This is a genomic window from Antarctobacter jejuensis (assembly GCF_052266595.1).
In the GTDB taxonomy this organism is placed as follows: domain Bacteria; phylum Pseudomonadota; class Alphaproteobacteria; order Rhodobacterales; family Rhodobacteraceae; genus Antarctobacter; species Antarctobacter jejuensis.
In genome coordinates, this window is the sequence record NZ_JBQQXJ010000001.1 from 1 (window position 1) to 55,097 (window position 55,097).

56 protein-coding genes and 2 tRNA genes (1 of these 58 running past the window's edge) are annotated in these 55,097 nt (G+C 64.1%); 33 read left to right on the forward strand and 25 right to left on the reverse strand.

Features of this window, described 5'->3' with window-relative positions:
• Window positions 1-172 precede the first annotated feature (172 nt).
• Entirely contained in the window at window positions 173-1,819 is a 1,647-nt protein-coding gene (locus ACTXGA_RS00005; RefSeq protein ID WP_443391035.1) for a L,D-transpeptidase family protein, read from the reverse strand.
• Between the two features lie 298 nt (window positions 1,820-2,117).
• Between ACTXGA_RS00005 and mepK the strand changes: the two genes are divergently transcribed.
• Window positions 2,118-2,687 (forward strand): peptidoglycan L,D-endopeptidase MepK, encoded by a 570-nt coding sequence (gene mepK / locus ACTXGA_RS00010; protein WP_443391036.1) that lies wholly within the window; start codon window positions 2,118-2,120, stop codon window positions 2,685-2,687.
• 187 nt (window positions 2,688-2,874) lie between these two features.
• On the opposite strand, the gene ACTXGA_RS00015 is transcribed toward mepK, so the two are convergent.
• Both ACTXGA_RS00015 and ACTXGA_RS00020 read right to left on the reverse strand, forming a co-directional pair.
• A tRNA-Asp gene (locus tag ACTXGA_RS00015) sits at window positions 2,875-2,951 on the reverse strand.
• 36 nt (window positions 2,952-2,987) lie between these two features.
• A tRNA-Asp gene (locus ACTXGA_RS00020) sits at window positions 2,988-3,064 on the reverse strand.
• Between the two features lie 256 nt (window positions 3,065-3,320).
• Between ACTXGA_RS00020 and ACTXGA_RS00025 the strand changes: the two genes are divergently transcribed.
• A complete protein-coding gene (locus ACTXGA_RS00025; RefSeq protein WP_443391037.1) occupies window positions 3,321-4,085 on the forward strand; it encodes a polysaccharide deacetylase family protein in 765 nt (254 codons plus the stop codon).
• 101 nt (window positions 4,086-4,186) lie between these two features.
• On the opposite strand, the gene ACTXGA_RS00030 is transcribed toward ACTXGA_RS00025, so the two are convergent.
• A complete protein-coding gene (locus tag ACTXGA_RS00030) occupies window positions 4,187-5,128 on the reverse strand; it encodes a pirin family protein (protein ID WP_443391038.1) in 942 nt (313 codons plus the stop codon).
• 232 nt (window positions 5,129-5,360) lie between these two features.
• Between ACTXGA_RS00030 and ACTXGA_RS00035 the strand changes: the two genes are divergently transcribed.
• The 6 genes from ACTXGA_RS00035 (at window position 5,361) to ACTXGA_RS00060 (ending at window position 12,203) form a co-directional block, all read left to right on the forward strand.
• Window positions 5,361-6,206, forward strand: a complete 846-nt coding sequence (locus tag ACTXGA_RS00035; RefSeq protein WP_443391039.1) for a LytTR family DNA-binding domain-containing protein — start codon at window positions 5,361-5,363, stop codon at window positions 6,204-6,206.
• Between the two features lie 79 nt (window positions 6,207-6,285).
• A complete protein-coding gene (rimK, locus tag ACTXGA_RS00040; RefSeq protein WP_443391040.1) occupies window positions 6,286-7,701 on the forward strand; it encodes a 30S ribosomal protein S6--L-glutamate ligase in 1,416 nt (471 codons plus the stop codon).
• A gap of 82 nt (window positions 7,702-7,783) precedes the next feature.
• On the forward strand, window positions 7,784-8,536 hold the full coding sequence (locus tag ACTXGA_RS00045) for an L-type lectin-domain containing protein (protein WP_443391041.1): 753 nt from the start codon (window positions 7,784-7,786) through the stop codon (window positions 8,534-8,536).
• A gap of 81 nt (window positions 8,537-8,617) precedes the next feature.
• Complete coding sequence (locus ACTXGA_RS00050) at window positions 8,618-8,980, forward strand: SUF system Fe-S cluster assembly protein (protein WP_443391042.1); 363 nt, start codon at window positions 8,618-8,620, stop codon at window positions 8,978-8,980.
• Between the two features lie 89 nt (window positions 8,981-9,069).
• Window positions 9,070-10,272 carry a multidrug effflux MFS transporter gene (locus tag ACTXGA_RS00055; RefSeq protein WP_443391043.1) on the forward strand — a complete coding sequence of 401 codons (1,203 nt, stop codon included), beginning with the start codon at window positions 9,070-9,072 and terminating at the stop codon, window positions 10,270-10,272.
• 224 nt (window positions 10,273-10,496) lie between these two features.
• Window positions 10,497-12,203, forward strand: coding sequence for a mechanosensitive ion channel family protein (locus tag ACTXGA_RS00060; RefSeq protein WP_443391044.1), 1,707 nt, complete (start codon window positions 10,497-10,499; stop codon window positions 12,201-12,203).
• A 6-nt stretch (window positions 12,204-12,209) separates the two neighbouring features.
• On the opposite strand, the gene ACTXGA_RS00065 is transcribed toward ACTXGA_RS00060, so the two are convergent.
• Window positions 12,210-13,121 carry a hypothetical protein gene (locus ACTXGA_RS00065; protein WP_443391045.1) on the reverse strand — a complete coding sequence of 304 codons (912 nt, stop codon included), beginning with the start codon at window positions 13,119-13,121 and terminating at the stop codon, window positions 12,210-12,212.
• A gap of 113 nt (window positions 13,122-13,234) precedes the next feature.
• Here ACTXGA_RS00065 and ACTXGA_RS00070 point away from each other — a divergent pair, with 113 nt between their 5' ends.
• Window positions 13,235-13,618, forward strand: a complete 384-nt coding sequence (locus ACTXGA_RS00070; protein ID WP_443391046.1) for a HesB/IscA family protein — start codon at window positions 13,235-13,237, stop codon at window positions 13,616-13,618.
• Complete coding sequence (locus ACTXGA_RS00075; protein ID WP_443391047.1) at window positions 13,615-13,938, forward strand: TfoX/Sxy family protein; 324 nt, start codon at window positions 13,615-13,617, stop codon at window positions 13,936-13,938. Before ACTXGA_RS00070 ends, ACTXGA_RS00075 begins: the two co-directional genes overlap by 4 nt.
• A 35-nt stretch (window positions 13,939-13,973) precedes the next feature.
• Here the strand turns inward: ACTXGA_RS00075 and ACTXGA_RS00080 are convergent, their stop codons facing one another.
• Window positions 13,974-14,588 (reverse strand): glutathione S-transferase family protein, encoded by a 615-nt coding sequence (locus tag ACTXGA_RS00080; protein ID WP_443391048.1) that lies wholly within the window; start codon window positions 14,586-14,588, stop codon window positions 13,974-13,976.
• Window positions 14,589-14,642: 54 nt separating this feature from the next.
• Entirely contained in the window at window positions 14,643-15,563 is a 921-nt protein-coding gene (locus ACTXGA_RS00085; RefSeq protein WP_443391049.1) for an isopenicillin N synthase family dioxygenase, read from the reverse strand.
• Between the two features lie 132 nt (window positions 15,564-15,695).
• Here ACTXGA_RS00085 and tpiA point away from each other — a divergent pair, with 132 nt between their 5' ends.
• Window positions 15,696-16,445 carry a triose-phosphate isomerase gene (tpiA, locus tag ACTXGA_RS00090; RefSeq protein ID WP_443391051.1) on the forward strand — a complete coding sequence of 250 codons (750 nt, stop codon included), beginning with the start codon at window positions 15,696-15,698 and terminating at the stop codon, window positions 16,443-16,445.
• A gap of 105 nt (window positions 16,446-16,550) precedes the next feature.
• Here tpiA and ACTXGA_RS00095 read toward each other — a convergent pair whose 3' ends face one another.
• Complete coding sequence (locus ACTXGA_RS00095) at window positions 16,551-16,712, reverse strand: hypothetical protein (protein WP_443391052.1); 162 nt, start codon at window positions 16,710-16,712, stop codon at window positions 16,551-16,553.
• Window positions 16,713-16,849: 137 nt separating this feature from the next.
• Here ACTXGA_RS00095 and ACTXGA_RS00100 point away from each other — a divergent pair, with 137 nt between their 5' ends.
• Window positions 16,850-18,652, forward strand: coding sequence for a helix-turn-helix domain-containing protein (locus ACTXGA_RS00100; RefSeq protein ID WP_443391053.1), 1,803 nt, complete (start codon window positions 16,850-16,852; stop codon window positions 18,650-18,652).
• Here ACTXGA_RS00100 and ACTXGA_RS00105 read toward each other — a convergent pair.
• Together ACTXGA_RS00105 and ACTXGA_RS00110 are read right to left on the reverse strand one after the other, a co-directional pair.
• Entirely contained in the window at window positions 18,606-19,817 is a 1,212-nt protein-coding gene (locus tag ACTXGA_RS00105; RefSeq protein ID WP_443391054.1) for a sigma-54-dependent transcriptional regulator, read from the reverse strand. The genes ACTXGA_RS00100 and ACTXGA_RS00105 overlap by 47 nt on opposite strands.
• Before the next feature lie 67 nt (window positions 19,818-19,884).
• On the reverse strand, window positions 19,885-21,627 hold the full coding sequence (locus ACTXGA_RS00110; RefSeq protein WP_443391055.1) for a sensor histidine kinase: 1,743 nt from the start codon (window positions 21,625-21,627) through the stop codon (window positions 19,885-19,887).
• 55 nt (window positions 21,628-21,682) lie between these two features.
• Here ACTXGA_RS00110 and ACTXGA_RS00115 point away from each other — a divergent pair, with 55 nt between their 5' ends.
• Complete coding sequence (locus ACTXGA_RS00115) at window positions 21,683-22,858, forward strand: cytochrome P450 (protein WP_443391570.1); 1,176 nt, start codon at window positions 21,683-21,685, stop codon at window positions 22,856-22,858.
• 67 nt (window positions 22,859-22,925) lie between these two features.
• Here the strand turns inward: ACTXGA_RS00115 and ACTXGA_RS00120 are convergent, their stop codons facing one another.
• Window positions 22,926-23,381 carry an Lrp/AsnC family transcriptional regulator gene (locus ACTXGA_RS00120; protein WP_443391056.1) on the reverse strand — a complete coding sequence of 152 codons (456 nt, stop codon included), beginning with the start codon at window positions 23,379-23,381 and terminating at the stop codon, window positions 22,926-22,928.
• Between the two features lie 142 nt (window positions 23,382-23,523).
• On the opposite strand from ACTXGA_RS00120, the gene cysG reads away from it, so the two are divergent.
• From cysG to ACTXGA_RS00150, 6 genes are all read left to right on the forward strand, one after another.
• Complete coding sequence (gene cysG, locus ACTXGA_RS00125) at window positions 23,524-24,981, forward strand: siroheme synthase CysG (protein WP_443391057.1); 1,458 nt, start codon at window positions 23,524-23,526, stop codon at window positions 24,979-24,981.
• A complete protein-coding gene (locus tag ACTXGA_RS00130; RefSeq protein ID WP_443391058.1) occupies window positions 24,912-25,211 on the forward strand; it encodes a DUF2849 domain-containing protein in 300 nt (99 codons plus the stop codon). Before cysG ends, ACTXGA_RS00130 begins: the two co-directional genes overlap by 70 nt.
• A gap of 28 nt (window positions 25,212-25,239) precedes the next feature.
• Entirely contained in the window at window positions 25,240-26,910 is a 1,671-nt protein-coding gene (locus tag ACTXGA_RS00135) for a nitrite/sulfite reductase (RefSeq protein WP_443391059.1), read from the forward strand.
• Window positions 26,900-27,670 (forward strand): phosphoadenylyl-sulfate reductase, encoded by a 771-nt coding sequence (locus ACTXGA_RS00140; RefSeq protein WP_443391060.1) that lies wholly within the window; start codon window positions 26,900-26,902, stop codon window positions 27,668-27,670. Before ACTXGA_RS00135 ends, ACTXGA_RS00140 begins: the two co-directional genes overlap by 11 nt.
• Complete coding sequence (locus ACTXGA_RS00145; protein ID WP_443391061.1) at window positions 27,667-28,056, forward strand: DUF934 domain-containing protein; 390 nt, start codon at window positions 27,667-27,669, stop codon at window positions 28,054-28,056. The genes ACTXGA_RS00140 and ACTXGA_RS00145 overlap by 4 nt, the downstream gene beginning before the upstream one ends.
• A gap of 125 nt (window positions 28,057-28,181) precedes the next feature.
• Complete coding sequence (locus tag ACTXGA_RS00150; protein WP_443391062.1) at window positions 28,182-29,048, forward strand: ferredoxin--NADP reductase; 867 nt, start codon at window positions 28,182-28,184, stop codon at window positions 29,046-29,048.
• A 106-nt stretch (window positions 29,049-29,154) separates the two neighbouring features.
• On the opposite strand, the gene ACTXGA_RS00155 is transcribed toward ACTXGA_RS00150, so the two are convergent.
• The gene (locus ACTXGA_RS00155; RefSeq protein WP_443391584.1) at window positions 29,155-30,093 is read right to left on the reverse strand and encodes a hypothetical protein; all 939 of its coding nucleotides are present in this window, start codon (window positions 30,091-30,093) and stop codon (window positions 29,155-29,157) included.
• Window positions 30,094-30,252: 159 nt separating this feature from the next.
• Between ACTXGA_RS00155 and infC the strand changes: the two genes are divergently transcribed.
• Window positions 30,253-30,828 (forward strand): translation initiation factor IF-3, encoded by a 576-nt coding sequence (gene infC / locus ACTXGA_RS00160; protein WP_443391571.1) that lies wholly within the window; start codon window positions 30,253-30,255, stop codon window positions 30,826-30,828.
• A 63-nt stretch (window positions 30,829-30,891) separates the two neighbouring features.
• Window positions 30,892-31,491, forward strand: a complete 600-nt coding sequence (locus ACTXGA_RS00165; RefSeq protein ID WP_443391063.1) for an SAM-dependent methyltransferase — start codon at window positions 30,892-30,894, stop codon at window positions 31,489-31,491.
• A 24-nt stretch (window positions 31,492-31,515) separates the two neighbouring features.
• On the opposite strand, the gene ACTXGA_RS00170 is transcribed toward ACTXGA_RS00165, so the two are convergent.
• The 4 genes from ACTXGA_RS00170 to dksA form a co-directional block, all read right to left on the reverse strand.
• The gene (locus tag ACTXGA_RS00170) at window positions 31,516-32,508 is read right to left on the reverse strand and encodes a molybdopterin-binding protein (protein ID WP_443391064.1); all 993 of its coding nucleotides are present in this window, start codon (window positions 32,506-32,508) and stop codon (window positions 31,516-31,518) included.
• On the reverse strand, window positions 32,505-33,479 hold the full coding sequence (locus tag ACTXGA_RS00175) for an XdhC family protein (protein WP_443391065.1): 975 nt from the start codon (window positions 33,477-33,479) through the stop codon (window positions 32,505-32,507). The genes ACTXGA_RS00170 and ACTXGA_RS00175 overlap by 4 nt, the downstream gene beginning before the upstream one ends.
• Window positions 33,480-33,569: 90 nt before the next feature.
• Window positions 33,570-34,742, reverse strand: coding sequence for an FAD-dependent monooxygenase (locus ACTXGA_RS00180; RefSeq protein WP_443391066.1), 1,173 nt, complete (start codon window positions 34,740-34,742; stop codon window positions 33,570-33,572).
• Window positions 34,743-34,816: 74 nt separating this feature from the next.
• On the reverse strand, window positions 34,817-35,239 hold the full coding sequence (gene dksA / locus ACTXGA_RS00185; protein WP_443391067.1) for an RNA polymerase-binding protein DksA: 423 nt from the start codon (window positions 35,237-35,239) through the stop codon (window positions 34,817-34,819).
• A 428-nt stretch (window positions 35,240-35,667) separates the two neighbouring features.
• Between dksA and ACTXGA_RS00190 the strand changes: the two genes are divergently transcribed.
• The 7 genes from ACTXGA_RS00190 to dddP all read left to right on the forward strand — a co-directional run bounded on the left by ACTXGA_RS00190 (window position 35,668) and on the right by dddP (window position 42,763).
• Complete coding sequence (locus tag ACTXGA_RS00190; protein WP_443391068.1) at window positions 35,668-36,510, forward strand: AAA family ATPase; 843 nt, start codon at window positions 35,668-35,670, stop codon at window positions 36,508-36,510.
• A 172-nt stretch (window positions 36,511-36,682) separates the two neighbouring features.
• Entirely contained in the window at window positions 36,683-37,585 is a 903-nt protein-coding gene (locus ACTXGA_RS00195) for an AEC family transporter (protein WP_443391069.1), read from the forward strand.
• 265 nt (window positions 37,586-37,850) lie between these two features.
• Window positions 37,851-38,306, forward strand: a complete 456-nt coding sequence (locus tag ACTXGA_RS00200) for a GNAT family N-acetyltransferase (RefSeq protein WP_443391070.1) — start codon at window positions 37,851-37,853, stop codon at window positions 38,304-38,306.
• On the forward strand, window positions 38,306-39,694 hold the full coding sequence (locus ACTXGA_RS00205; RefSeq protein ID WP_443391071.1) for a DUF2927 domain-containing protein: 1,389 nt from the start codon (window positions 38,306-38,308) through the stop codon (window positions 39,692-39,694). The genes ACTXGA_RS00200 and ACTXGA_RS00205 overlap by 1 nt, the downstream gene beginning before the upstream one ends.
• Window positions 39,691-39,858, forward strand: a complete 168-nt coding sequence (locus ACTXGA_RS00210) for an apolipoprotein acyltransferase (RefSeq protein WP_443391072.1) — start codon at window positions 39,691-39,693, stop codon at window positions 39,856-39,858. Before ACTXGA_RS00205 ends, ACTXGA_RS00210 begins: the two co-directional genes overlap by 4 nt.
• 162 nt (window positions 39,859-40,020) lie before the next feature.
• Window positions 40,021-41,202 carry a vWA domain-containing protein gene (locus ACTXGA_RS00215; RefSeq protein WP_443391073.1) on the forward strand — a complete coding sequence of 394 codons (1,182 nt, stop codon included), beginning with the start codon at window positions 40,021-40,023 and terminating at the stop codon, window positions 41,200-41,202.
• A 220-nt stretch (window positions 41,203-41,422) separates the two neighbouring features.
• A complete protein-coding gene (gene dddP, locus ACTXGA_RS00220) occupies window positions 41,423-42,763 on the forward strand; it encodes a dimethylsulfonioproprionate lyase DddP (RefSeq protein ID WP_443391074.1) in 1,341 nt (446 codons plus the stop codon).
• 100 nt (window positions 42,764-42,863) lie between these two features.
• On the opposite strand, the gene ACTXGA_RS00225 is transcribed toward dddP, so the two are convergent.
• Together ACTXGA_RS00225 and ACTXGA_RS00230 are read right to left on the reverse strand one after the other, a co-directional pair.
• Window positions 42,864-43,385, reverse strand: a complete 522-nt coding sequence (locus ACTXGA_RS00225) for an NUDIX hydrolase (protein WP_443391075.1) — start codon at window positions 43,383-43,385, stop codon at window positions 42,864-42,866.
• On the reverse strand, window positions 43,375-44,244 hold the full coding sequence (locus ACTXGA_RS00230) for an endonuclease/exonuclease/phosphatase family protein (RefSeq protein ID WP_443391076.1): 870 nt from the start codon (window positions 44,242-44,244) through the stop codon (window positions 43,375-43,377). The genes ACTXGA_RS00225 and ACTXGA_RS00230 overlap by 11 nt, the downstream gene beginning before the upstream one ends.
• Window positions 44,245-44,350: 106 nt before the next feature.
• Here ACTXGA_RS00230 and ACTXGA_RS00235 point away from each other — a divergent pair, with 106 nt between their 5' ends.
• Window positions 44,351-45,562, forward strand: coding sequence for a bifunctional alpha/beta hydrolase/OsmC family protein (locus ACTXGA_RS00235; protein ID WP_443391077.1), 1,212 nt, complete (start codon window positions 44,351-44,353; stop codon window positions 45,560-45,562).
• 79 nt (window positions 45,563-45,641) lie between these two features.
• Here the strand turns inward: ACTXGA_RS00235 and ACTXGA_RS00240 are convergent, their stop codons facing one another.
• Together ACTXGA_RS00240 and ACTXGA_RS00245 are read right to left on the reverse strand one after the other, a co-directional pair.
• Entirely contained in the window at window positions 45,642-46,241 is a 600-nt protein-coding gene (locus ACTXGA_RS00240) for a biotin transporter BioY (RefSeq protein WP_443391078.1), read from the reverse strand.
• Window positions 46,242-46,460: 219 nt separating this feature from the next.
• Window positions 46,461-46,760 carry a hypothetical protein gene (locus tag ACTXGA_RS00245; protein ID WP_443391079.1) on the reverse strand — a complete coding sequence of 100 codons (300 nt, stop codon included), beginning with the start codon at window positions 46,758-46,760 and terminating at the stop codon, window positions 46,461-46,463.
• Between the two features lie 235 nt (window positions 46,761-46,995).
• Here ACTXGA_RS00245 and ACTXGA_RS00250 point away from each other — a divergent pair, with 235 nt between their 5' ends.
• Window positions 46,996-47,430, forward strand: coding sequence for a hypothetical protein (locus ACTXGA_RS00250; protein WP_443391080.1), 435 nt, complete (start codon window positions 46,996-46,998; stop codon window positions 47,428-47,430).
• Between the two features lie 88 nt (window positions 47,431-47,518).
• Here ACTXGA_RS00250 and ACTXGA_RS00255 read toward each other — a convergent pair whose 3' ends face one another.
• The 4 genes from ACTXGA_RS00255 to ACTXGA_RS00270 form a co-directional block, all read right to left on the reverse strand.
• Window positions 47,519-48,952: an NAD(P)(+) transhydrogenase (Re/Si-specific) subunit beta gene (locus tag ACTXGA_RS00255; protein ID WP_443391081.1), complete on the reverse strand. Its 1,434-nt coding sequence runs from the start codon at window positions 48,950-48,952 to the stop codon at window positions 47,519-47,521.
• Window positions 48,953-48,967: 15 nt separating this feature from the next.
• Window positions 48,968-50,539, reverse strand: a complete 1,572-nt coding sequence (locus tag ACTXGA_RS00260; protein ID WP_443391082.1) for a Re/Si-specific NAD(P)(+) transhydrogenase subunit alpha — start codon at window positions 50,537-50,539, stop codon at window positions 48,968-48,970.
• A 363-nt stretch (window positions 50,540-50,902) separates the two neighbouring features.
• Window positions 50,903-51,337: a methyltransferase family protein gene (locus ACTXGA_RS00265; RefSeq protein WP_443391572.1), complete on the reverse strand. Its 435-nt coding sequence runs from the start codon at window positions 51,335-51,337 to the stop codon at window positions 50,903-50,905.
• 176 nt (window positions 51,338-51,513) lie between these two features.
• Window positions 51,514-52,470, reverse strand: a complete 957-nt coding sequence (locus ACTXGA_RS00270; RefSeq protein WP_443391083.1) for an MBL fold metallo-hydrolase — start codon at window positions 52,468-52,470, stop codon at window positions 51,514-51,516.
• A gap of 122 nt (window positions 52,471-52,592) precedes the next feature.
• On the opposite strand from ACTXGA_RS00270, the gene ACTXGA_RS00275 reads away from it, so the two are divergent.
• On the forward strand, window positions 52,593-53,342 hold the full coding sequence (locus ACTXGA_RS00275; RefSeq protein WP_443391084.1) for an SDR family NAD(P)-dependent oxidoreductase: 750 nt from the start codon (window positions 52,593-52,595) through the stop codon (window positions 53,340-53,342).
• Between the two features lie 33 nt (window positions 53,343-53,375).
• Here the strand turns inward: ACTXGA_RS00275 and ACTXGA_RS00280 are convergent, their stop codons facing one another.
• Window positions 53,376-54,077: a hypothetical protein gene (locus tag ACTXGA_RS00280; protein WP_443391085.1), complete on the reverse strand. Its 702-nt coding sequence runs from the start codon at window positions 54,075-54,077 to the stop codon at window positions 53,376-53,378.
• Window positions 54,078-54,376: 299 nt separating this feature from the next.
• Here ACTXGA_RS00280 and ACTXGA_RS00285 point away from each other — a divergent pair, with 299 nt between their 5' ends.
• Complete coding sequence (locus ACTXGA_RS00285) at window positions 54,377-54,829, forward strand: (2Fe-2S)-binding protein (protein WP_443391086.1); 453 nt, start codon at window positions 54,377-54,379, stop codon at window positions 54,827-54,829.
• 3 nt (window positions 54,830-54,832) lie between these two features.
• Window positions 54,833-55,097 carry the 5' end (the start) of a xanthine dehydrogenase family protein molybdopterin-binding subunit gene (locus ACTXGA_RS00290; protein ID WP_443391087.1) on the forward strand. The gene runs 1,973 nt beyond the window's last position, so the window shows 265 of its 2,238 coding nt (coding positions 1-265); its start codon is at window positions 54,833-54,835; its stop codon lies beyond the right edge, outside the window.

The window sequence follows — 55,097 nt, forward strand, 5'->3', positions numbered from 1 at the left end:
TCACGGCACCGGCCTCGATCACTGCCAAAGGCCCGACCGAAACCCCATCGCCCAATTGCGCCGAAGGATCGATCACAGCGCTTGGATGGATGCCGAGGGCGTTTGCGATTTGCGCGATCGTAAAGGTCATGCGGTCTCCCGGGTCAGGTGCTGCACCTGTTTGGGGAGAGGTTTAACTGCGCCCGGCCCGCAGGGCCACCCCTTCGTTGTTCAGCGCGCGCCACAGGATCTGATCGCGGCCGTAGACGTCATCGCGATAGTTCATGTGGCCCTTCGCCGAGGTGAAGGCGGTGCGATAGATCAGGTGCACCGGGATCGGCGTTTCCAGCGGAACCTTGGTGTTCTTGCCGGACTGCAGCGTGCGCTGAAAATAGCCTTCGGGATCGTCCATCTGAGGCGCGAGCAGCTCATAGGCGAACTCATGAGGATCATCCAGACGGATGCAGCCGTGGCTGAAGGCGCGGACCTCGCGCTTGAACAGGTGCTGCGACGGCGTGTCGTGCAGGTAGATGTTGTACTTGTTCGGGAACAGGAACTTCACCGTCCCCAAGGCATTGCTCGGCCCCGGGGGCTGGCGCATGGAAAAGGGAAAGTTGCGCGACGAAGCATAGGCCGCCACCGTTTCCCGGCTGACCACGCGGCCCCGGTAATCGACGATCTCAAGATGCCCGGCGGCATAGGGATTGCTGCGGATCGCGGGCAGGTATTCGCCCCGGATGATCGACTGCGGCACGAACCAGTACGGATTGATGACCATCCGCTCCATCACGTCCGAGAATTCCGGCGTCCGACGGTCCGCGTCCTGTGCCCCGATGACCGACCGCGTCTTGAAGGTCACCTTGTCATCATCAATGATCTCGGCGTGGAAATCGACGAGGTTGACCAGAACGTGCCGCTTGCCGCGGCCTTCGGGCAGGTTGAGCCAGCGTTCACGCTCCATCGCGACCATGATCGACTTCAGTCGCTCCTCGGGCGCGGTGTTGATCGCCCGCATGGTGCCGCCGCCGACGACGCCATCGACCGGCAGGCCGTTGTCTTCCTGGAATTCACGCACGGCCGCCTGCATGGCATCATCGAAGGTCATGCTCAGCGACGGCTTCATGTATTCCATCGCCACCAGACGATTGCGCAGCGCCACCACGGCATTGCCGGAATCCCCCGGGCGCAGGCTACCTGCGGAAACGGTGGGGCCCCAGCCGCCCTGGCCGATCTTGTGCTCAAGGCGCAGCTTGGCGCGCATCAGTCGAGAGTATTCCGGGCTGGACGGCACAAAGCTGAGAAACACCGCCTTAGGGTCTTCCTCTGTCAGGCGGGTCAGCAGTTGCTGCGGATCGCGACGCGGCAATTCACGCTTGATGTCCGGGATGATCTTGCCGGGTTCCAGAATGCCGGACTGCAGATCGTTGGCGAACTTGATGAAGGTCTTGGTCAGTTCGATTTCCAGCAGCCCGCGCGACCGGCCATCCGTGGCGCCAGCCATCTGCGCCAGCAGCCGGTCGGCGTTGTAGCGTCCTTCGGGAAGGCCATGCACATCCGCCATCTCGACGGCTTCGAGCAGCGCCAGCCTGCGCGCCCGGTCCTCTTCGCCCGCCCCGGTCCAGATCGGCGCGAAATCCCGCGCCCTGTAGAATGCCGCGATGCTCTCGTCATCGGCGATGTTTTCCGCCACCGCCTGTTTGAATGCCGTAATCTTGAGATTGAGGCTATCGCCCCCCTCTGCCGCCATTCCGGCAGTTGCCACCAACCAGACCGTCCCGGCGGTTGCCAGGGTCCGCAGCATCGACCGCGCATCCACTCCGTTCATCAAAAAATCCTTCATCTTAACTACCATCCCGATAAATACCGTGCATACAAGGCGGTACAACTGTCTATTCACAAATTCGCCAAGAAGTCGACGGTTGCGTCTCAGAGTTGAATAAGAGCATTCCCGCCACACCAATTGCATTATGGGCAAATTCTCGCCACTTCCCCCTTGATCATTACAATTCGGCTCAAACCGGTCTTTTTTGCGGCTTCGATTCGTGCCATACCATTATCGACATCTGGGGATAGATGGCAGGCGGCGCACAACGATGCGCCCGATCAGGTAACACGGCGACTACGGGACAGGCGCTCACATGACAGAGACAAAGACTGGCGGCTTTACGCGCCGCGGACTTCTTCGCGCATTCGCTGCGACCACTGTTGCAGCCGCGCCAACCTTTTCCAATGCTGCAGGCTTCCTGCGCGGATCCGGCGATATCCGCCGAATCCGGATGTATTCCGGTCGCACCGGGGAACGCCTCGACATGATCTACTGGGTCGAGGGCGACTATCTCGCCGACGCATTGAAAGAGGTCAACTTCTTCATGCGCGACTGGCGGTCCGACGAAACCAGGACGATCGATACGCGGACGATCGACATCATGGCGGCGGCGCACAACCTTCTCGACGTCAGCGAACCCTACATGCTCATTTCCGGCTATCGCAGCCCGTCGACCAACGCCATGTTGCGTTCACGGTCTTCCGGTGTGGCGAAGAACTCGCGCCACCTGCGCGGGCAGGCAGCCGACCTGCGGCTGTCATCGCGCTCCGTCAACCAGATGTACCGCGCGGCGTCGGCCTGCAAGGCGGGCGGTGTCGGGCGCTATTCCGGTTCGAACTTCGTGCACATGGATTGCGGTCCGGTGCGCAGCTGGGGCAGCTGAACCCTCCCTATCAAAGCATTCTCGTGTAAAAGGCGTCCCATCCGGGGCGCCTTTTGTTTTTCGCCGATCTGCGCACCCGGGGACAGTCAGGTATTCCATACGCGTTACAGCCGTCGTGGCATCAAGCCGCCGACAGCTTAACAACGCATGAAGGGCTGTCCGGTTCCGTAAATATGAAGAAAAGAAGTGGCGCGGTTGACGGGGCTCGAACCCGCGACCCCCGGCGTGACAGGCCGGTACTCTAACCAACTGAGCTACAACCGCGCTATCGCGTCGGGCCGCTGCGTTTCGGGGCAGTGTTGGCGCGGTTGACGGGGCTCGAACCCGCGACCCCCGGCGTGACAGGCCGGTACTCTAACCAACTGAGCTACAACCGCTTGACTGCCGCCGTGACCGCTTGGCCGTGGCGTGAGAGGCCTTCTATGCGCAGCCCCCCGGGTCGTCAAGCGCTTTTGAGGCAGAAATCGGCGCATTTTTGCAAACACCCCAGTGACGAAATCTTGCCACAGTCCGTTGCGGATTTGACACGACGCTCAAAGGCCAATTCCCGCATTCGGGAATTGGCTTGCCAAACGATAAGGCACCCGGCTTTCTCGGAGGGTCTGCCCGCCTTCCACTGCCAAGGTTGTCCCAATGTCATATTTTTCGCGCCGGAATTTTCTGTCCGCCGGCACTGCTGCTCTTGCATTCGCCCGTCCCGATGCCCTTTGGGCAGCCCCCAAGATCAGCCTCCCAAAGGACATGGTGTCCGATGGATGGGTGACGGTGACAGCCGTCAAGACGGCCTCTCCGGTTGTGGCGATGACGTTTGATGACGGGCCGCACCCGACCCTGACTCCCCGACTCCTCGATATGCTCAAAGCGCGTGGTTTGCGCGCAACTTTTTATTGTATTGGTAACAGGGTCGTCACGTGGCCCGATATTGTCAAGCGCATTGCGGACGAAGGGCACGAAATCGGCAACCACAGCTGGTCACACCCGAATCTTGCCGGGTATTCGGACAAATACGTGCTCAACCAGATCGACCGCACCTCCGATGCGATCTTCAAGATCACCGGCCGTCCGCCCGTCACCTTCCGCCCGCCCTACGGGGCCTTCACCAACCGTCAGCGCCACATGCTGTACCAACAACGCAAACTGCCGACGATCTTGTGGTCCGTCGATCCGCAGGACTGGCGCCGTCCGGGATCCAATGTCGTCGCCAGCCGCATCATTTCGCACACCCGCCCGGGTGCGATCATCCTGACCCACGACATCCAGAGCGGCACCGTCCGCGCCATGCCGCGCACCTTGGACACGCTGACCCAGCGCGGGATGAAATTCGGCACGATGAGCCAGATGATGGGCTGGCCGCTCTGGCAACAACGCAATTTCACGCGGCTCGCCTCCGCTGGCTGACAGCCGGTCCGGACAGCCCCGCAGACACCAAGGCCGTGCGCTCTGTCAGAGCCGCGGCCTTTGTCTTTCCTGCGCCCTTTGCCGGGTCCGTCCGCCCCCTTTCAGCGTTCGGGCAGCGGGATGAACTCGGCATCGTCACCGGGCGGCAGGTGGAACCGCGCGTTGTTCTGCCAATCGCCCCGGCGCCAGGCTTCCTTGGCCTCTTCGATCCGCTCACGCGAGGAGGCTACGAAGTTCCACCAGATGAACCGATCTCCCTCCAGCGTCTCACCGCCCAGCAACATCAGCCGCGCCCCCTTTGGCCCCGCCTTCAGGGACACCCGGTCGCCGGGACGGAACACCATCATCCGTCCGGCCTCGTATCGCTCACCGGCCACCTCCACCGCGCCCTCGACCACGTAGACACCGCGATCCTCATGCTCATCCGGCAGCGGAATCGCCGCCCCGGACTCCAGAACCGCATCTGCATAGAACATCTCTGATGCCGTCTTGACCGGGGCCCGCGCGCCCCAGGCATTGCCAAGGACCAGGCGCACAGTCTTTCCTTCGCCCTCCATCTCGGGCAGGTCTTCGGCCCCGGCATGGATGAACTCCGGCGCGCGGTCTTCGTGATCCTTTGGCAGCGCAACCCATGTCTGAATCCCGAAAAAGGGCATCGGTTCGGTCTGTGTCGCGTCATCTGTACGCTCGGAATGGGTGATCCCCTGCCCCGCCACCATCCAGTTGACGGCCCCCGGTTCGATCCATTGATCGGTGCCAAGGCTGTCGCGGTGGTGCATCCGTCCGCTGTAAAGGTAGCTGATCGTCGCCAGACCGATATGCGGATGCGGGCGCACATCCAGCCCACGGGTCGGCAGCAACTCCGCCGGACCCATCTGGTCGAAAAAGATGAAGGGCCCCACCATCTGGCGTTTCGGCGCGGGCAAGGCGCGGCGCACCTCGAACCCGCCCAGATCACGGGCGCGCGGAACGATCAGGGTCTCAATGGCATCCACCTCGTCCCCCATGGGGCAATGCGGATCAAGCGCAGGATTCCAGCTCATGTCACGACCTCCGGGTTTGACGTATTACAAGGTAGATCATTGTTCTTCGCACGCAATCTGCGCTTGCGGATCATCAGCGTGCATTACTGCACAACTAAACCCGCACTGGGGTGACGCTGCGACACCCGCGCACAAGCCTTGTCGCCGCGCGGGCGGCAATGATAATTCAGGGAACAAGTCGTTCTGATTTCGCATTATCTGTTTGAACGTCTCCCTAACGGCTGATTGCGTCGTGTCTTATAAACCTATGCAGGTGCTCACATTCTTCGATATCCTTGGCGGGCGGTTCACGCTTGCGCCAAAGGAACTTGTCAGCCTGATGCGCAACAGGACAACCCTGACCTATCTCGGGTTGGTCTATGTTTTGCTGATCGTCACCGACGTGCCGGACCTTCGGGATCGCGTTGCCCTGCCTGTCATCCTGACTGCCTGGGCCCTGCTCATGGTGGTGTTCCATGCAGCGGTCTGGCTCGTGATCTCCATCGTCGCGGGGCTTCAACGGCAATTCGGCCCGCGGGTCTGGCCCGGGCCGGTGATCGTCCTCGGCTCCCTCCCGCCGGCCATTCTGGCCGGACAGGCGGTTGTCTATCTCGGGACGGCTGGCCGGGTGGTGGTGCCCATCCTGCCCAGCCTGTTCTATTACTGGCTGATCGCAGAGCTGTTTGGCCTGATCTATTTCCGCTACGTGCGGTTTCACGTCGATGGCCGGACCGGCGACGTCCAGCCCCGGACCGACGCCCCTCCGCCCGCCATTCCCGAAGAGCGCCACATCGTGATCGGAACGCAACCGGTGCCGCTGTCCCGCCTGCACCACATCGAGGCCCACGAACACCATGTGCTGATCACCATGGACGGGCAGAGCATCACCCATCGCGGCCGCCTCAGCGACATCGTCGCGCAAACCGGCCCCGATGACGGCCTGCAACCGCACCGCTCCTGGTGGGTCTCGGCCAATGCCGCGCGCGATCTGACCCGCGAAGGCCAGCGCCACCTGCTGCAACTGGACGATGGCACCCGCGTCCCCGTCGCCCGCACCCGTCTGGACCAGGTCCGCGACTGGCTGGAGCGCCGGGACTAGCCAGAGCAGGACGAGCGCTCTTGTTGCCGCCCCTCCCTGTTGCTAGGGCTGCCGTGGTTTCACAACTAGGCGCATCTTCATGACCGACACCCCCGATCAGGACACCGACATGATCCGTTTCGGATGGGAGGAATGGGTGGCATTGCCCGACCTCGGCCTGCCCGCTCTGCGGGCCAAGGTCGACACCGGCGCGCGTACATCGGCGCTGCACGCCTTTGACATCGAAACATTCGGCCCCGCCTCCGCGCCCAAGGTCCGTTTCACCGTCCACCCGGTGCCCGGACGCGATGATCTGGTGATCCCCTGCTCGGCCCGGATCGTCGACCGCCGCAATGTCACCTCGTCGAACGGCGAAACCGAATCGCGCTACGTCATCGCCTCGACCCTGCGCGTGGGCGAGGAAAGCTGGCGCATCGAGATGACGCTGACCGACCGCTCCACCATGGCTTCGCGCATGTTGCTGGGCCGCGAGGCGCTGAAGGATCACATCACCATCGTCGCCACCGACCGCTTTCAGCAGCCGAAACTCAGCTACGACGTCTACACCACCGCCCGCATGCGCCAGAACGCTCCCAACCGGTCCCTGCGCATCGCCGTCCTCAGCCGCGAGGACAATTATTCCAGCCGCCGTTTCGTCGAAGAGGGCGAAAAGCGCGGTCACACGGTCGAGGTCATCGACACCACCCGCTGTTACATGGCGATCAACGCGCTCTCGCCCGAGGTCCATTACGACGGCAAGCGCCTGCCCCGCTACGACGCCGTCATCCCGCGCATCGGCGCCTCTGTCACCTCTTACGGTACCGCCGTCATCCGGCAGTTCGAAACCATCGGCACCTTTTGCGTGAACGGGTCCGACGGCATCACCGCCTCCCGGGACAAGCTGCACGCCCATCAGCTGATGGCGCGGCACAAGATCGGCATGCCCAACACCGCCTTTGCCGCCTCGCCCAAGGACACACAGTCGCTGATGCGGCTGGTCGGCACCGCGCCGCTGATCGTCAAGCTGCTGGAATCGACCCAAGGAAAGGGCGTCGTGCTGGCGGAAACCAAGAAGGCGGCGGAGTCCGTCATCGACGCCTTTCGCGGGCTCAAGGCCAATTTCCTCGTGCAGGATTTCGTCAAGGAATCCGCCGGAGAGGACATCCGCTGTCTGGTGGTCGGCGGCAAGGTCGTCGCGGCGATGAAACGCACCGGGGCAGAGGGCGATTTCCGCTCCAACCTGCATCGCGGCGGTTCCGCGCAAAGCGTGCGCATCACCAAGGAAGAGCGTGACGCCGCCGTCCGCGCTGCCCGCGCCTTTCGCCTCAACCTTGCCGGGGTTGACCTGCTCCGCTCCGACGCCGGGCCCAAGGTGCTGGAGGTCAACTCCAGCCCCGGCCTTGAAGGTATTGAAACCGCGACCAAAAAGAACATCGCGGCACTCCTGTATGACCATCTGGAGGCCAAGGTGCGCCCCGCACCCGTGCGGTCCAGAAAAAGCATGAACGAGGAATAAATCCGGTCGACGGCCAAGAAAGACAGGGCGCGGCGCGTCACACTGGTGAGAACAGATTTGCTTTCACCAGAGGACATTTGCCATGTTTCGCCCTTTTCTGATCTTTGCCGTCAGCCTTTTCTGTGCCGCCCCGGCTTTTGCCCGGGACAACATCAGGGATTTCCTGACCACCAGTGAACTCACCTTCTCCGGTGAGGCACGCGCCTTTGCCGATGGCTCCGTCCGCCTCACACCACCCAAAGGCGGTGTCAGGGGCAGTGTCTTTTCCAGCCAGAAGCTGCCCACCAACACCTTTTCCACCTTCTTCGCCTTCGACATCACCCGGCCCGGAAACGGCGGCGCCGACGGGATCGTCTTCATCCTGCAAAACCGCTCTGCCAGCCTGGGCGGCAATGGTCAGGGCATGGGGTATCTGGGCGTAACGGAGTCGGTCGCCATCGAATTCGACACATGGAAAAATGATCGGCACGACCCGGACGGCCGCCATATGGCCCTGCTGGTCGACGGCAAGATCACCCATGACAGATACCGGCCTGCCAGCCTGCGCGGCAATTTCGAAAACAACGGACCGTGGTATGTCTGGATCGACTACGATGGCACAACGCTGGAGGCCCGCCTCTCCAACAAGCGCCAACGCCCTCTGCGTCCCTCGATTTCCCAGGTGATCGACATTCCCCGCCTGCTCGATGCCGAAGAGGCCTGGATCGGGTTTTCCGCCGCCTGCGGATGGGCCTATGCGGCGCATGACATCCTCGAATGGACCTACGTGGACCGCTACGCGCCCGAAGAGGTCGCCGAGTCGACTGAAACTGCCCCTGGCGGGACCGGCCAATAGCGCAAAGACCGTGCGGGGGCCTTTACCGCGCCCGCCGCATTCCCTATATAAAACGTCAGCTTTTCGGAGACGAGGACCACAATGACCGAGCAGAACCCACCGCTCGAAGGTGCACCGCTGATCGCACCCTCCAGCACCGACCATCCGCTCTATGACACCGTGGTCGAGGCCTGCCGCAGCGTCTATGACCCGGAAATCCCGGTGAACATCTACGATCTCGGGCTCGTCTACACGATCGAGATCAACCCCGAGGCCGAGGTGCGCATCGTCATGACCCTGACCGCGCCGGGCTGCCCCGTCGCCGGTGAGATGCCGGGCTGGGTCGCCGAGGCGGTCGAACCGCTGCCGGGCGTCAAACAGGTCGACGTGGACCTGACGTGGGAACCGCCCTGGGGCATGGAAATGATGTCCGATGAGGCGCGGCTGGAACTGGGCTTCATGTAAAATCGCTGTGCCGCGGGCGACGCAGGGTTTTGCCCCTGTCGCCCCGGCCCAAAAACAGATATGGCATGGACATCATTTGAATTGTTCCCATGCCCCCCATTGCCCAGAAACCGCCGCGTCTTGTCACGCTTGTCCTGATCACCATTCTGGGCATCGTGTCGGTCAACATGTTCCTGCCGTCGCTGCCGAACATGGCGCAGGCCTATGCCATCACCTATGCGCAGGCCAGCCTGTCGATCTCTGTCTTCATGATGATCACGGCGGTCCTGCAGGTCGTGATCGGCCCGCTGTCGGACCTTTACGGGCGGCGGCCCGTGCTGCTGTGGTCGCTGGCGATCTTTACGCTGGCCTCTCTGGGCACCGCGCTCGCGCCGGATTTCACCACCTTCATGGCGTTTCGCGTCCTGCAATCCTCTGTCATCGCCGGAAACGTGCTGTCCCGCGCCATCGTGCGCGACACCTCTCCACCCAGTGAGGCGACCGCGCGGCTTGGCACCATCGGCATGGCCATCGCACTGGGTCCGATGCTGGCACCGGTGGTCGGCGGCACGCTGGATCAGCTCTTGGGCTGGCGCGCGACACTCTGGGTCTTCTTCCTGTCCGGTGCCGCGCTGGTCTACCTCTGCTGGCGCGATCTGGGAGAGACCAACGCCACGCGCGGTCAGGGATTCGCCGCGCATTTCCGCGCCTATCCCGCCCTGCTGACGAATGTCGGCTTCTGGTCCTACACCTTTTCCGTCGGTCTGGGGCTGGGCACCTTCTTTGCCTATCTCGCGGCCACCCCCATTCTGGCCGACGTGGTGTTTCACCTGCCACCAAGCGCGGTGGGCGCGCTGATCGGCCTGCCCCCCATCGGATTCATCTGCGGCAGTTACGTCTCGCGCCGGATCGGCGGCAGGCTGGCCACCGCACCCATGGTCGTGATCGGGCGGCTGGTCGCGGTTGTCGGGCTGGGCGCGGCCCTGCCGCTGTGGTGGTTCGGCTCTGGCTCGGCGTTCAGCCTGTTTGTCCTGATGCCCGTCATCGGCCTGTCGAACGGGATCAGCACGCCTGCGGGCCTGTCCGGCGCCATGTCCGTGCGCCCGGATCTGGCGGGCAGCGCGGCGGGTCTGTCGGGCGCGGTCACGGTGGGCTGCGCCGCGGCCTTGACCTCCGTATCCGGCGTCCTGATGGGCACCGCGCCGGATCCGGCGCGGATGCTCTGGCTGCTCTGGGGGCTGGCGCTCTTGTCGGTTCTGACCGCCCTGCCCGCCCTGCGCACCGCCCCGGAACCCGGCCCCGCCCCCGGCTGATCGCCGTCACACAGCTTTCATGCCCCGGTCAGCGCCCTGACCTGCATCCCGGCCTCCCTGATCTCACAGATGAAAGACGGCGCGCTGAACAACAGGCCGCAGTCCTGCCTTGTCCAGACATCCAACGCAAAAGTGCCCGATCTGGGCACCATCACATGGACGCTGGAACGCTCCCGCCCGCCCCCGTGCGGAACAACCCGAGCCCCCAAGGCGTTGCCATCCCGATGCATCGCCTGACAAAATCCCGCCCCGCGCCGCTTCTTCTGGGCCTTTGCCTGCTCCTGCTGGCCGCCATCGCGCCCCTCTCCGCGCAGGCCCAATCGGATGACGCGCCCTGGTTCGAGGTGGACAGCCTGAACAGCGGCCTTGGCCCCGCGCCGGCCAGCATCGACCGCAGCACGCCCCGCGCCACCATGGAATCGCTCCTGCGCATTCCCACCGATGGCCCCGTCTCCGCCTCGCGCGCCCACCTTCTGGATCTCTCTGATATTCCCCCGGAGGATCAAACCACCCGCGGCGCCTTTCTGGCAGAGCAACTGGTCAGCGTGATCCACCGCCGCGCCGTGCTGGACTGGGGCCAGATCCTCGACCGGCCCGATGCGCTGGACGCGCGCCAGACCTCCAACTCCGCCACCGCCGGGATGAAACGCCGCTCGCTGCTGGTCTGGGAGATCGAACTGGACGGCATCCCCGCCGCCATCCGCCTCAACCGGATCAAACCGGCGGGCGGCGATCCGGTCTGGGTCGTCTCCCGCCAGACCGTGCAGAAGATCCCCGCGCTCTACGACGCCTACGGCCCCTCTGGCTACGAGGAACATCTGCCCGATGTCCTGCGCCAGACCGCCTTCTGGCGACTGATGTGGTGGGAGGTGATCGGCCTGCCCCTGCTGGCGCTGCTGGCAGCACTTGCCGGACAGGGCACCGCCGTCGCCCTGCGCCGCGTGGGCCGTCACGCCACCCGCCGCATCACCACCGCCGCCTTTCGCGCCGCGCGCATGCCGCTGGTGCTGGTGGCCGTGGCGCTGACGCTGGCGGTGGGCACGCAGACCATCTTTGTCTTTTCCGGACGGCTGAACAGCGTCCTGACCCCGCTCATCGCCGCGGGGTTTGTCACCGCCGCGCTGATGCTGATCGTCAACGTGATAGAGGTCATCCTCGACCAGATCACCGGCTTTGACGAGATGGACCTGACCCGCCAGCAATTCGATGAGGCCCGCACCCGCGCAACCCGCATCGCCGCCCTGCGCCGCATCCTTGTCATCATCGTCTTCCTCTTCGGCTTCGGCATCGTCCTCGCCTCGGCCAACCTGTTCCGCACCTACGGCTTTTCGCTCTTGGCCTCGGCGGGCGTGCTGACGCTGATCTTGGGCTATGCCGCGCGCACCATCCTGACCAACATCCTTGCCTCACTGCAGATCGCGCTGAACCAATCCGCCCGCATCGGCGATCGCGTCGTCTACAAGGAGGCGCTCTGCCACGTTGAGCGGATCAATTTCACCTATGTCCAACTGCGCGACTGGGACGGCACCCGCCTTGTGGTGCCGGTCAGCGAATTCGCCTCCACCACCTTTGAAAACTGGACCCTGAAAGAGCCTGAAATGCTGCGGGTCCTGCGCTTCAAACTGGCGCCCGATACCGACATCGACAAGATGCGCGCCGTCTTCGAAGAGGTTCTGGACGAATTGGATCAGGCGGAACTGGACGACCGCGAAAAATCCGCCGTCCGCGTCACCGGGCAGGATGCCTTTGGCATCGACGTCTGGTTCATGGTGCCCTGCCGTGACCCCAACACCTCGTGGGACGTGGCCTGCCTTGCGCGTGAGGCGCTGCTCAGCAGGCTGTCCCGGATGGAAGAGGAAGAAGAGGTGACACTTTTCCCGCAGGCCTCGCTTGCCGCCGAGGCAGTCAGCCCCGATCCGGCGGCCGCCTGACAGGCCTCAGTCCCGGCAATAGCGCAGGTCCGCCGCGTGGCCAAAGCACATGGGGTTGAGGTGCAGCCGCCCCTCCAAGACTGCGCCGGGATCCCGTCCCATTTTCGCCAGCACCAAGTTGCGCAGATAGGCCGTCGGTTCGGTATAGAAGTTCGCGGTCACCCAGCGCATGTGATTGCGCGGAATGAAGTCCGGCTGCGCCCCTACAAAAGCCAAATGAAACCGCTCGATCTCCGCCGCCCGCGCCGCTTTCATTGTAGCCACCTCGGCCTGCCACCCCGCCACTTCCTCGGGCCACAGCACACGGCCAAACTCCTCCAACACCCTGTCCGCGATAATGACATCCACCACCAGCAGCCCGTCGGCCTTGCGCGCCTCCCAATCCTCGCGCCAGATTTCCAGCTGCATCCGGTAGGCCAGAGCCGACGACGCCCGCTGCTGCATTTCCGACATCGGCGGGACCATCGGCATCCCAAAGCCATCCGTCCGCGCCAGCGTGCTGTTCTTCGCCATGAGCTGCCCATGCGCCCGCAGCATCGCCACCCGGCGCAGATGCGCGTCCCGTACCCCGGCGGGTGCGTCCTGAAACCGCTCCGCAATGCAGGCTGTGATCCGCTCCCACGCGCCTGGATTGGCCCGCTCAAAGGCATAGGCCCCGCTGCCAAACCCTGCCTTGATCCGCTCGTATTCGAACAACTTGTCGTCAGAGCCGACGAATTTCCCGTGCCGGGTGTCGATCCACCTGATCTCCTGGGGAAACGGGATCTCTGTCTCCTCTGCCCCGAAAGCCTCATAATAGGGCTGCTGCCAGTCAAAAAACGCGGCACAGACATCGTTGCGCGGCTGATCCGCGCTGGCCGCCGCGCCTGCAAATGCCGCCGCCACAACCATGCAAATCACGCAGAAAAAATGCTTCATTCCATATCCCATCCAAAAATCAACAGGCCCGGCGACAACACCGCGTGCCGGCTGCCTCTTGAGTAGACGCAGCCGCTGCCCTAAATCTTGGAATTGAAAGAGAGGTTTCGCAAATGTTTGCAATACCCGGTCAGTCCCCCGTGACGATCACCCCCGCCGCCGTGACCCAGATCCGCAAGCTGATGGAGCGCGACAGCCGCTTCGGCCTGAAGATCGGCGTCAAGAAAGGCGGCTGCGCGGGCATGGAATACACCATGGACTACGTCGATGCGGCTGACAAAAACGATGAGGTCGTGGAACAGGACGGCGCGCGCGTGCTGATCGCGCCGATGGCGCAGATGTTCCTTTTCGGCACCGAAATCGACTATGAGACCTCGCTGCTCGAATCCGGCTTCAAGTTCCGCAACCCCAACGTCGAAGACGCCTGCGGCTGTGGCGAGTCGATCAAGTTCAAGGATGTCGAGGAACTCTCCGCAGAACGCGATCAGGCCCGGTGAGCCTCTCCGCCGAAGAGATCGCCTTTGCCAAGGACCTCTTCTCCGGTCTCGGGAACATCACGACCCGCAGGATGATGGGCGGTCTGTGCCTCTATCATGAGGGCACGATCTTTGCGCTTGTGCATTCGGACGGCAACATCCTGATCAAGGGCGCAGGCCCCTTCATCGACCGGCTGGAGGAGATGGGCTGCACCCGCTGGACCTATACCCGCAAGGACGGCAAGGGCGCAGCCATGCCCTACTGGAGCCTCCCCGGATCGGCACTGGACGACCCGGAAGAGGCGGTGGCACTGGCCCGTGAGGCCCTGCGCCACCTGTAACGGAAAACCGGGGACGCCCCCGGCACCCCTCTCGCTCAGGCCGCCGCCGCCATCGCGCGCTGGTCAAACTCCATCGCCGCCTGATGCGCGGCCTGCGCCTGACAGCGCGCTACCCAATCGCGGATCACCGGCACATCCGGCACAAGATCCGGCAACCAGTTGAAGGTGGAGCAGATCAGGACATCCGCCGCCGAATAGGCCTCGCCCATCAGCCAATCCGCCCCGTCCAGCGCGGTTTCCAGCGACGTCAGCACCGTCTCCCAATCGCGATAGGTGGTTTGCAGGATCGGATGCGACAGCTCGGCCAGCTTCGTCACCACCACCGGCTCCATCACGTTTCCATACCACGCCATCCACGCCAGAAAGGCGCCGTGCTCCGGCGTGCCGACCTTTGGGGCCAGCCCGGCCTCGGGAAACAGGTTGGTCAGATGGATCATGATCGCATCGCTTTCGCGGATGACCGTGCCGTCATGGTCCAGCAGCGGCACCTTGCCGTCCGGATGCGGGTTCTCCGGATCGCGCGCCCCGCTCCCGTCCTGTCGGGGCACTTCTGTCAACCGGATTCGGACCCGGTCCTGTGCCCCCAGCGCGTGGATCAGTTCCACCACCCGGGATGAGCGGCTGAAAGGAGCGTGATAAAGCGTCAGCATGTGAATTTCCTTTTCGGTGCAGTTTGCCTGCACCGGGAATGCCACACGCCCTTGTCAGTTTCTGTCAGCAGCCGACGCGCCATCCGCGTTCTGCAAATGCACATAGGTCTCGTTGAACCGCTTCTGCAGGTGCTCACCTGCAAGGATCACCTGCCCCGACCCGATCGGCGCCACGTTGGTCATGTAATCGGGGTTGAAGAACAGCGGCACCGAAATCCGCTCTTCCGCCGTGCCCTTGACCCGGTGCAGCGTCGCCTTGACCCGCCCGCCTGTCCAGAGCTCCAGCATCTCGCCGAAGTTGATCACAAACTCCCCCGGCCGCGCCTCCACCGGCAGCCAGGACCCGTCGCGCAGCAGCACCTCCAGCCCGGCAACCCCGTCCGACCCAAGCAGCGTCAGACAGCCGTAATCGGTATGCGCGGCGATGCCGAAATCCTTGTCCCCCGCCCAATCGGGCCGCGGCGGGTAATAATTCCCCCGCAACAGCGCCATCGGCCGTGCGAACTTGTCATCGAAAAATCCGCGCTCCTCCCCGATCGCCTCTGCAATCCCCCGCAACAGCCCCAGCGCCACCGCCCGCGCATCGCGGTAATAGGCCTCGATCACCTCGCGAAACCCTTCGGGCCGCGCGGGCCAGAGGTTCGGCGCATAGACCGACAGGCCGGACTCCGGATCCTCGAACCCGCTGTCAAAGACCTGCTTGTAATCGGGGTTGGCCTCGGGATCGACCTGCTCGCTCTGCGGCGCGCCCCAGCCCCGGTTGGACCCGGTCGCCGCCATGTCCACCCGCCGCTTTTCCGCCTCCGGCAGATCGAAAAACGCCCGGTAGGCGGCCAGCACAAAGCGCATCCGCGCCGCCGAAATCGCCGTGTTGCCGACGATCAGGAACCCGATCTCCTCGGCCCCGCGCCGCAGCTCTGCCAGCGTCTCGGGATCCCGCGCCGCGATTTTTGCCGCATCCAGCTTCGGTATCATGCCATGCCCCTTCGAAACCCGCCGCTTCCTCCGCCGCTTCCCTTGTCATGACGCCGCGCTGCTATCAACCGGGCTTGACGCCGCGCCCGCCGCATTGAACAAACCTCCAAAGAGTTATGGGAGTTGGGCGACATGCGACAGAAACTGGCTGCGGGCAACTGGAAGATGAACGGCACGCAAGAGGCCTTGGCCGAACTCACCGCGATCGACGCCGCCGCCGGAGGGGCTGCTGAGGTACTGATCTGCCCGCCCGCCACGCTGATCGCCGCCGCCGCCCAAACCGCCGAACGCACCCATATCGGCGGGCAGGACTGCCACCCCAAGGCCTCGGGCGCGCATACCGGCGACATCGCCGCCGCCATGCTCAGGGACGCGGGCGCCAGCTATGTCATCCTCGGCCATTCCGAACGCCGCGCCGATCACGGTGAATCCGATGCGCTGATCCGGGACAAGACCCGCGCCGCATGGGACGCCGGGCTGACCACGGTGGTCTGCGTCGGCGAAACGCTGGACCAGCGCGAACATTCCAACACGCTCGACATCATCGGCGGGCAACTGGCGGGCTCCATCCCCGACGGCGCCACCGCGCACCGCCTCGTCGTCGCCTATGAGCCGGTCTGGGCCATCGGCACCGGCAAGGTGCCGACGCCGGATCAGATCGGCGATGTGCATGATTTCATCCGCGCCCGGCTGGAACGCCGCTTTGGCGCGGGCGTGGGCCGCTCCACCCGCATCCTCTACGGCGGCTCGGTCAAGGCTTCGAACGCGGAAGAAATCTTTGCCGTCTCCAACGTCGACGGCGCATTGGTTGGCGGGGCCAGCCTCAAGGCCGCGGATTTCGTGCCAATCATTCAGGCGCTGAACAAGGCGGCCGAGGCGTAACCCGCCCCCGAAATCCCACGTAGGGCGGGGTTCACCCCGCCACCAGCCCCAAACGCAAGAAACGGCGCCCCCTGGGGGACGCCGCCTTTTCCTCATGGACCAAGCTCAGAGCAGGCCGAACGCGTAGCCAACGGCCCGCGCCATCATCTCGGCATCGCCGCGCAGCATGGCGATCACTGCGTAGATCAGCACCAGTCCCCGGCAAATCCACTTCCATTGCATCAGTGCAAGGAACACCCGCCGCGCCTTCTCAAACATCGTTTCCATATCGACCTTTCTTTTTTGATCTTTGAGGCTGGCCAGCCGGTTGCTAGGCTCCCATCGGGAACACCCTCAATTTGAGCGAAACGCATTTTCGAATCCGGACGGGTTCAGGCGGACTCACCGGACGGAAACAGGCGGAAATGGCATCTTTTGGCGAATTGCTGGGGCAGGAAATCCGCGAGAAACGCGAGCGCCGCGGCTGGACGCAACTTGACCTCGCGCTGACCGCCCTTGGCGACGTAAACGCCGAACGCCGCATCCGCGACTATGAAACCGGCAAGGTTGGCCGCCCGCAGGCCAGGGTCTATCAACCGATCTGCGACGCGCTGAACATCACCCGCCAAACCATCGGCGCGCTCAAGGCACAGGCGGCGGACGCGAAAACCGTCACCAATGACGAACTTCTCGTCCTGCGCAATGAAAAAGGCTCTCTCGAACAGGCCCTCTCAGACCTGAAAACCCTCACCCGCGCGCAACTCGAAACCCTTGCAAGCCGCTTTGAACTGGACAAACCCTATGACGCCAGCGACGGCGCGCTGGTCGAATACCTGAGCAACAAGGCACAGGACTTCCGCGCCCTGCGCGCCGAGGTCGACGCCATCGACGACGGCATCAAGGCGCTGTCCAACCTCAAAGCCTCCGCCATGGTCGCTTTTGACAGCGGCGATCTGGACGAGGTCGAAACCCTCCTGTCCCGCGTGCAGGAAGTCGCCAAAGACGAGGCCGCCAAAGCCGCCGAAATCCGCGCCGACGCCGCCCTGCTTCGGCAACGCACAGGCTTTGCCCGCGCCCTGCTGCTCGACGCCGCCGACAGCTTTGCCATTCTCGATCCGCTGGAACCCGCGCGGCGTCGCTTGACCTATGGGAAAAAATTCTATGACCACAGCCTACGCTATGGCGGCGACGGGTTGGAGATCGCAGCGGAACTCTGGAAAAAATGTATCGACCTTTCGGAACGGGAAGGCGACGACATCCTGCGGGGCAAGGCGCTTTCAAATCTGGGCGCTGCGCTCGAAATCCGAGGCACCCGCACCAAGGGCCCCGAGGGCGGGGCGTTGCTGGCGCAGGCGGTCACTGCCTTTCGCGCCGCACTTGAAGTCCACACCCGCAAGACACATCCCGTGGACTGGGCCACTACGCAGAACAACCTCGCGAATGCGCTCCGAAACCAAGGCACCCGCACCGAAGGCCCCGAGGGCGCGGCACTGCTGGCGCAGGCAGTCACCGCCTACCGCACCGCACTGGAGGTCACCACCCGGGATGCGCATGACGTGGACTGGGCCGTGACGCAGAACAACCTCGCCATTGCGCTCGCAACCCAAGGCATCCGCACCTACGGCCCCGAGGGCGCGGCACTGCTGGCACAGGCGGTCACCGCCTACCACGCCGCACTGGAGGTCTTCACCCGCGACGCTTTTCCCGTGCAATGGGCCACGACGCAGAAAAACCTCGCCGCTGCGCTGCGAAATCAAGGCACCCGCACAGACGGCCCCGAGGGCGCGGCGCTGCTGGCGCAGGCGGTCACCGCCTACCGCGCCGCACTTGAGGTCCGCACCCGCGACGCTTTTCCCGTGGACTGGGCCTCGACGCAGAACAACCTCGCCGGTGCGCTCCAAAACCAAGGCAGCCGCACCGACGGCCCCGAGGGCGCGGCGCTGCTGGCGCAGGCGGTCAGCGCCTTCCGCGCCGCACTGGAGGTCACCACCCGCGACGCTTTTCCCGTGCATTGGGCCATGACGCAGGAAAACCTTGCCTTGGCCGAAATGGCGCGGGCGGAGCACGACACCTGCACGGATCCTCTGCCGCACCTACGCGCCGCGCTGGATCATGTCACCGCCGCGCTGGAGGTCTTTGCCCCCGAACACATGCCCTACAACTTCACCAAGGCTTTCAAACTCAAAACCCGTCTCGAAGAAAAAATCGCCGCTCTCGACAAACCGTAGGCCGGGCTTCAGCCCGGCACGCCGCCACCCGCGCCTGCCCCTCGGCCCGCCGCAGCGCCTCGATCAGCATGGACCGTTCCACCTGCGCCAGCCGCTCGGTCAGGCCAAGGTTTTCCTCCGTCGCCGATGCCTCCCCCAGCCCCAGAACGAACCGCATGGCCGCGCTCATCAAGGCCCGCGCATTGCCCGGCCAATCCTGCGCCATCAGCCCGGAAATCACCTCCTCCGTCACCTCCGGCGCCGTCAGCCCCGCCTGCTCCGCCGCCTGCGCCACATAGTGCCGGAACAGCACCGGAATATCCTCGGGCCGTTCCGACAGCGCCGGGATGCGGACCTGACAGACCTCCAGCCGGTAATAGAGATCGGTGGACAGCCCGCCCTGCCCGACCGCCTCGGTCAGGTCCCGCGCGCTGCCCCCGATCAGCACCACATCGCCCCGTTCCAGAAGGTCCAAGAGCGCCAGCTGCGCGTCCTGCGACAGCGCCCCGATCCCGTCAAGGAACAAAGTCCCGCCCAGACAGCGCGGCCAAAGCTCCACCAGATCCGCCCGCGTCAGCCCCGCCGCCGCGCGTTTCTCAAACGGGCCCTTGCCCCGGTTCGAGGCAAGATGAATGACCTCCGCCACCTTGGAAATCCCCGACCCCGGTGCTCCGGTCACCAGCGCATCGGTCCCCGCTCGCGCCGCCACCCGCACCCGCGCCCGCAACCGCTCGGCCGCGGCAGAGACGCCAAAGATCATCCGCGCCGCCGGGTCACCCGCCTCCAGCTGCTGCTTCAGCCGCCGGTTTTCCAACACCAGCGCTCGGGTCTTCAGCGCGCGGGCCACGACGGCGGTGAAATCCGCCGGGCTGCAGGGCTTTTCAAGGAAATCGAACGCCCCCTGCGACATCGCCTTGACCGCCATGGGAATGTCCCCCTCGCCGGTCAGCAGGATCACCGGCAGATCCGGGTCCCGCGCATGGGCATAGTCCAGCAGGTGGAAGCCGTCACGCCCCGGCATCCGGATGTCAGAGACGATCACCCCGTCAAAGGCCGGACCGATGTGATCCTTGGCCTCCACAAAGGACCCCGCAGTCAGCGCATCGAAATCGGCAAGATCAAGCGTCTGGCCCAATGCCTCGCGCACGGCGGCATCGTCATCGACCAGCAGGACACGGTTCACCATGCGTGCACCCCGGTGAGACGGCGGGCGGGGCGATGTTCGCCCAACGAACGAGCGGTGTCCCCCGTCCTCATGCCGCCAGATCCTCGCGCCAGAGATCAAGCTCGACCATGAAACACGCCCCCTTTTCCGCGTTTTCGCCCCGGATGCGGCCACCGAAACTTTCCACCAGTCCGTAAGAGATCGACAGGCCAAGTCCCATGCCTGCGCCCACTTCCTTGGTGGAATAAAACGGCTCGAACACCTTTTCCGGATCGGCAAGGCCCGGACCGGTGTCCTGAACCCGCACCACCAGACGCGATCCGACCTCCATGTCGATGGTGATCGCCTTGATATCCTGTCCCGCCATCGCATCGGCGGCGTTGTTGATCAGGTTTACAAAGACCTGCCCCAGCCGCACCTCTCCGCCCATGACCCAGACCGGCGTGGGCCACTCCCCGGCCGCCCAGTGCAGCGTCACACCGTCTGACGCCAGCCGCGCCTCTGTCAGTTCCACGGCCGAGTTGATCACGGCGACGATATCCACCTTGCCCATCGGTTCGCTTTCGTTGCGGGCAAAGGCGCGCAGGTTCTTGATGATCCGTGCCGCCCGCGCCGCCAGTGCAGCGATCCGGTCAAGGTTGGCGCGCGCCTTGTCCGGCTTGCCCTTGTCCATCAAGGCGACACCGTTCTCGGCAAACTGGCGGATCGCCATCAGGGGCTGGTTCAACTCGTGGCTGATCCCCGCGGACATCTGCCCAAGCGCGCTCAACTTGCCCGCCTGCACCAGATCCGCCTGTGCCCGTCGCAGGGCCGCCTCGGCCTCTTCCCGCTCTCCCACCTCGTGCCGCAACGCGGTGTTGGCCGTCTCCAGATCCTGCGTCCGCGTCCTGACCCGTTCCTCCAGTTTCGCATTGGCCTGCGCCAGCGCCCGACGCCGCACCGTGGCGAGAAACAGAAGCGAGCCGAAGAACAGGCACAAAACGACCAGTACCGCCGCCTGCAGGCCCGCCAGTCGCAGCGCCGGCCCCACATCCACCAGCGCTTCCCCCGTCAGCCCGATGACGGGCAAAGGCTGCATGATGTGCAGGGCGCGGGCCGGAACATAGGTGCTGACGCGCTGACGCCAGATTTCATGCGCTCCGACATTGCGGATCTCGATGCTCTCGATCTGGCCGGACGGTCCGGTCAGGCGCTCCCCGTCCCGCTGCCAGAACAGCAACTCTGACCGGTTGGTGATAAAGACCCGGTTCAGCGCATCGGTGAAAAAGACCGACGGTCGAGATCCGCTCCATTCGCGTTCCATGGCCTCGATATCCACGGCAAGGACCAGCACGCCACGCACCCCCCCTGCGGGATCAAAGGCGGGCTTGGCGTAGTAGAACAAGCGCCGGTCGAGGTCACTGCTGATCCCGTGATGCGCGCCAAGTGCCCCCTGCGCCGCGCGCAGGAACCACGGCTGCGCCATCAAATCGTCGGGCGCCTCACCTTGGGCCGAGGCCAGAACCCGCCCCTCACGGTCGGTGTAAAACGCCATGGCCGCACCTGTCCGGTCCATGTTACGCAACAGCAGCTGATCCGCGGTCTCGCGGTCGCCGCCATCGTGCAGCACCGCCAGCGCGGGCTGGTCCACCATCACAACGGCCAGGGCCCGGTAGCGCAACAGCCCCGTGACCAGACGATCCGCTGCCAATGCCAGATCGGACTGGCCGCGCGCCGCCACCTGTCGCAGCGCCTCGGCATAGCTATAGCTCCATGCCAGCCAGCCCAGCACGGCCACACCGGCGACGAAGAGCCCGACAATCAGGCCACGGGTCGAAGCTTTTTCCTCCATGTCCCATCCTTAGCGTCCCCTTGCCATGCCGGACAAGAAGCGCAAGGGTCGCGCCATGTTGCGCATGACCCAAGACCCGACCGATCCCAGCTTTGTTCAGGACCCCTACCCGTTCTACGACCGGCTGCGCAGCGGCGGTGACCTGGCATTCTGGGAGGATTACGAACTGCCCTGCGCCGTCTCCCACCGGGCGGTCCACGCATTGCTGCGTGACCGGCGTTTCGGGCGCGAAGTTCCCGCCGAACAGGCCCCGCAAATACCCGCGCACCTTGCCCCGTTCTACGCGGTCGAGGCGCATTCCATGTTGGAACTGGAACCGCCAAGGCACACCCGCCTGCGCGGCCTTGTGCTGCGCGCCTTCACCTCGCGCCGGATCAAGGCGCTGGCCCCGGAAATCGCGCAACTTGCCCACAGTTTGATCGATGCCTTTCCCGCCGGGGAAATCGACCTGCTGCCCGCCTTTTGCCAGCCATTGCCGGTAATCGTCATCTGCCGCCTGCTTGGCGTTCCCGAAAGCTATGCCGATCAATTGCTGGTCTGGTCCAATGCCATGGTTGCCATTTATCAGGCGCGGCGCGACCGGCAGATCGAATTGGCCGCCGCCAGTGCGGCGCAGGAATTTTCCGACTTTCTGACCGGCTACATCGAAACGCGCCGCGCGCGCCCGGCGGATGACCTGATCACGCATCTGATCGCCGCCGAGGAGGACGGTGAGAAACTCTCGACCCCCGAGTTGATCACCACCTGCATCCTGCTGCTGAACGCCGGGCATGAGGCCACGGTGCACACGATGGGCAATGGCATCAAGACGCTGCTGGAAACCGGGACGGCGATCTCTGCCGGGAACGCGGAACCGGTGGTCGAGGAGATCCTGCGCTACGATCCGCCGCTGCACATGTTCACCCGCTATGCCTATGAAGAGGCAGAGGTCTTCGGCCACAGGTTCAAGCGCGGCGATCAGGTTGCCCCGCTCCTGGGTGCCGCGAACCGCGATCCGGCGGTCTGGCCCGATCCGGGGAAATTTGACCCCGGACGTCCCGCCGCCAACAACACCAGTTTCGGCGCCGGGCTGCACTTTTGCGTCGGCGCACCGCTGGCGCGTCTGGAATTGCAGATCGCCCTGCCGATCCTGTTTGGACGACTGCCCGGCCTGCGCCTGTCAGAACCGCCGCGCTATGCCAACCTCTACCACTTTCACGGGCTGGAACGGCTGATGGTTCACCAGGGCTGACGCTGACCGCGCTTTGCGGGGCAAGGCGAGTTGGGCTGGCGGCAGCCTTGACCCGCAAAGCGCCCCCTCACAAAGGCAGCGCCGTGGTCGCCTTGATCTCTTCCATCGACAACAGCGCCGTCACGTTGTGCACCTTCACCTCTGAAATCAGCGCCTGATAAAAGGCGTCGTAGGCGCGCGCATTCTTGACCCGCACCTTGAGGATATAATCGATATCGCCCGCCAACCGGTGCGCCTCCTGCACTTCGGGGCGTTCTTTTAAGGCCTTCAGGAACCGCGCCTGCCAGTCCGCCTCGTGCTCTGACGTGCGGATCAGCACAAAGAAACAGGCCTCGAACCCCAGCTTCTCGGCATCAAGAACGACGGTCTGCTGACCCAGTACGCCGCCCTCGCGCAGCTTGCGAATCCGGTTCCAGACCGGGGTCTTCGAAGACCCCACTTTCTTGGCAATCTCGTCCAGTGATTGCCCCGCATCGCGTTGCAGTTCCGCAAGAATTTTCCTGTCTGTCTCGTCGATCTTCACTCTCGTTCTCCCAATCCGGCTTTCATGGAACGAAACCCGCCGTTGCGGCGCACTGTAGAACCAATGTTCTTGTTTTCCCAGCCCCATAGGCAAATGCCGGAACAATTTCCTATATTCCACCCCAAGAAAGCAGGAGACTGACGTGCAGCATTTTCCGATCTTCCTCAATCTCGCCGGGCGGCGGGTGGTGGTTTCCGGCGGCGGGGCGGCGGCGCTGGCCAAGCTGCGCCTGCTGATGAAGACCGAAGCCGCCCTCACCGTCTTTGCCACCAAGCCGGACCGCCAGATCATCACGTGGGCGGCTCAGGGAGCCTTGACCCTAGTGCCGCGCGCTTTTGAGCCGGGCGATGCGCTCTGCGCCGCGCTGTTCTACGGCGCCAATGAGGACGCGGACGAAGACGCCCGCGCCGCAGCGATCGCCCGCGCCGAGGGCGCATTGGTGAACGTGGTCGACAACCTGCAGGATAGCCAGTTCATCACCCCGGCCATCGTCGACCGCGACCCGGTGACCGTCGCCATCGGCACCGAAGGCGCGGCCCCCGTTCTGGCCCGTGCGATCAAGGCGGACCTTGAGGAGCGCCTTCCCGCCTCGCTGGGCACGCTGGCGCGGATCGGCAAGACGTTTCGCAAGATGGCAGAGGCCCTGCCCTTTGGCCGCGCGCGCCGCGATTTCTGGCAGGACTATTACTTCAACGCTGGCCCCCGCGCGATCACCCATGGCGAACAGGCCGTCGAAGAGACGCTGGACAGCCTGCTGGACAACCACCTGTCCCGGCAGAGCCGCCCCGGCCATATCTCCTTTGTCGGCGCGGGCCCCGGCGATCCGGACCTGCTGACGCTGAAGGCCCGCAAGGCGCTGGATGCCGCCGACGTGGTGATCCACGACCGTCTGGTGCCGCAGCCAATCCTTGAACTGGCCCGCCGTGAGGCCACGATGATCGACGTCGGCAAAGAGGGGTTCGGCCCCTCGACCCGGCAAGAGGATATCGACGCGCTGATCGTCAAACACGGGCTGGAGGGTGCGCAGGTCGTGCGCCTGAAAGGTGGCGACTGTACGGTCTTTGGCCGTCTGGACGAAGAGGTCGAGGCCGTACTGGAGGCAGGACTGTCCTATGACATTGTGCCCGGCATCACCGCCGCCTCCGCCGCCGTCGCCAATATCGGGCAATCGCTGACGAAACGCGGGCGCAATGCCTCGGCCCGGCTGCTGACCGGCCACGACATGAAAGGTTTTGCCGATCATGACTGGCGCGCCCTGGCGCAGGGCGGAGAGGTCGCCGCGATCTACATGGGCAAGCGCGCCGCGCATTTCCTGCAGGGTCGCCTGATGATGCACGGCGCCGCGCCGGACACCACCGTGACCGTGGTCGAAAACGCCTCGCGCCCCGATCAGCGCGTGCTTGGCACCACGCTGGACCGTTTGTCCACCGATCTGGCCGAAGCCGATTTCAACGGCCCTGCCCTCATGCTGTATGGCCTCGCCCCGCGCGATGGCCTGCCCGTCACAACCTACCACCAGGAGGCTTACCAATGGCCCGCCAATTCACTCCCAAAGTCGTCACGGCAAACGCCCTCCTCGCTGGCGACGTCGTCTATCTGACCTCCGATGACCGCTGGAGCCCGGACCTGCGCGATGCCGAACTGCTCACCGACGAGGCCCACGCCCAGTTGCGGCTGGTCGAGGCCAGCGCCCGGCATGCAGAGGTCGTCGGCGTCTATCTCGCAGACATGAAGCCGGGCACCAACGGGCCCGAGCCGACCCACTTCCGCGAGGCGTTCCGCCGCAGGGGCCCCTCCAACTATGCGCACGGCAAACAGGCCGATCTCTGATCCTTTCGACTCCCGCAGGAGACGCACAATGTACAGCTACAGTGACTTCGACGCCGCCTTTGTGGCCGAACGCAATCGCCAATTCCGTGCACAGGTGGAACGCCGCATCGCCGGCAACCTGACAGAGGACGAATTCAAGCCGCTGCGCCTGATGAACGGCCTTTACCTGCAACTGCATGCCTACATGCTGCGGGTGGCGATCCCATACGGCACGCTCAACAGCGGCCAGATGCGCCAGTTGGCCTATATCGCCGAGCGCTGGGACAAGGGCTATGGCCATTTCACCACGCGCCAGAACATCCAGTACAACTGGCCCGAACTGCGCGATGTGCCGGACATGCTGGACGCGCTGGCAGAGGTGCAGATGCACGCCATCCAGACCAGCGGCAACACCATCCGCAACGTGACGGCCGACCACTTTGCCGGGGCCGCTGCGGATGAGATCGCCGATCCGCGCCCGGTGGCCGAATTGCTGCGGCAATGGTCCACCGACCACCCGGAATTCCAGTTCCTGCCGCGCAAGTTCAAGATCGCCGTCACCGGCAGCCCGAACGACCGCGCCGTGACCGCCGCGCATGACCTGGCCATCCGCATCGTCGAGAAAGAAGGTGAGATCGGCTATGCGGTGCTGGTGGGCGGCGGCCTTGGCCGGACGCCGATGATCGGCAAGATCATCAACGATTTCGTGCCGCAGGCGGATCTGCTTCCCTATGTCGAGGCCGTGGTGTCTGTCTGGAACCTGCTGGGCCGTCGCGACAACAAGTACAAGGCGCGCATCAAGATCACCGTGCATGAACACGGCATCGACGAAATCCGCCGCCTTGTGGACGCGCGTTTCGCCGAAACCAAGGCCGCCTTCAACGGCGCCGACCTTGCCCTGTTCGAGACGATAAAGGCCCAGTTTGCGGCCCCATCGTTCGCAAAACGCCCGCTTTCGGCCTTTGAACGCGCTTACAACGGCGATCCGGTCTTCCGCTCCTGGGCCGATACCAACCTGTCCGACCATGCCGCGCCGGGCTATGCCATCGCGCAGATCAGCCTCAAGGCGCATGGCGAAACGCCGGGCGACGCCAGCGCCGATCAGATGCGTGTCATGGCGGACATCGCGCAGGAATTCGGTCATGACGAACTGCGCATCAGCCATGAGCAGAACGTCATCCTGCCGCACGTCCACAAGGACGATCTGCCGGAAATCCACGCGCGTCTGAAGGCGCACGGCCTTGCCACCGCCAATATCGGCAAGATCAGCGATATCATCGCCTGCCCCGGCATGGACTACTGCGCGCTTGCCACGGCACGGTCGATCCCGATCGCACAGGAAATCGCCACGCGCTTTGACGAGTTGAAGATCGAGAACGAGATCGGCGACCTGAAGATCAAGATCTCGGGCTGCATCAACGCCTGTGGTCACCACCACGTGGGCCACATCGGCATCCTGGGTCTGGACCGCGCGGGCGTGGAAAACTACCAGATCACGCTGGGCGGCGACCACACCGAAACCGCGGCTCTGGGTGAACGCACCGGCCCCGGCTTTCCGGCGGAGGAAATCGTGCCGGCCATCGAACGGATCGTTGACGCCTATATCGCCAACCGCGACGGAGCAGAGGAAACCTTCCTCCAGACCTATCGCCGTCTTGGCATGGCCCCGTTCAAGGAGGCGCTTTACGGTCCGCAAGAGCGCAAGGCCAATGCCGCGTGATCTGAACGACGCGGAGCTGCGCGCCCGCGTCGACACGCTCAACGCGCGCTACCGGCATCACAGCGCGACCTCCGTTCTGGAAGGCGCGCTGCGCGATCCAGAGGCCGGGGAACTGGCGATGGTGTCGTCCTTCGGGGCGGAGTCTGTGGCGCTGTTGCACCTCGTGGCGATGGTCGACCGCAAGACGCCGGTGCTGTTCATCGACACCCGCCTGCTGTTTGCGGAGACGCTGACCTATCAGCAGGAGGTGGCCGAACGGCTGCGGCTGGAAAACCTGCGGATCATCAAGACCCCGCAGGAGGTGCTGGACCAGCGCGACCCTTACGGCGCGCTGCGCTTTTCGGACACCGACGCCTGCTGCGCCCTGCGCAAGACCGAACCGCTGAACAACGCGCTGGGCGGTTTCGACGGCTGGATCACCGGACGCAAACGCTATCAGTCCGGCACCCGCGCCGCGCTGGAGTTCTTTGAGCTTGAAGACGGCACAGGCCGGATCAAGCTGAACCCGCTGGCCCATTGGACGCCCGAGGACGTGCGCGCCTATATGGAGGAAAACCGCCTGCCCAAGCATCCGCTGGTGGCGCAGGGATACCCTTCGATCGGCTGCATGCCCTGCACGTCAAAGGTGGCGCCGGGCGAAGATCCCCGTTCGGGCCGCTGGCGCGGACAGGACAAGGAAGAATGCGGCATCCATTTCGTGAATGGCCGCCCCGTCAGAAACACCGTCAGAGGTGACGAGACTAAAGGAGAAAAGGCATGAGCATCATCGTGCGCGACGACGGTTTTCACGCCGAGGACTGGAACGGCGAATTCAACGGCCCCGGGGCGCAGGATCTGCCCTCCGACACCGATCCGGCCGACCTTGCGTTTGACGCGGACACGACCATGATCCGCGTCGACTTTCCCAGCTTTGCGGATGGGCGCGGATTCACCCTTGCGCGACTGCTGCGGCTGCGCGGCTACAAGGGCCGCCTGCGCGCCAAGGGCCACGTGATTTCCGATCAATACGCCATGGCGCGCCGCGCCGGGTTCGACGAGGTCGAGATCGACGAGGCCCTGGCCGAACGCCAGCCTCAGGACGAATGGGTCTTCCGCGCCGACTGGCAGGCCCATGATTACCAGGCCCGGATGCGCGGCACCGCCTGAGCATTTCCGGCCCTGGACTGGCGTCGCATCGCATCACTCCCGCGGTGCGGCGCCAAATCGCGTTTTTGCTGACACAGATCAAAGCTAGATATGAGGTGCCGGTTTACCCAACCGGCAAGGATGACATGACAGAGATGACCCCCGTGACCGACGCCACAGCCGCCGAACCCGCCCGCGCCGCCCGCACCCTTGCCGTGCCGGACGCCCAGTCCGTGACCGAGGTGAAGCATTACACCGACCGGCTGTTTTCCTTCCGCTGCACGCGGCCTGCGTCGCTGCGCTTCCGGTCGGGCGAATTCGTGATGATCGGCCTGATGGGCGATCCCGACCCCAAGAACGGCAAGCAGAAACCGCTCCTGCGCGCCTATTCCATCGCCTCTCCGTCCTGGGACGAAGAGCTGGAATTCTACTCGATCAAGGTGCAGGACGGCCCGCTGACCTCGAAACTGCAGCACATCCAGCCGGGCGATCAGATCATCCTGCGGCCCAAGCCGGTCGGAACGCTGGTGCATGACGCCCTTCTGCCAGGCAAGCGGCTGTGGTTCTTTGCCACCGGCACCGGCTTTGCGCCCTTCTCCTCGCTGCTGCGCGAACCGCAGACCTATGAAGATTACGATGAGATCATCATCACCCACACCTGCCGCGAAGTGGGCGAACTGACCTATGGCCGCGACATCATCGAAAGCCTGAAGACCGACGAGTTGCTGGCCGAGGTGATCGGCGAAGGCTTCTGGAAGAAGATCAAGTATTACCCGACCACCACCCGCGAAGAGAGCCCGAAGATGGGCCGCATCACCGACCTGATGCGGTCGGGCGAGGCGTTCGAGGACCTGGATGTGCCGGTGCTGAACAAGGACACAGATCGCGCGATGATCTGCGGCAACCTCGCCTTCAACCTCGAACTCAAAGAGATGCTGGAAGGCTACGGGCTGGAGGAAGGCGCGAACTCCGACCCCAAGCATTACGTGGTGGAAAAAGCGTTCCTCGACTGAGGCACGCGCCACCGGGACATGAAACCGGGACATGAAAAAGCCCCCGCCGGATCGGTGGGGGCTTTGTTTTCAGGGCCTTGTCAGCGCTTTGTTAGCGCTGTGGCGATCACAGACCCAGCGTTTCCTTGAGCTTGTCCAGAACACCTTCGAGCGCGTCGGGGTTGTTCTTGGCCTGCTCCAGCAGCGCCTTGGCGCCGGTCTTGGCGATGGCGTTCAGCTCGGTGCCGTCGATGTATTCCGCGACCTTGTCATAGTCGAACCCGTCTACCGTCAGCAGTTCGGTGATCGACGGCTCGGCCGCCGGGGTCACGGCCGGGTCGGGCGTTGCCGCGGCTTCGGCCGTCGGATCCGGAGCCGTTGTCGGCTCGGGCGTTTCAACGGTGGGCTCGGCGACAACGGTCGGCTCCGCTTCGGGGGTGAGCGCGTCAACGGTCGCGTCCTTCACCTCTTCGGTGATGACCTTGGCATCGTCCACGGCATCCGTGGCGGCGTTCACCGTCGCGTCGACCACATCCGCGCCCGCATCGACGGTGGCGTCCATGGCATCCTTGCCGGTGTCGATGGTCGCGTCGACCACGTCCTTGCCTGCGTCCACGGTCGCATCAACCGCGTCCTTGGCCGTGCCAAGGGTCGTGTCCACCACGTCGCTCACGGCGTCCTTGGCGGTGCCAAGGGTTGCGTCGGCGGCATCCTTCAGCGCGTCTTCGGCAGATTTGGTGCCGTCCACCACGTCCTTGATCGCATCCGTCAGGGCGCCCTCGGCGGCTTCCTTGGTCTTGTCGATGGCCTCGGAGGCATCCTTGACCATATCGTCAGCCGTGTCTTTCAGCGCATCCGCGGTGGTGTCCAGCGCATCGGTCGCGTCCTTGGCGGTGTCGACCGTGGCGTCCACCGCATCCTGCGTGGCGTCCTTGGCCGCATCCTTGACGGCGCTGACCGCCGGCGCCGTTTGTTCCATCGCCTCTTCGGCGGTCTGGCCGGTGTACCAGAGATAGCCGCCAACAGCCGCGGCCACTGCCACGGCGCCAATGATCAGGTTTCGCATCGAAGCCTCCATCGATCCTATTGCGGGTCAAAAAGACTCGCTCCATGTGTTGATCTGACCAAGGCTGTCGCCAGCCACAAGGGGGAAATCGCTGCAGCGCAGCGCACAGGCACGGATTTGCCGCTTGAAAGCTGGTCTGCCCAAGTTTACTTTGCCGAATTGACGGAAAAATGCAAAAGGAGCATTCCAATAGCCCGCAGACCACACAACGCGCCGCCAACGCGCGACACAGGCCCCCGCGTCAATGATCGCATTCGGGCCCCCGAAATCCGGCTTATCGGTGCCGAAGGCGAGAATGTCGGGGTCGTCACACCGGCCCGCGCGATGGAGATGGCTGAACAGGCCGGTCTCGATCTCGTGGAGATCTCTCCCAATGCCGCGCCGCCGGTCTGCAAGATCATGGATTTCGGCAAGTTCAAGTACGAGACCCAGAAACGAGAGGCCGAAGCGCGCAAGAAGCAAAAGATCATCGAAGTCAAAGAGGTGAAATTCCGTCCGAATACGGATACCCACGACTACGAGGTCAAGATGCGCAACGTCTTCAAGTTCCTCGAGAACGGCGACAAGGTGAAAGTCACCCTGCGTTTCCGTGGCCGTGAAATGGCACACCAGAACCTTGGCCGCGAACTGCTGGAGCGGGTCGCCGAAGACGTCAAGGAAATCGGCAAGGTTGAAAACATGCCGAAGATGGAAGGCCGCCAAATGGTCATGATGATCGGCCCCACCGCCAAATAACACAGTCAGGCCCGCCTCTCCGGCGGGCTTTTTCTTTCTCGATCTGCCAGATGGACGGCCGGAATGAGCTGGGACCAGCGGTTTGCGACGGACGATTACGTCTTTGGCACGGCTCCGGCCGCATTCCTGACCGCTCATTCCGGTCTGATCCCTCCGCGCGCCCGCACGTTGTGCGTGGCGGACGGTGAAGGCCGTAACAGCGTCTGGCTGGCCCAACAGGGCTGTGACGTTACCGCCTTTGACGTCTCGCCCAATGCCATCGCCAAGGCGCAGAAACTGGCCGCCAAGGCCGGGGTTGCGCCCCGTTTCGAATGCGCGCCCATCGAAGACTGGGATTGGGACGCCAACGGCTATGACCTTGTTGTTGCCGTCTTCATCCAGTTTCTGTCACCGGCAGAGCGCACAGCTGTCTTTTCCGGGCTGCGCCGGGCCCTTGCCCCCGGCGGGCGGCTGATGCTGCACGGCTATACGCCCAAACAGGTGGACTATGGCACCGGCGGCCCCGGCAATCCCGATTTCATGTATACGTCCCGGCTGTTGCGTGACAGTTTCCCGGACCTGACCTTCCTGCGGCTCGACAGCTATGAAAAGCACCTGTCCGAAGGCACCGGGCACGAAGGGCGCTCTGCCCTGATCGACCTGATCGCAGACGCCCCACGCTGACACCAATCCGGGTTTTCGCCGGCCTCAGGCCTCGCGCAGACGCCCCCGCGCCGGAATTTCCTTGAGCAAGCCGCCGACACCCATCGCGGCGATGTCCTGCGGTGTCACCGGCACGCCGCACAGCAGCCGCTCCAGCACCCAATCCGCCCCATTGAGGGCGGGCGCACGCGCGCAACCCGGCAGCCCGATCACCGGACGCCCCTGCAAGTCACCGAAAAACAACAGGTTTCCGGGGTCCACCGGCATCCCGAAATGGATCACCGTGCCGCCCGCCTCGCGTAGGGCCTGCGGGGCCACGTCATGCAGATCAGAGGTGGCAGAGCCGGTCAGGATCAGGATGGCATCGGCGTCCGTGGCGGCAATCGCCTCTGCCAGCGGATCGATGCGGTGCGGCACCACCTGCTGCGGGCCGATCTCAACGCCCAACCGGTCCAGCCTCTCCTTGGTGACCGCCTGCCCCTTGTCGCCGCTTTCGCCGCCGTCCACAGAGGTCTGGATCAATTGCGCGGTCCGGCAGACCACCGGGCGCAACCGCAAGGCGCCCTGCCCGGCCAGACAGGCCGCCTCCAGTGCGGCCTCCGGCACGGCGTAGGAGATGATCTTGACCGTCGCCACCATGCCACCCGCGCCGACCCGCTGCCATTGCGGCACCGTCGCCACCGTGATCATCGGGTGTAGCGCGTTCAGCGCATGGATGCGCTCGGCCAGCACCTCGACAACGCCGGGCGCTTCGGCGTGCAGGTTGACGCGTCCTGTGGAGGCCTTGCCAATCCGCAGTCCTGCGCGCGCCGGGTCCGGCACCAGGGCCTGCGCCAGCCTTGCGGCCGCCGCGTCCTCGCCCATGTCGCCGGGTTCCATGCGGGCCACGATGATCTCTACCCGGCCAGTGCCACGCAGCACCGCGATATCCTCTGCCGACAGAACCCGGCCCTTGCGCAACCGTCCCTTTTCCAGCGCGACCGAATGGGCCAGCACCGCGCCTTCGGCCTGATCCAGCGGGACCGGACCGAATTTCATGCCCCCGGCCCCTTGCGCAGCACCTGCGTCATCTCGGCGATGATCGAAACGGCGATCTCGGCGGGGCTGGCCGCGCCGATGTCCAGACCGATGGGGCCGTGGATCTGCGCAATCTCGGCTTCGGTGAACCCGGCCTCCGTCAGCCGCGCGACGCGCTTGGCATGGGTGCGGGTCGACCCCAGCGCGCCGATATAGAAACAGCCCGCGCGCAACGCGCGGTCCAGCGCCGGATCGTCCAGCTTGGGATCATGGGTCAGCAGCACCAGCGCGGTGCGCGAATCCAGCCCCAGCGCATCGACGGCCTCATCCGGCCAGTCGTTCAGGATGCGCTCTCCGGGAAACCGCGCCTCAGAGCCAAAGGTCTCGCGCGGGTCGATGATGGCAGGATCATAGCCCGCGATCCGCGCCATCGGGATCAGCGCCTGCGCGATATGCACGGCCCCCACCACGATCAACCGCAGCGGCGGGTTGTGGATGTTCACAAAGACCCGGCTGTCCGGCTCGAACCCCGAGCGATCCATGCGGAACCGGTCCTCGAATCCGGAACGGTCCAGCCAGCGGTCGCTGCGGTCCAGATCCACCACATAAGCCACCGGTTCACGGGCCGCCCGCGCCGCCACCAGATCCTCCAGCAACTGTTCGGGCATCACGCTGCCCACGGGTTCGACCAGCACGCGGATCGTCCCGCCACAGGCCAGCCCGACGGCAAAGGCATCCTGATCGGACACCCCGAATTCCAGCTCGCGCTTTTCGCCCGTCTCCAGCGCCTCCAGCGCCTCGACGATCACCGCGCCCTCGACGCAGCCGCCGGACACGGAGCCTTCGATCATGCCGGTGCCGGAAATCGCCAGCTGGCTGCCGACGCGGCGCGGGGCGGACCCCCATGTCTGCACCACCGTGGCCAGCGCGGCCCCCTGGCCGTCACGGTGCCACTCCAGCGCCTTTTCGGGAATCGCGTCCACCGTATCCATATCTGCCTCTCCCCCTGTGCTTGGCCCGATGTGTACCATGTAGGAAGGCCATGTCGCCCCCTTCAATGGTCGGGGGATCAGCCCCGGATTTCAGGCGCGGCGCGTGACGTCATGCCCGTAGAGCCAGTCGAACTGGCGCAGCATCGCACCCGGCGCCATGCGCCCGATCACACCCAGCCCCAAATGCGCCACCCCGCGCACCAGCGGATTGCGGATGTGATACTTGCGCGCATTGCCATTGGCCGCCTCGATCACACGCTCGACGCGCGCATGGCGCCGTTGCTGATAGACCGCAAGGCCAGAGGCCAGATCCGCCCCCGAGGCCAGCGCATCCGCCAGCACCCAGGCATCCTCGAAGGCCATGTTCGCCCCCTGCGCCAGAAACGGCAGCGTCGGGTGCGCGGCATCGCCCAGCAGCACCACGCCCTCACCATGCCAGTGGCGCGCGACCGGATGGCGGAACAGTCCCCACAGCCCCGGATGGGCCACCTTGGACAGCAGGGCCGGAACATCGCCACCGAACCCGGCAAAGGCGGTGCGCAGGTTGCCCGCGTCATCGGTCTGGCTCCAGCCTTCCTCGACCCAGTCGCGCCGCTCCTCGACCGCAACGATGTTCACCAGCGTACCATCGCGCATCGGATAGCTGACCAAATGCTTGCCCGGCCCCATATGGACCCGCGCCTCTGGCGGATGGTCGACCGTATTGGGCACCACCGCCCGCCATGCCACCTGCCCGGTAAAAAACGGATCGGCCACGCCGTTCAGCGCCGGGCGCAGGACCGAATGCAGCCCGTCCGCGCCGACCACCAGATCAGCGCTGCTGGCGTCGCCGTTGCAGAATTCGATCCCCACCGGCGCGCCGGGCGTGATCACGCGCACCTTTTGCAAGAGCCGCACCTGCACGCCGCGCGCGCGCGCCTCCGTGGCCAGCAGGTCGATCAGGTCGGCGCGATGCACAAACCGATAGGACTGCGCCTCGGGCAATTTCGTCAGGTCCAGCCGCGTCACCTCTCCACCGCGGAAATCCCGCAGCGACACCGCCTGCCCCCGCACCGACCGGGCGCGAAAGGCATCGCCAAGGCCCAAAGCCTCCAGCACGCGCAGCCCGTTGGGGCTGACCTGAATGCCCGCGCCAACCTCGTGGATCGCCTCGGCCTGTTCGAGGATGCGCACCGTCACCCCATGCCCCCGCAGCGCAAGCGCTGCAGCCAGCCCGCCGATCCCGGCGCCGATGACGGTGACCTTCAACCCTGTCAGATCCATGTGGTCCCCTTCGCAAACGACAAACGCCGAGGCAAGACCCCGGCGTTTCTCATTCGCATATGCAGTCTGACGACTCAGTCGTCGCGATGCACCTTTTCACGGCGCTCATGACGTTCCTGCGCCTCAAGGCTCATGGTTGCGATCGGGCGCGCGTCCAGCCGTTTCAGGCTGATCGGTTCGCCGGTCACATCGCAATAGCCGTATTCGCCTTCGTCGATGCGGCGCAGCGCCTGATCGATCTTGCTGACCAGTTTGCGCTGGCGATCGCGCGTACGCAATTCAAGTGCGCGATCCGTCTCTTCGCTTGCGCGGTCGTTCACGTCGGGGATGTTCCGCGTGCCTTCCTGCAGCGTTTCGATGGTATCGCGACTGTCGGAAAGCAGCTCTGCCTTCCAGTTCAGAAGTTTGCGACGGAAATATTCAAGTTGCCGTTCGTTCATGAACGGTTCGTCTTCGGCCGGACGGTAATCATCGGGCAGAAAGGTCTCAGGTTTCATATCCGCTCCCTCATCAACACCAGTATCCGTCATTTCAAATTTCCTCAGATATCTGGCACCCCTGCGGCGAGGCATTAAACCAAGAGGCGACCGTTGTCACGTCACATTAGCGACTTTCGTCGGGTGTTTTAGGACGGCCATGTGGCGGTTTCGTGGCGTGGTTGCAACGCTCTTTTACGTTCGCGCGTGGGCTCTGCGGGTTGATCGGGGATGTTGGCGCAAACATTCCATGGACCATTGCGGGGCTCATCCGGCGACGTGTTAACCACAAGGAATCACCCTGCCGGTCGCACCGTCCCCCGCCCGGATCAATTCGCCCGTTCCCAGCGGTTCATCTGCTCCGTCCACATCCGCCGCGACCCTTGCAACCCCCTTCGCAGCGTCTTACCCCTTGGCCGTCACCGGACCAGAGTCAGAGGAAGACCCGCATGCGTTTTGACGGAACCGAGGATTACATTTCGACCGACGACCTGACCATGGCGGTCAATGCGGCGGTGACGCTGGAACGCCCCCTTCTGGTCAAGGGAGAGCCCGGCACCGGCAAAACGGAACTGGCGCGGCAGGTGGCCAAGGCGCTGGATCTGCCGATGATGGAATGGTCGGTCAAATCAACCACCAAGGCGCAGCAGGGTCTATATGAATATGACGCCGTCAGCCGGTTGCGGGACAGCCAGCTGGGCGATGAGCGCGTCAACGATGTCCGGAACTACATCCGCAAGGGCAAGCTGTGGCAGGCCTTCGAGGCGTCCGGCAAGGTCGTCCTCTTGATCGACGAGATCGACAAGGCCGACATCGAGTTCCCCAACGACCTGTTGCAGGAACTCGACAAGATGGAGTTCCACGTCTACGAAACCGGCGAGACGATCCGTGCCACGCATCGCCCCATCGTCATCATCACCTCGAACAACGAAAAGGAACTGCCGGACGCCTTCCTGCGCCGCTGCTTCTTTCACTATATCAAGTTCCCCGACACCGAGACGCTGCGCAAAATCGTCGAGGTTCACCATCCGGGCATCAAACCCGCGCTGCTGACCACCGCGCTGACCCAGTTCTATGAATTGCGCGAACAGCCGGGGCTGAAGAAAAAGCCCTCCACCTCCGAGGTGCTGGACTGGCTGAAGCTCTTGCTGGCCGAGGATCTGGACGCCGAGGATCTGAAACGCGAGGGGTCCAGCGCCCTGCCCAAGCTGCATGGCGCACTGCTGAAGAACGAACAGGACGTGCATCTGTTCGAACGGCTCGCCTTCATGGCGCGGCGCGGTCAGCGCTAAGGCACTCTCTTTAGCCGCCGGGGACGCGAACCGCCGCGACCCGCATATTCCGGCCCGCATCCTTTCTCCGATGCGGGCCTTCGCAACTTGATAGACCGGGCCTGCATGGCGATGTCGGCCCTTGTCCCGATCCGCCCCCGTGGTCTGTCCCGTGACAGCGAAAGGCACTGCCGTGTTCCAGATCCTCACCCATGACATTTTGCCGGTCTTTTCCATGCTGGCGCTCGGCTTCCTTTTGGGTCGCGTAGGCAAGATCAGCCGCGAAGAGGCTGGTGCCGTCAATCGCGTCGCCTTTCTGATCCTGCAACCGGCGCTGATCTTTCCGCTGATCGCCGCGCTCGACTGGTCCGCATTTCGCGTGGATGCGCTGGCCGGGTACGCCGTCGCGCAGATTGTGCTGTTTGCCGTGACCTATGCGCTCTGCCGTCATGTCTTTGGCCGCGACACGCTGGAATCCTGGCTGCTGGCGATGGCGACGATCTTCGTCAACACGCTGCTATATATCTGGCCGATCTCCTATCTGATCTACGGAGAGGCCGCCGCCCTGCCCGTCACCGCCATCGTGGCCTGGGATTCGGCGGTCAGTTTCGCCTTTTTCATCATCACGACGGATCTGATGGCCAACCGGGGCAAGGGGGTTGGCAGCGCGATGCAGCGGATCACAGGCAACCCGGTGCTGATCGCCATCGCGCTGGGCCTTGTGGTCAACCTGATCGGGTTGACGGTCCCGGCCCCGCTGCTGACGGCGATGGACTTTGCCGGCAGCGGTGCCGCCCCCCTGACGCTCTTTGCGCTGGGGGTCATCCTGTCGGGCCACGCGCTGACGCCGACGCCGCTGATCGTCAGCGTCTCCGCGCTCAAGCTGCTGGTCTTCCCAGCACTTGTGGCGGCCGCGGTCTGGATGATCGCCCCGCCGGACACATGGCAAACGCTCTTTGTGCTGACGGCGGCGGGCCCGTCCGGGGCCATGGCCTTTGCGCTGGCGCTGCTCTACGGCGTGCGCACAGATGCCATCGCGCCGGTCATCATCTGGACCTGCCTGCTGTCGCTGATTTCGCTGGCCTGGCTCGCCTGACCTGCCCGAATTTCGACACGCTTGGCCTGCCGAAACCGGGTCCGGATCGCCTGACCGTGGCACGGAAGACTCACCCGGAGCGGGCAAAACCCTGAAAACATTAACGTCCCATTACGATTTCCCGTAATCGGGAAAAAATTATCCACAAGCTGTTTCCACTCCGGACACAAACCCTGCTTTTGCCCTATAGTGACCGCACAGAGGACAGAAAATCCCGGGATGCTCGGACATCCAAGAGGACAATAAAGCAGGCAGGCTTCGGACCGTGTCCCAGACAAACCTTGTAACGGTGCGCCCGATCCGCGCCGCAGATGAACCCGCGTGGCGCGCCCTGTGGACGGCTTACCTTGCCTTCTACGAAAGCGCCGTCAGCGAAGAGGTCTACGCCTCCACCTTCGCCCGGCTTCTGGGCGACGATCCGCGCGATTTCAACGCCTTGATCGCCGAACAGGACGGCCAGCCGGTCGGCCTCACCCACTATCTCTTTCACCGCCACGCCTGGAAGGTCGAAGAGGTCTGCTACCTGCAGGACCTTTATGCCGCGCCGCAGGTCCGTGGACAGGGTGTGGGCCGCGCCCTGATCGAGGCGGTCTATGCCCGCGCGGACGCCCACGGCGCCCCCACGGTCTATTGGCTGACCCAAGAGTTCAATGCCACCGCGCGTCACCTGTATGACCGCATCGGCACAGTTACCCCGTTTATCAAGTACCAGAGGTCGTAATGCGTCGGACCCGTCGTTTCATCTTGCCACTCTACCTGCTTCTTGGCGCCTGCATGCCGGTCTCTCCGACCGACACCGCCGCCACCCGCGCAGCCCCGCTGCAAACCTCGTCAGCCTTGCCACCGATGAAAAGCTTTGCCGTGCCGCGCCCTGTGGCGCCGGTCACGTCGAACACCGATCTGGCCCGCGATTTCCTTGACCTCAGCTTTACGCTGGAATCCGGCCGCCCGCTGAAAACCTTCACCCGCTTCGAAGGGCCGATCAGCGTGCGCGTCACCGGTGCACCGCCGTCCTCGCTGGCCCCGGATCTGCGGCGCCTGCTGCATCGCCTGCGTACAGAGGCAGGCGTCAACATCGCCCTGACAGATGGCCCCGCCGCCAACATCACCGTTCAGGCCGTCAGCCGCGCCGAGATCCGCAAGGCGCTGCCGCAGGCCGCCTGTTTCGTGGTCCCCAATGTTTCGTCGCTCAGCGAATACCGCAGCAAGCGCCGCTCGCGCGAGGTCAGCTGGTCCAACCTGAAAACGCGTGAGAAACTGGCGATCTTCCTGCCCAACGACAGCTCTCCGCAGGAAATGCGCGACTGCCTGCACGAGGAACTGGCTCAGGCGATCGGACCGCTGAACGATCTCTACCGCCTGCCCGACAGCGTCTTTAACGATGACAACGTGCACACGGTTCTGACCGGTTTCGACATGACCGTTCTGCGCACCTATTACGATCCGGCGCTGCGCAACGGCATGACCCGCGCGCAGGTGGCCGACCGCCTGCCCGGCATCCTTGCCCGCGTGAACCCGCGCGGTCAGGGCATCGCGCCCAGCCGCCTGCCCCGCACGCCCCGCGTCTGGGTGGACGCGGTCCAGACCGCGCTTGGCCCCGGCGCCAATCCCGCGCAACGCCGTGCCGCCGCGGTCGAGGCGCTCAAGGTCGCCTCTGCCATGGGCTGGACCGATCACCGCCGCGCCTTTTCGCATTACGCGATGGGACGCCTGTTGCAGGCCACCGATCCGCAGGGCGCGCTGGACCAGTTCGTGCTGGCGCAACGCTACTTTGGCGGCCGCGCCGACACCGCCCTGCACCGCGCCTATGTGGCCTCGCAGCTGGCCGCCTATTCGATCAGCGCCGGCAATGCCGAAGAGGCGCTCTATATCATCACGCCCCATATCGACACCGCCGCCCGGCATGAGAACGCCGCCCTTCTGGCGACGCTTCTGATGCTGCGGGCCGAGGCGCTGGAACTGTCCGGGCGCGTCACCGAAGGCCGGGACGTCCGTCTGGACTCCCTTGGGTGGGCAAGATACGGGTTCGGCTCGGAATGGGCCGTCCGCGCGAAATTGCGCGAGATCGGATCGCTCAACCCCGTGAGACAGAGGCAGGGATCGCTATGATCGTCATTCTGGGGGCGCTTCTTGGCGCCGCAATCGGCGGCACCACCGCCAAACGCCGCAAAGGCAACTGGGCCGACATCGCGCAGTACATGGTCATCTATGCCATTGCCTTTGCGCTCTTGGGTCTTGTGGTGACCATCGCGCTGGAAAAAGCGCTGGCCTGAGCCTCGTCGCGCCTGTGACCTCGCGGGTTAGAGGGGGCGCTGCCCCCGTCCCTGCGGGACTCCCCCGGCGGTATTTTCAAAGAGAAGAAGCCGAAAGGCCCGCGCCCGGTTTGTCGCCCGGGGGTCTTTCGCTTGGACGATGAATCAGGCTAGCGTCGCGCCATGTTCGTTCCCTTTTTCGAGACCCTGCGGAAATCCGGCGTCCCGGTCACCCTGCGCGAGTACCTGACCTTTCTCGAAGGTCTGCGCGCCGGGCTGGCCACCTATGACGTCGAGGCCTTCTACTTTCTGGCGCGCAGCGCCATGGTCAAGGATGAGCGCCATCTGGACCGTTTCGACCGCGCCTTTGCCAGTGCCTTCAAGGGGCTTGAGGCGATCACCGCCGAAGAGGTCTTTGACGCGATCAACCTGCCCGCCGACTGGCTGCGCAAACAGGCCGAGAAACACCTGACCGAAGAGGAACGCGCCCAGATCGAGGCGCTGGGCGGCTTCGACAAGCTGATGGAGACGCTCAAGGAGCGGCTCAAGGAACAGCAGGGCCGCCATCAGGGCGGCAACAAGTGGATCGGCACCGCCGGGACCTCGCCCTTTGGCGCCTATGGATACAATCCCGAAGGGGTGCGCATCGGTCAGGACGAAAGCCGCCACAAGCGCGCGGTCAAGGTCTGGGACAAGCGCGAATTCCGCAATCTGGATGACAGCGTCGAACTGGGCACCCGCAACATCAAGGTCGCGCTGAAACGGCTGCGCCGCTGGGTGCGGGACGGCGCCGAGGATCAGCTGGATCTGAACGGCACCATCCGCGCCACCGCCGAACATGGCTATCTGGACGTGCAGATGCGCCCCGAACGGCGCAACGCCATCAAGGTGCTGCTGTTTCTGGATGTGGGCGGCTCGATGGATCCCTTCATCAAGCTGGTGGAGGAACTGTTTTCCGCCGCGCGCGCCGAGTTCAAGCATCTGGAGCATTACTACTTCCACAACTGCCTTTACGAAGGCGTCTGGAAGGACAATGGGCGCCGGTGGGATCAGCAGACCCCGACATGGGAGGTGCTGAACACCTACGGCTCTGACTACAAGTGCATCTTTGTCGGCGACGCCTCCATGTCGCCCTATGAGGTCGCCTATCCGGGCGGCGCGAACGAGCATTGGAACGCCGAGGCCGGACAGGTCTGGCTGCAGCGCGCGCGGGATCAATGGCACGAACACCTCTGGATCAACCCGGTGCCGGAACGCCATTGGCAGTACACCCAGAGCATTGGCATGATCCAGGAGATCTTTGAGGATCGCATGGTGCCGATGACGCTCGAAGGGATCGACCGGGGCATGCGCCTTCTGGGCTGAAGGCGCGGTCACGGGCGGCGATTGGTAAAGGCGTGGTAAATTCGCGCCTGTAACCCCTTGATTCTGCATTCCCCCTAAGCTGTCCACGCGTGGACACCCCTTGCTGCGCGGGCCTCGGAGGGCCCGAAAACGACGCCCCGAAGGGTCGCAAAAAAGCGCGCCCGGCCCTGCCCGGGGCGGCAGGCTGGGTCACATGAGATGACCGGAGACGAGCGCCCCGATGGACACCCATTACCGCGACACCCGCAAGATCGACCCGACCCGCGGCGCCCTGACCGGCGACAACACCCCCAACGACATGGACCGGATCGAGATCGGCCCAACCCGGCTCGCGCTTGATGAATGGGCGGCGGCGGGGCTGGAGCTGCCGGACCTGCAGGCGATGCGGCGCTATCGCTGGCGGCGGCTGGTGGACCACATCGTCGAGCGGGACTACGCCGGGCTCCTGGTCTTTGACCCGCTCAACATCCGCTACGCCACCGACTCGACCAACATGCAGCTGTGGAACACCCACAACCCCTTTCGCGCCGTGCTGGTCTGCGCCGATGGCCACATGGTGATCTGGGACTACAAGAACGCGCCGTTCCTGTCGTCCTTCAACCCGCTGGTGCGCGAGGCGCGGTCGGGCGCGGACCTGTTCTATTTCGACCGGGGCGACAAGATCGACGTGGCGGCGGATGTCTTTTCCAACGAGGTGCGCGGGCTGCTGGAGGAACACGCGCCCGGCAACACCCGCCTGGCGGTGGACAAGCCCATGCTGCACGGGTTGCGCGCGCTGGAGGCGCAGGGGCTGACCGTGATGCCGGGTGAAGAACTGACCGAGAAGGCGCGGTCCATCAAGGGGGCGGACGAGATCAAGGCCATGCGCTGCGCGGTCCACGCCTGCGAGGCGACCATGTACGAGATGGAAGATTTTGCCCGCCGCACCGTACCTTTGGGCGCGACCTCTGAGGATGATGTCTGGGCCGAATTGCATGCCGGGAACATCCGCCGCGGCGGTGAGTGGATCGAAACGCGTCTGTTGACCTCTGGCCCGCGCACCAACCCGTGGTTCCAGGAATGCGGGCCGCGTATCATTCAGAACAACGAGATCCTTGCCTTCGACACCGATCTGGTGGGCAGCTATGGCATCTGCGTGGATATTTCCCGCACCTGGTGGATCGGGGATCAGGCGCCGCGCCCGGACATGATCGACGCCATGAAACACGGGGTCGAGCACATCATGTCCAACATGGAGATGCTGCGTCCCGGGGTGACCATTCCGGAGCTCTCGCGCAACACTCATGTGCTGCGGCCCGAGTTTCAGAAGCTGAAATATGGCTGCCTGATGCATGGCGTGGGGCTGTGCGATGAATGGCCTCTGGTGGCCTACCCGGACAAGATGGTCGATGGGGCGTTTGACTATGAATTGAAGCCGGGGATGACGCTCTGTGTCGAGGTTCTGGTCTCTCCCGAGGGGGGCGATTTTTCGATCAAGCTGGAGGAGCAGGTTTTGATCACCGAGACCGGGTTCGAGAACCTGATTTCCTACCCGTTTGACCCCCGGTTGATGGGGGAGTGAAAGGGGGTGTCCACGCGTGGACACGACGTTGACGCAACGACATCAATGGCTTGCAGAGACGAATTCATCTTGCGTTAACGAACGCCCCCTGTCCGAGCCGTCACAGACGCGACCGCAGGCGCAGAACGGAGGGTGCGTCGGTCTGACTTTCCAAGGCGGCAAGGGGCACCCATTCCAGCGCGAGGGATTCGCTGGAGACAGCCAGGTCCCCGGCCTCTGCGCGCATCAGGAACCGCACGTCATAGTGCAGATGCGCAGGCTCATCCCCTCGCGCCGGGATTTCGTGGATGTCGATGTCGAAAACCTCATCGCGGAGCACGGAGATCCGCGACAGGCCGGTTTCCTCATAGGCTTCCTTGAGCGCGACAAAGCGGGCATCCGCGATGCCGTCGCAATGGCCACCCGGCTGCAGCCAGCGATTGAGCTTGCGGTGATGCAGGAGCGCCGTGGCGGTTCCGTCCGCCGACAGCACAAAGGCCGATCCGGTCACATGTCCGCCGATCAGGGGATTGCGCGAAAAGGCCTGCGCCCCGTGTTGATCGCAAAACGCCTGCAGCCGCGCCCATTCGGCCCGGTCGCGGGCGTCACGCGGGGCAAACCCACCGATCCCGTCAATCCACATCCAGATGCACCCGCGCCAGAAGCCCCGCATGGTCCGAGCCGATCTGCGGACGGCTGTGAACGCGGCCGCCGCCCGTGGCCCAGACCTGATCCAGCGGCAGCGGCACGGACAAGGGCCAGCCCTCCTGCTGCAGCCAATAGGTGGGGATCAGCGGCCCGGCGCGTCGGACGCCCGCCGCGTGAACAAGGCGGCGCACATCGCTGCCCCAAGGCATCATGTTGAAATCGCCGGCCAGAACCACGGGCCCCTTCAGACCGTCGATCATCGCCGCGATTTTAGTTGCCTGCGGGCGCTGTTCGTGTGGCCATGGCCAGAACAGGTGCAGCGACAGCACCCAGACCGGCCCCTGTGGCATGGAGACCTGCAGCCCGGCCAAGCCGCGCCCGGAGGAACACAGCGTCTGGCCCGCCACCACCGGATGGCGCGACAGGACGACCACGCTCCACCCGTAAGAATTACAGCGGTGCTGATGCGGATAATCGGCGCGCAGCAGGTTCAACACGCGATCATTGTGGCGCGACACCTCTTGCAGCGTGACCACATCGGGCGATTGGGACAGGATATCCCGCGCCAAGGCATCGGTCTGCAGGTTCCCGAACCAGAGGTTCTTTTGATAGACGGTGAACCCGCCCGGCACCGGCGCGGTGGTTTTCATCCAGACCACCTGCCCCAGCGCCACAAGGCACAGGCCCGCGACCGTCCCGCGCAGCCAGAGCGGCCAAGTGGTCCAGATCATCGCCAGCGCCGCCAGAACCAGCAGGGGCACGCGCAAGACCGACAGCGTATCGCCCGCCGGATGCAGCGGCCCGGCCCATGTGGCCAGCACCAGCAGGATCAGCGCCGCTGCAACACTCTTCACCACCGCGTCCCGAACGCTCACCATCCCGTTACGCCCTTGTCACGTTGCTTGTGGAGGCGCCGCTGGCCAACCATTGTCTTAACAACCTCATACCACAGGACACCCCATGCCTACCGAACGCATCAGTTTTGCCGGTCACTCCGGCCATATGCTGGCTGCCCGGCTTGACCTGCCGGACGGTCCGCACCTTGCCACCGCCCTCTTTGCCCATTGTTTCACCTGCGGCAAGGACATCGCCGCCGCGCGCCGCATCGCTCAGCGGCTCTCCGCCATGGGAATCGCCGTGCTGCGGTTCGATTTCACCGGGTTGGGCCATTCGGGCGGCGAGTTTGCCAATACCACCTTTGGCAGCAACGTGGCGGATCTGAAGGCCGCCGCCGATTACCTATCGGGGCGCGACATGGGCCCCGATCTGCTGATTGGTCATTCGCTGGGCGGTGCGGCGGTCTTGCGCGCGGCGCCAGAGATCGCATCAGCCCGTGCGGTGGTGACCATCGCCGCGCCCTTTGATCCCGATCATGTGACGCATAATTTTGGCGATGCGCTGGATAACATCGCCAGCGCCGGACAGGCCGAGGTCGATCTGGGCGGGCGGCGTTTCACCATCGGACAGGGATTCATCGACGATGTGCGCGAACAGTCCTTGGGGCCGGTGATCGGCGCGTTGAAAAAGGCGCTACTGGTCCTGCACGGCCCCCGCGACGCGATTGTCGATATCTCGAACGCGACGCGGATCTTCACGGCGGCGAAACACCCCAAAAGCTTTGTCACGCTGGACGATGCCGATCACCTTGTGTCGGATCCCGATGACGCGGAATACGTGGCCGATGTGATCGCTGCCTGGGCGGATCGTTACCTGGACCTTGCCCCGCCCGCGCCGCCCATCGGCGCGCCCGAAGGCGTGGTGCGCGTGACAGAGGCCGGGCCGGACGGGTTCCTGCAGGATATCCAGAACGGTCCGCATCACCATGCGCTGGCTGATGAACCGGCGGCCTATGGCGGCAGCAACCGGGGCATGTCGCCCTATGGCTTCGTGGCGGCGGGGCTTGGCGCCTGCACCTCGATGACGATCCGCATGTATGCGCGGCGCAAGGGCTGGCCGCTGGCCTGTGTCAGCGTGGATGTAACCCATGACAAGGTCCACGCACAGGATGCGGGGACGGCGACGGAAACCCGCATCGATCGGTTCGTGCGCCGGATCACCCTCAAGGGGGATCTCAGCCCGGATCAGAGGGAGCGGCTGATGGAGATCGCGGAAAAGTGCCCGGTGCACAAGACGCTGGAGAAAGGCGCCGAGATCCGCACCGAACTGGCCTGAATACCTGCGCGCCTGTGCGGCAACGAAAAAGGCCGGGCTGTTGGGCCCGGCCTTTCATTGTTCGTGTGTCGCGTCGGGCTTAGCCGCGGGCGCGACCGACCAGCTTCCATGCCAGCGGCAGGATCACGGCGGCCAGCGCCAGCTTGACCGCGTCACCCACGAGGAAGGGCGTCAGACCCCATTCGAGGATCGGCTTGTCCCAGCCATACAGCATGCCCAGCCAGATCAGGCCCGGCACGTAGATGATCACGTTGCCGACGATCATGGCCAGCGCCATCTTGGGCGCGGAGCGGTCCCAGCCAGCGCGTGCCAGAGCACCCAGCGCCACGGTCGCCAGAACGTAGCCGACGAGATAGCCGCCAGTGCCGCCCATCATGTATTCGAGGCCGAATTTCTCAGCCGAGGATCCGGCGAAAACGTCAAAGCCAAGCGCGCCGATGATCATGTAGCCAAGGATGGTCACCAGACCTAGGCGCGCGCCATAGGCGGCCCCCACGGTCAAAACCGCAAAGGTCCCCATGGTGATCGGCACCGGCCACATCGGCACCTTGATCTTGGCCGCGGCGGCCAGCACGGCGATGCCGAGCACGACCAGCGCCACCTGTTTCAAGCGCAGCGCCGCGCCTTCGTTCGCGCCAAAGGCCTCGGCCAGCACGTTACGGTTCATCGTCAGAGTCATGGGGCCCCTCATCATGTCTATATCACCTTTGTTTTTGCCCCACTTGCTGCGCCGCCGCAAGGGAGAGTTCAGTTGATGTGCAAACCGTGCTAAGTCATCAGTTTGCAAACTCTGCGGAATTTTGCAGAATACAGGCTCGGGAACGCCGCGCGGCCCCTCGCCTGTCAGGCGAAACCGGGGGTGGCCTGACCATGCGCAGGCACCACAAGTCCTGACCTCTCAGAGCGGTCCCAGGCGGCCCAGCAGGCCGGGCATCTGGCGCAGCAGGTCCAGTGCCATGTCGCGGTTGCGCAGGCTGAGCGCGGCGACGGGCCGTTCCCAGTCCTCGTTCCGGATCGCGTAGATGCGATAGTCGCCCTGCGCCTCGGTTCCGTGATAGCCGAATTTCACGACCAGCCCGCCCTTGCTGTATTGGGCGATGTCTTCAGGCAGGGACGCGAAATCCAGCGTCGCCAGCGGCTTGACGATCTTCCATCCGGCCACGCGGAATACCGAGTTGATTTGCAGAGAAAAGTCCATCGCGCGCCTCGCCTTTTGGTCAGGTTAGGAAAGCTGCGCGGGATGAGCGAGCCCCTGATTGGCCAGCGCGATACCCGCAGGCGAATTCCCGCCGTGCCCGGAACACACGCTTACGTGGCGGCACATTGATACGTTCATTTGAGGAAAACCTGCGGACTTTACAATGCGTTAATCTTTGTCCAGCAATCATCGGTTGTTCTGTCTTCAATCGCCTCATCAAGAACGGTTAGTAGTCATGAGTTTCCACCTGCAACTTCTGCAAGACAGCGCCCTTTTGCACCTTCGACTGTTCGGGGAACAAAGGGTTCATGACTGGATCGGATCGGTTGCCGCGACCGGCCTGTTGCCGGAGGGTGACGAAAACCTCGACAGGTTCGTCGATCTCTCCGAGGTCACGCTGTTTGACATGGGGTTTCACAACATGCGTCTGATCGCACGCATCGCCAATCAACCCGTCAACGGCAACACAGAGCCCAGAAAGATCGCCTTTTACGCGCCCGGCGATACGCAATTCGGCATGGCCAGCATGTTTGTAACCCTGTCCGAGCTTGAACCCGGCCCCGCCGTCGCCGCCGTTTTCCGCACCCGTGAAGCCGCGTTGATCTGGCTGGGGCGCCCCATGTGCGCGGTGCGTCCGCTGCCTCTGCCCACCGACATATGGGCGGCCTGATTTGGGGGCCTGATCCGGGGATCCGATCCAGCCAAAGCAAAAGGGCCCCGCCAAATGGCAAGGCCCTTTCCTTTTTTACTTAGACGCCTCAGGAAATGCGGTTCAGCAGCTCCCCCAGCGATGCCTTGGCATCGCCGTAGAACATCCGCGTGTTGTCCTTGAAGAACAGCGGGTTCTCGATCCCCGAGTAGCCGGTGCCCTGCCCGCGCTTGGACACGAACACCTGCTTGGCCTTCCAGCATTCCAGAACCGGCATCCCCGCGATGGGAGAGTTCGGATCGTCCTGCGCCGCCGGGTTCACGATGTCGTTCGAACCGATGACGATGGCCACGTCGGTGTCCGGGAAGTCGTCGTTGATCTCGTCCATTTCCAGAACGATGTCATAGGGCACCTTCGCTTCGGCCAGCAGCACGTTCATGTGACCGGGCAGACGCCCCGCAACAGGGTGGATCGCGAAACGCACGTTCTTGCCCTTGGCCCGCAGGCGGCGGGTCAGTTCGGCGACGTTCTGCTGGGCCTGTGCCACGGCCATGCCGTAGCCCGGGATGATGACGATGCTGTCCGCATCTTCCAGCGCCTGCGCCACACCGTCCGCGTCGATGGCGATCTGTTCGCCCTCGACCGCCATCTGCTCACCCGCCGGGCCGCCAAAGCCGCCGAGGATGACCGAGACGAACGACCGGTTCATCGCCTTGCACATGATGTAGGACAGGATCGCACCGGACGACCCCACCAACGCGCCGACCACGATCAGGAGGTCATTGCCGAGGCTGAAACCGATGGCCGCCGCCGCCCAGCCCGAGTAGCTGTTCAGCATCGAGACCACGACCGGCATGTCGGCGCCGCCGATGCCCATGATCAGGTGGTAGCCGATGAAGAAGGCCAGCAGCGACATCAAGAGCAGGGTCCAGCCGCCGCCGGTGCTCATGTAGATGAACAGCAGGATCAGCGAGAGGATCGCCGCACCGGCGTTCAGCATGTGGCCACCGGGCAGCTTGGTGGCCGCCGAAGTGACCTTGCCCGCAAGCTTGCCATAGGCGACGACAGAGCCGGTGAAGGTCACGGCCCCGATGAAGACGCCGAGGAACACCTCGATCTTGAGGATGTTGATCTCTGCCGGGGTCTTGTGCGCGACCTTGGCCGAGAAGCCCTTGAGCGCGTCAACCGCTGCGCCGTCGACACCCGCAACCGCGTTCATCACCAGTTCGGCGTTATAGCCGACGAAGACCGCCGCCAGACCGACCAGCGCGTGCATCCCGGCCACCAGTTCCGGCATCTGGGTCATTTCGACCCGCGAGGCCAGCATGTAGCCGATCACGCCGCCCGCAGCGATCAGGATCACCGACAGAACCCAGAGACCCGAGCCCGGGCCGATCAGCGTGGCAAAGACCGCCAGCGCCATGCCGACGATGCCGTACCAGACCGCGCGCTTGGCGCTTTCCTGTCCCGACAGACCGCCGAGCGACAGGATGAAGAGGACCGCCGCGACCACATAGGCCGCCGTTGTAAATCCGTATTCCATTTGTCCCGGTCCCCTTTACGATTTCTGGAACATGGCGAGCATGCGCCGGGTCACGAGGAAGCCACCAAAGATGTTGATCCCGGCAAAGAAGACCGAGATGGCGGCAAGGATGATCACCAGTCCCCCGCCCGAGCCGATCTGCATCAGCGCGCCGAGAATGATGATCGAGGAGATCGCGTTGGTCACAGCCATCAGCGGCGTATGCAGCGAGTGGCTGACGTTCCAGATCACCTGGAACCCGATGAAGACCGACAGAACAAAGACGATGAAGTGCTGCAGGAAGCTGGCCGGGGCGACAAGCCCCACCAGCAGCATCAGCACGCCGCCGATGCCCAGCAGGGTGAACTGCTGCCGGGTCTGCGCCTTGAACGCGGCCGTTTCCTGCGCGCGTTTTTCTTCGGGCGTCAGTTCCTTGGCCTTTTCCTTGGGCTTGGCCGCGATGGCCTGCACCTTGGGCGGCGGCGGCGGGAAGGTGATTTCGCCCTGGTAGGCAACCGTCGCGCCCCGGATCACGTCGTCTTCCATGTTGTGATTGACCTTGCCGTCCTTGTCGGGCGTCAGGTCGGTCAGCATGTGACGGATGTTGGTGGCATAAAGCGTCGAGGCCTGCGTCGCCATCCGGCTGGGGAAGTCGGTGTAGCCGATGATCGTCACGCCGTTGTCGGTGACGATCTTTTCGTCCATCACCGTGCCTTCGGCGTTGCCGCCCTTTTCGGCGGCGAGGTCGACGATGACCGAGCCCGGCTTCATCGCCTTGATCATGTCCTCCAGCCACAGCTTGGGTGCCGGGCGGTTGGGGATCAGGGCCGTGGTGATGACGATGTCGATCTCAGGGGCCAGTTCGCGGAACTTTTTCAGCTGCGCTTCGCGGAACTCGGGCGAAGACACGGCCGCATAACCACCGGTGGCCGACCCATCCTGCTGTTCTTCCTCGAAGTCCAGATAGACGAATTCGGCGCCCATGCTCTCGACCTGTTCGGCCACCTCGGGACGCACGTCAAAAGCGTAGGTGATCGCGCCGAGGCTGGTCGAGGTGCCGATCGCGGCCAGACCGGCCACACCGGCGCCGACAACCAGAACCTTGGCCGGGGGCACCTTGCCCGCTGCCGTGACCTGACCGGTGAAGAAACGGCCAAAGTTGTTGCCCGCCTCGATCACCGCGCGGTAACCGGCGATATTGGCCATGGACGACAGGGCGTCCATCTTCTGCGCGCGGGAAATACGCGGCACCATTTCCATCGCGATGACGTTGGCGCCCTTTTCCTTGGCCTTGTTCAGGCCCTCTTCGTTCCCGCCCGGGTTGAAGAAGGTGATCAGCGTCTTGTCCGCCGTCAGGTAGTCCAGCTCGTCCAGCGTGGGAATGCGCACCTTGGCGATGATGTCGGCCGCGGCCCACAGCGCATCGGCGCCCTCGACCACCTCGACACCGGCGTCCCGGTAGGTCTCATCCGAAAAACCGGCCTTGGCGCCGGCCCCGGATTCGATCATGCACTCATATCCCAACTTCTGAAGCTGGCGAGCCGAATCCGGGGTCATCGCAACGCGATTCTCTCCGGATTCAACCTCTCTTGGCGTCCCTATCTTCACGATAATCCCCTTTGTTCTCAGGTACTCCTACGCCCCTGATGAGGCGTTAATTCGCATTTCACCACGGTTACGCGGCCCTGCAGCGACAAGCAGCGTGGGTTGTAAAACATACCCTAGCAAAAAGTTAAACCCGCGCATCTATTGTTGCGCAATAGCCGAACGTCCTGAAACAATGTTTCGCGGAGACGCCTCTACTTAATGAGCAAAACCAGCGTTTCCCCTTCGTTTCCAGACAGTTGAAGCCAGCAACGGCAGAAGATATGACCTGTCTGATCATGCTGCGCGCGCAAATCGCCCCTGCAGCATGCGACGACAGGTCACTTCTGCCGGTGCAATTCGGGCGCGCGTTGCCGCCTCCGGCGCTCAGACCCAGCGCCGGACGTCCTTTTCATAGCGCGCGAAATTGGCGCGGAACTTGCGGCGCAGGGCGTTTTCCTCGGGCAGGATGAAACGCCGTTCGATCACCCAGACAAAGATCGGGATCAGTGGCAGCGCCAGAACCGCGTCCCAGTAGAGGATCATCCCGGTCAGGATCATCGTATCGCCCAGGTAGATCGGATTGCGGCTGCGCTTGAATATACCGCTTGTCACCAGCCGCTCTGCTTCCATGTGCGGAATGACGGTGGTGCGGTGGCGGCGCATTTCGAACAGGGCCAGCGCCAGCAAGATCAGCCCCCCACCGACAAGCAAACCGCCCAGAAGATCCGCCCAGACCGGACCAAACCCCAGACCCAGCCCAAAATGCGTCTTTTGCACCCAAGCCAGCACCAGCGCCCCGACCAGCCAGACCGGCGGCATATCGATCCATTTCAACACGGGCGCAACTTCCTGCTTCTCTGGTTTTCAAAATACCTTGGGGGAGTCGTCACACAAGTGACGACGGGGCAGAACCCCCGAACCCAAAAGTCTCCAACGTGCCGAACGCGAGCTATTCCGCCCGACGGCGGCACAACTGCGTTCGACAGAGACCAGCCTTACTCCCACTCCATCTCTTCGAAAACCCGTCCCGCGTTCTTGGTGGCAAGTTCTTCGAAGGTGTCCAGATGCGCCCATTGCGACTGGTCCACGTAATAGGCCCCGGCCAGATCGCCGCCCTCTTCTATATGCGCGCCGATCTTGCCGCGCAGATCCTTGAGGTACTCCGAGGTATAGCGCGTCACCTGCGCCATGTTGGTCGGATGGCCGTGGCCGGGGATCACATAGGTGGCGCCCAGATCGGCAAAGGGGCCGTCAAAAGTCTCGATCCAGCAGCTGGTGCAGGTATCGGCAAAGATCGGCGGCATACGTTCGTGAAAGGCGATGTCCCCGGCAATGACGATGCCCCATTGCGGAATCCAGACCTGCGTATCGCCCGGCCCATGCGCGGAGCCAAGGTGCAACACCTCGACCTGAACATCCCCCATGGTGACGCTGTATTCATCCTCAAAGGACAGGTTGGCCGCCACGACGCGCGTGCCCTCTGCCTTGTCCCGGTTGTAGCGCTGCATGCCCTGAAGGATGAAATCGCCGTTTTCCTCGACCTCGTGGATTGCCTCCACATGGGCAAGGATATCGACCCCCAGATCGGCCCAGTAGGAATTGCCGAGCATGGCATGCCCCTGCCCGTTCTCGTTGATCACCAGCTTGACCGGCTGATCGGTCACTGCCTTGATCTCGTCATGCAGCGCCTTGGCCAGCCGGGCCGAGGCCCCGCCGTTGACCACGATCACCCCATCCCCGGTCACGATGAAGGACAGGTTGTTGTTATGGCCCGAATTTTCGTAGGTCGGCGGCGCGGTCGCGCCGATGGCCGAAAACACGTGCGGGATCACCTCGACCGGTTTGTCGTAGAGGTCCGACTGGGGGTATTTGTCGGCGATATCCTCACTTGCAGGCGCAACGGTTGCCGCCAGAATGAGCGCAAGGCCGGTGGTCAGGGAAACGTTGTTCATGAAATCCTCCCGAATGCTGCGCACACATTCACATGTGTGAATAGCATTGCCAAGCATCCTGTCGCGGACCTCTTGTCACAGCCCCCCGCGCCTGTAGGCTGCAGGCAAAACGGGAGGGTTTCATGCTGAAGGGTAAACACGCGCTGGTCACCGGCGGCGGCAGCGGCATCGGGTTGGCCATTGCGCGGGCGCTGGCGGCCGAGGGCGCGCAAGTCACGATCACCGGGCGCAACGCCGCCCGGCTGGGGGCGGCGCGCGCCGATCACATCTTTCCCCTGTCGATGGACGTGATGGACGAAACCTCTGTCGTTCACGGGGTTTCCGAGGCCGTGGCGGCGCGTGGCCCGGTGCAGATCTGCGTCCCGAACGCAGGCATTGCCGAGGGGCGCAGCCTGTTGAAGACGGATATGGAGTTCTGGCGCACCATGATGTCCACGAACCTCGACGGAGCGTTCCTGACCATCCGCGAGTGTCTGAAAACCATGGTGGACACCGATTGGGGCCGCGTGATCGCCATCTCATCAATCGCCGGGATTCGCGGCCTGAAAGGCGCGCCCACCTATACCGCCTCCAAACACGCGCTCTTGGGTCTGATCCGGGCCTTGGCGGCGGATTACGCGCGCAAACCCTATACCTTCAACGCGATCTGCCCGGCCTATGTGGACACCGACATCATCACCATGAACGTGGACTCGATCATGAAGCGCACCGGCTGGACAGAGGCCGAGGCCCGCGCCGCCATGGTCGATGTCAACCCGCACGGCCGCCTGATCGCGCCGGAGGAAGTGGCGCAGGCGGCGGTCTGGCTGTGCCACGAGGCATCGGGCAGCGTGAACGGTCAGGCCATCCAGATCGCGGGCGGCGAGATCTGATAGCGGCTCGCCATACCGCACGGGACCGCGCCGCTACGGCGGCGGCGCGGCAAAGGCGAAATGCCCCATCGTCGTATCGAAGGCGTAAAAGCCCCAATGCAGACCGAAGGCCCAGACGTACCCGTTGCGCCGGTGCAGGATCAGATAGGGGAACACCATCCCGTAGAGCGTGGCCGCAACCGTATATCGGGCAACGTAAAAATCACTGGCCCCTGTCAGGGCAAGTGACAGGTGAAACCCGCCAAAGAGCCCCGCGATCAGCACCGTCATGCGCCCCAACCCGACCTTCATCGCCTGAAATTCGATGACCAGTGCGGTCAGCAAAATCTGCTGGAACAGGATCTCCACGGTCTTCGGGATGAAATACCACGATTGGGCAAAGACGATGTCCGCGACGGCCAGATCCTCGGGCGGGTCGGGCTTTGGCAGATGCGGCAGGATCTTGAGCGAGAAGACCGCGAACAGGACCAACAGGAACAATGGCGCGAAGCGGTCCTCTCCCGGTGATTTCTCACGGGTCCAGGCGGCGAAATCCGGGCGAAAGAGCCAGTGCACCAACAGCACCCAGCCACCGTAGTAGAGGCTCAGCAGTACCGGCGCGTCATTGTATCCATGCGGCAGGCCAAATGCCTCGGTGATGTCATAGTAGCCAATGCTGGACAGGGTCCAGGTGGCCGTGATCAGCGAGATGACGAGCGCCAGATTGATCCAGTTCGGGCCGATTGCGTTTTTCATGGGGCACCCAGCGGAGATTGCCCCGGATTGCCCAAACGCAGATCGTGCCACAACCGTTCAGTGGCGGGCTGCGGCCATCTGCCCGATCCTTCGCCGGTTAGCCCGCCGGGCTTGTCCCGGACTTGCGCAGTATTTGCGCCCTTGGCTGTGTCACCGGCCTCATCGGCAGCTTTACGGGGCGTCCCGCCGCCGCGCGCTTGACCTGCCTGATGGCGGATGCAACTTGCAGTCTATATCTGTTTCAAGGCCGCGCGCCCCGTCGCCGGGACCGGCCGCTGTGATGCTATCTGGAGGACGACATGGCCACGCTGACCGTCAACGGCACCTCGCATGAGGTGAACCTGCCCGACGAGGTTCCGCTGCTCTGGGCGCTGCGCGATGCGCTGAACCTGACCGGCACCAAGTTCGGCTGCGGCGTGGCGGCCTGCGGCGCCTGCACCGTGCATATCGACGGTGAGGCGGTGCGGTCCTGCCAGGTGCCCGTGGGCGATGTCTGGGGCGAGGTGACAACCATCGAGGGGCTGGGCACGCCGGACGCGCTGCACCGGCTGCAACAGGCGTGGATCGACCATCAGGTGGCGCAATGCGGCTACTGCCAGTCGGGGCAGATCATGCAGGCCGCTGCCCTGCTGGCCGAGACACCCGATCCCACCGATGACGACATCGATGCCGCGATGCAGGGCAACCTCTGCCGCTGCGGCACCTATCCGCGCATCCGCGCCGCCATCAAATCCGCAGCCGGGGGGGCCTGAGCCATGGCAAGCATCGGCAAGATCGCCCGCCGCACCTTCCTTGTGGGTGTCGCCGCCATCGCCGGCGGCGCGGCATTCGGCGCGTGGTATGTCACGCGACCCGCGCCCAATCCGCTGAAACCCGGCGAGGGTGAAAGCAGCCTGAACGCCTTTGTCCTGATCGACGGCGAGGGCGTGACCCTGATCGCGCCCCGAGCCGAGATGGGACAGGGCACCATGACCACCTGGGCCGCGCTGATCGCCGAGGAAATGGGCCTGAAGTGGGAGG

What these genes read in the sequence shown, in the direction of transcription:
- ACTXGA_RS00280 (WP_443391085.1), bottom strand. Translation starts at nt 54,077, where the DNA reads ATGAAAAACGCAATCGGCCCGAACTGGATCAATCTGGCGCTCGTCATC.
- ACTXGA_RS00050 (WP_443391042.1), top strand. Translation starts at nt 8,618, where the DNA reads ATGACCGAGCAGAACCCACCGCTCGAAGGTGCACCGCTGATCGCACCC.
- ACTXGA_RS00205 (WP_443391071.1), top strand. Translation starts at nt 38,306, where the DNA reads ATGCGTCGGACCCGTCGTTTCATCTTGCCACTCTACCTGCTTCTTGGC.
- ACTXGA_RS00250 (WP_443391080.1), top strand. Translation starts at nt 46,996, where the DNA reads ATGAGTTTCCACCTGCAACTTCTGCAAGACAGCGCCCTTTTGCACCTT.
- ACTXGA_RS00165 (WP_443391063.1), top strand. Translation starts at nt 30,892, where the DNA reads ATGAGCTGGGACCAGCGGTTTGCGACGGACGATTACGTCTTTGGCACG.
- tpiA (WP_443391051.1), top strand. Translation starts at nt 15,696, where the DNA reads ATGCGACAGAAACTGGCTGCGGGCAACTGGAAGATGAACGGCACGCAA.
- ACTXGA_RS00055 (WP_443391043.1), top strand. Translation starts at nt 9,070, where the DNA reads ATGCCCCCCATTGCCCAGAAACCGCCGCGTCTTGTCACGCTTGTCCTG.
- ACTXGA_RS00215 (WP_443391073.1), top strand. Translation starts at nt 40,021, where the DNA reads ATGTTCGTTCCCTTTTTCGAGACCCTGCGGAAATCCGGCGTCCCGGTC.
- ACTXGA_RS00030 (WP_443391038.1), bottom strand. Translation starts at nt 5,128, where the DNA reads ATGAGCTGGAATCCTGCGCTTGATCCGCATTGCCCCATGGGGGACGAG.
- rimK (WP_443391040.1), top strand. Translation starts at nt 6,286, where the DNA reads ATGACCGACACCCCCGATCAGGACACCGACATGATCCGTTTCGGATGG.
- ACTXGA_RS00145 (WP_443391061.1), top strand. Translation starts at nt 27,667, where the DNA reads ATGAGCATCATCGTGCGCGACGACGGTTTTCACGCCGAGGACTGGAAC.
- ACTXGA_RS00115 (WP_443391570.1), top strand. Translation starts at nt 21,683, where the DNA reads ATGTTGCGCATGACCCAAGACCCGACCGATCCCAGCTTTGTTCAGGAC.
- ACTXGA_RS00275 (WP_443391084.1), top strand. Translation starts at nt 52,593, where the DNA reads ATGCTGAAGGGTAAACACGCGCTGGTCACCGGCGGCGGCAGCGGCATC.
- ACTXGA_RS00155 (WP_443391584.1), bottom strand. Translation starts at nt 30,093, where the DNA reads ATGCGAAACCTGATCATTGGCGCCGTGGCAGTGGCCGCGGCTGTTGGC.
- ACTXGA_RS00060 (WP_443391044.1), top strand. Translation starts at nt 10,497, where the DNA reads ATGCATCGCCTGACAAAATCCCGCCCCGCGCCGCTTCTTCTGGGCCTT.
- ACTXGA_RS00085 (WP_443391049.1), bottom strand. Translation starts at nt 15,563, where the DNA reads ATGATACCGAAGCTGGATGCGGCAAAAATCGCGGCGCGGGATCCCGAG.
- ACTXGA_RS00065 (WP_443391045.1), bottom strand. Translation starts at nt 13,121, where the DNA reads ATGAAGCATTTTTTCTGCGTGATTTGCATGGTTGTGGCGGCGGCATTT.
- ACTXGA_RS00180 (WP_443391066.1), bottom strand. Translation starts at nt 34,742, where the DNA reads ATGGATCTGACAGGGTTGAAGGTCACCGTCATCGGCGCCGGGATCGGC.
- ACTXGA_RS00285 (WP_443391086.1), top strand. Translation starts at nt 54,377, where the DNA reads ATGGCCACGCTGACCGTCAACGGCACCTCGCATGAGGTGAACCTGCCC.
- ACTXGA_RS00170 (WP_443391064.1), bottom strand. Translation starts at nt 32,508, where the DNA reads ATGAAATTCGGTCCGGTCCCGCTGGATCAGGCCGAAGGCGCGGTGCTG.
- ACTXGA_RS00190 (WP_443391068.1), top strand. Translation starts at nt 35,668, where the DNA reads ATGCGTTTTGACGGAACCGAGGATTACATTTCGACCGACGACCTGACC.
- ACTXGA_RS00045 (WP_443391041.1), top strand. Translation starts at nt 7,784, where the DNA reads ATGTTTCGCCCTTTTCTGATCTTTGCCGTCAGCCTTTTCTGTGCCGCC.
- ACTXGA_RS00235 (WP_443391077.1), top strand. Translation starts at nt 44,351, where the DNA reads ATGCCTACCGAACGCATCAGTTTTGCCGGTCACTCCGGCCATATGCTG.
- ACTXGA_RS00080 (WP_443391048.1), bottom strand. Translation starts at nt 14,588, where the DNA reads ATGCTGACGCTTTATCACGCTCCTTTCAGCCGCTCATCCCGGGTGGTG.
- ACTXGA_RS00095 (WP_443391052.1), bottom strand. Translation starts at nt 16,712, where the DNA reads ATGGAAACGATGTTTGAGAAGGCGCGGCGGGTGTTCCTTGCACTGATG.
- ACTXGA_RS00025 (WP_443391037.1), top strand. Translation starts at nt 3,321, where the DNA reads ATGTCATATTTTTCGCGCCGGAATTTTCTGTCCGCCGGCACTGCTGCT.
- dksA (WP_443391067.1), bottom strand. Translation starts at nt 35,239, where the DNA reads ATGAAACCTGAGACCTTTCTGCCCGATGATTACCGTCCGGCCGAAGAC.
- ACTXGA_RS00130 (WP_443391058.1), top strand. Translation starts at nt 24,912, where the DNA reads ATGGCCCGCCAATTCACTCCCAAAGTCGTCACGGCAAACGCCCTCCTC.
- ACTXGA_RS00100 (WP_443391053.1), top strand. Translation starts at nt 16,850, where the DNA reads ATGGCATCTTTTGGCGAATTGCTGGGGCAGGAAATCCGCGAGAAACGC.
- ACTXGA_RS00210 (WP_443391072.1), top strand. Translation starts at nt 39,691, where the DNA reads ATGATCGTCATTCTGGGGGCGCTTCTTGGCGCCGCAATCGGCGGCACC.
- ACTXGA_RS00110 (WP_443391055.1), bottom strand. Translation starts at nt 21,627, where the DNA reads ATGGAGGAAAAAGCTTCGACCCGTGGCCTGATTGTCGGGCTCTTCGTC.
- ACTXGA_RS00005 (WP_443391035.1), bottom strand. Translation starts at nt 1,819, where the DNA reads ATGAAGGATTTTTTGATGAACGGAGTGGATGCGCGGTCGATGCTGCGG.
- mepK (WP_443391036.1), top strand. Translation starts at nt 2,118, where the DNA reads ATGACAGAGACAAAGACTGGCGGCTTTACGCGCCGCGGACTTCTTCGC.
- ACTXGA_RS00270 (WP_443391083.1), bottom strand. Translation starts at nt 52,470, where the DNA reads ATGAACAACGTTTCCCTGACCACCGGCCTTGCGCTCATTCTGGCGGCA.
- ACTXGA_RS00070 (WP_443391046.1), top strand. Translation starts at nt 13,235, where the DNA reads ATGTTTGCAATACCCGGTCAGTCCCCCGTGACGATCACCCCCGCCGCC.
- ACTXGA_RS00150 (WP_443391062.1), top strand. Translation starts at nt 28,182, where the DNA reads ATGACAGAGATGACCCCCGTGACCGACGCCACAGCCGCCGAACCCGCC.
- ACTXGA_RS00140 (WP_443391060.1), top strand. Translation starts at nt 26,900, where the DNA reads ATGCCGCGTGATCTGAACGACGCGGAGCTGCGCGCCCGCGTCGACACG.
- ACTXGA_RS00105 (WP_443391054.1), bottom strand. Translation starts at nt 19,817, where the DNA reads ATGGTGAACCGTGTCCTGCTGGTCGATGACGATGCCGCCGTGCGCGAG.
- ACTXGA_RS00175 (WP_443391065.1), bottom strand. Translation starts at nt 33,479, where the DNA reads ATGGATACGGTGGACGCGATTCCCGAAAAGGCGCTGGAGTGGCACCGT.
- ACTXGA_RS00265 (WP_443391572.1), bottom strand. Translation starts at nt 51,337, where the DNA reads ATGCCGCCGGTCTGGCTGGTCGGGGCGCTGGTGCTGGCTTGGGTGCAA.
- dddP (WP_443391074.1), top strand. Translation starts at nt 41,423, where the DNA reads ATGGACACCCATTACCGCGACACCCGCAAGATCGACCCGACCCGCGGC.
- ACTXGA_RS00135 (WP_443391059.1), top strand. Translation starts at nt 25,240, where the DNA reads ATGTACAGCTACAGTGACTTCGACGCCGCCTTTGTGGCCGAACGCAAT.
- ACTXGA_RS00255 (WP_443391081.1), bottom strand. Translation starts at nt 48,952, where the DNA reads ATGGAATACGGATTTACAACGGCGGCCTATGTGGTCGCGGCGGTCCTC.
- ACTXGA_RS00225 (WP_443391075.1), bottom strand. Translation starts at nt 43,385, where the DNA reads ATGTGGATTGACGGGATCGGTGGGTTTGCCCCGCGTGACGCCCGCGAC.
- ACTXGA_RS00245 (WP_443391079.1), bottom strand. Translation starts at nt 46,760, where the DNA reads ATGGACTTTTCTCTGCAAATCAACTCGGTATTCCGCGTGGCCGGATGG.
- ACTXGA_RS00240 (WP_443391078.1), bottom strand. Translation starts at nt 46,241, where the DNA reads ATGACTCTGACGATGAACCGTAACGTGCTGGCCGAGGCCTTTGGCGCG.